The sequence below is a fragment of the Trueperella sp. HMSC08H06 genome (assembly GCF_001808465.1).
In the GTDB taxonomy this organism is placed as follows: Bacteria; Actinomycetota; Actinomycetes; order Actinomycetales; family Actinomycetaceae; genus Trueperella; species Trueperella bernardiae.
This window is the reverse complement of the sequence record NZ_KV793341.1, coordinates 1-55334: the sequence shown is the minus strand read 5'-3', so window position 1 is coordinate 55334 and position 55334 is coordinate 1. Positions and strand designations below refer to the sequence as shown.

Here is a 55334-nt window from a genome sequence, read left to right as displayed (position 1 = left end):
TTGAGCACCGCCCCGCACGTCGTGTCCGCCGAGACCTCGCGGATCGCCCGCACCGGGTCGGCCAGGGCACGGTTCGGCAGGCGCAGCCCGTCCTCCACCGCGTCCAACACGGCCTCCGTGGCGCCCATCTTGAGCGCGGCCGTGGCATCGCACATGTTCGAGTCCCCCACAATCACGTGCATGCGCCGGTAAAGCTCTGCGTCCCCGTGGGGTTCGTCGCGGGTATTGACCATCGGCCGGGAGCGGGTGGTGGCCGCCGAGACGGCGTCGTTCATCTTGTCCGCCCGCTGGGAGATGCGGTAGCTGGCGCCCTCCGGGCCCACGTGCAGGTAGCCGGCACCCACCATGATCTGGCGCGTGACGAAGTACGGAATGAGGCCGTCGATGCGCTGGCGAAAGTCGCGCCGGCGGCGCACCAAGTAGTTCTCGTGGCAGCCGAAGGAGTTGCCGTAGGAATCGAGGTTGTTCTTGAACAGGTGCATCCGCCCGCCCGAAAGCTTGACCTCCGCCTCGGCCGCCATCTGCGCGTACAGGGCGTCGCCCGCGCGGTCATTGGCCAGCAGATCGGCCAGCTGATCGCACTCGGCGGTGGCGTACTCTGGATGGGCCCCGACGTCGAGGTAAAGCCTGGCGCCGTTGGGTAAAAACGCGTTCGTGGAACGCGCTTTGTGGAGCAGCGGCTCAAAAAGGTGGTGTGCCGTCTCCTCCGGGTCGAGCAGTTGCTCGCCCGTGGTGGTGGAGGCATACAGGAGGCCGTACTCGGTCTCGATGCCCATGATCCGGCGAGGTTTCACTGACCACCCTTTTGCACGAAGCCCTGCACGAAGCCCGTGGCGTTCTCCTCGAGGATCGAATCGATGTCGTCGAGCAGGTCGTCGACGTCGAAGTCGGCCGCCGGCACGTTCACCTGCGGCAGCTCCTGGGCCTCTTCCTCCTCGCGGCGGCGAGGCTGCATAAACTCTTGTTCAGACATAGTTTCCTTTCCGGATCAATTCTAGGGCGAGCGCGCCGCTCAGGCCGTGGTCAGCCTCACGAGGAAATCCTCGACCGAGACTGCGCCCTCGAGGATCTCCCCCACGAGCTCGCGCGTGGCACGCTCGGGGTGCATGAGCGGGATGCGCACCAGCGAATCGTAGCCGGGTACGTCCAACGTCACCCCGTCCCAGCCGGCGGCCGCCACCCGCTCCGGGAAGCGGCGGATGAGCTCGCCGCGCAGGTAGGCGCGCGTGGACTCGGGCGCGTGGCGCACCGCCCACATCACCTGCTCCGGGCCGAAGAGCCGCTCGATGCGCCCTGCCTGGTCGAGCCGGTTGACGATCGAGCGCTCCGGGCGCAGGTCGTGCCACTGCAGGTCGAAGGCGCGCAGCTTGTCGTTATCCCACGAGCCGCCAGTGCGCTGGCGCATCGAATCGAGCATCTGGTACTTGGCCACCCACTCCACCTTGCCCGAGGCGGCAAAGATGTCGGTGCGCAGCAGGTCGAGCACCTCCTGCCAGGTGGCCAGGATCTCGCGGGTGTCGAAGTCCACCTCACAGCGCCCCTCGAGAGCCGTGCGTACGGCGTCGAGGTAAATCTGCTGGATATCGATGGCCGTGCGCTGGGAGCCGTCCTGCATGTCAATGAGGCGGGTGAGGCTCGGGTCGTGTGAGACCTCCCACGTAGCGCGCACCGGCTCTAGCAGCATCATCGCATCCATGCCGAGCGGCAACGCCTCCTGCTCGAGCATCCAAAGCACAAGCGAAGTGGTGCCCACCTTGAGCAGGTTCGACACGTCGAACTGGTTCGCGTCCCCGCCGATCACGTGCAGGCGCCGGTAGCGGGCCGCTTCCGCGTGCGGCTCGTCGCGCGTGTTGATGATGGGGCGGTTGAAGGTGGTCTCCAGCCCCACATCGTTTTCCACGTAGTCCGCGCGCTGGGAGATCTGAAAGCCCGGCTGCTGCGACTTTTGCCCTAGACCCAGCCGTCCGGCCCCGCACAGGATCGGCCGGGTGACGAAGAACGGCGTCATGTAGCGGATGATGTCGGTGAAGTCGAGGGAGCGGTCCACCGTGTAGTTTTCGTGCGTGCCATAAGCCGCGCCCTTGCCGTCCACGTTATTCTTATAGATGACGACGTGGCGGCCGGCCTCGGCCAGCAGGTCCATCGCCTCCGCCGCGATGTAGTCCCCCGCCCGGTCCCACAAGATCGCTTCGCGCGGGTTCGTCACCTCCGGCGCCGAGTATTCAGGGTGAGCGTGGTCCACATAGAGGCGCGCGCCGTTGGTCAGCACCGCGTTGGCCGCGTGCGGCAGGGCGAGCTCGGCCTCCGATGGGCGCGCCACCCGCTCCAACGCGTCGCCCGACGGGGCGGGTGCGGCCGGATCGTCGGTCAGGAGCGACGGGTGGGCCGCGGCCCGGTCGAGCCGGTAGCCTCGGGCGTCGTTGAGCGGGTCCTCCCCGTGATAGTCCCAGCGGATCGCGCCCGCCCCGCCCGAGGCGCTGCCGCGCCCGCCGTAAGCGTCCACTACCTCGGTGGACAACACGATGGGGTTCGCCCGCGGATTGCCCGCGTCCGTGATCCCAAACTCTGTCTCGAGCCCGATCCCTCGCCTCACGCTCATATCAGTCCCTTCCTCACGACACCGTCCCATTCCGTTACCGGCCGCTCGGGCGCCGGGGCCTGGTCACTTTCGACCTTCCGGGTAACCAGCGATTTGACGAACGTGACCCGCTTGCCCGAACCGCGTCCGTGGATGCGGGCCCACTCATCGGGGCTGGTCATCTGGGTCAGGTCCTCGTTCTCGCGCATCTCCTCGGCCAGCGCGGTGAGCATGTGGGAGGTGCGGATCCCGCGCTCGCGGGAGGCCAGCAGGTCCTTGATCGCCAGCTTCTTTGCCCGGTCCACGATCGCGGCCAGCATCGCGCCCGAGACGAAGTCGGACACGTAGAGCACCTCGCTCGAGCCGTCCGCGTAGGAGACCTCCACGAACTCGTTATCCGAGTCCCGGGTGAAGAGGCGCTCGACCGTGGCGCGGGCCATCGCGCGGACCGCCGCCGCGGCGTCGCCGTGGGCCTCGATCTCCGCGGGGTGGATCGGTAGGTCGGGCGTGAGGTACTTCAAGATGATGTCCCACGCGCCGTGCTGGTTCGGCCGCTCGATGCGGATCTTGATGTCGAGGCGCCCGGGGCGCAGGATCGCGGGGTCAATCATGTCCTCGCGGTTCGAGGCGCCAATGACGATGACGTTGTCCAGCTGCTCGACGCCGTCGATCTCGGCCAGCAGCTGCGGGACCACGGTCGTCTCCACGTCTGAGGAAATGCCCGAGCCGCGCGTGCGGAACAGCGCCTCCATCTCGTCGAAAAAGATGACGACGGGGATTCCCGACGCCGCCCTGTCACGCGCCCGGGAGAAAATCTCGCGGATCTGGCGCTCGGTTTCGCCCACGTACTTATCCAGCAGCTGGGGGCCCTTAATGTTGAGGAAGTAGGAGCGGGACTTTGCCTGTCCGTCGCGCCGGGAGATCTTCTCCGCCAGCGAAGTGGCCACGGCCCGCGCGATGAGGGTCTTGCCCGTGCCGGGCGGGCCGTAGAGCAATACACCCTTGGGTGGCTTGAGACCGTGCTCCCGGTAGAGCTCGGGCTGCTCGAAGGGCAGTTCCACCGAGTCCTTGATCTGCACGATCTGCGCGTCCAGGCCGCCGATGTCCTCGTAGGACACGTTCGGCACTTCCTCGAGCAGGAGGTGTTCGACATCGGGGCGCTCCACGTGCTCGAGGATGAAGCCCGAGCGCAGGTCCGCCAGTACCGTGTCACCAACCTGAACCCCCTGGTCCTGGAGGCGGCCGGAGATCCGGAGCACCCGCTCGTCGTCGGCATGGACCTGCACGAGCACGCGCGAGGCGTCAATCACCAGCTTGACCGTGACGATCTCACCCGTGCGCTCATACGTGGTAGCGCCGACGACGACGAGCGCCTCGTTAAGCAACAGCTCCTGACCTGGCCGGATGCGGCCGAGCTCGACCAGGGTGGAGGCGGACAGGATCATCTTGCGGCCGTTGACGAGCGCGGTGACCTCGTGGCGCTCATGGTTGGCGCCGAGGAACGTGGCGGTGGAGCCCGGCGGCTGGGAAAGCTTTTCTACCTGCTCGGACAGCTCCTGGATCCGCTTGCGCGACTTTTGTAGTGCGCCGGCAAGCCGGTCGTTCTTTTCCTCGAGCGAGGCGATCGCGGTCTGCAGCCCGAAGATTTCTCCCTGGTCGCTCACTTGTCTTCCTCCCGCTGGCGGTTGCGCTCGGCCGCCTCCTCATCCAACTCGCGGCGCATCTTCACACTATTGTCCCCCGCTTCCGAGTATCCGGAAACTTCCACGTCCGCGCGGTGCGCCACATCGCGGCGGACCTTGCGTAGCTTCTTTTCCGAGATCGCGCGCTGGGGCAGGTCGGCCGTGTCCCAGTTCTCCCACTCGGGCAGGTCCGGGCGGGCGGCCGGGGCCGGGCGCCTCGTGGGCACGAGCGGGGACGAACCACGGGCGATCCTGCGGGCGATCACGAGGAAGCCGGTGTGCCCGACCATCGAATGGTTCGGGCGCACCGCCAGCCCATCCAGGTGCCAGCTACGTAGCATGGTCTCGAACGCGTCCGGCTCGGTGAAGTACTGGCTGTCGCGCAACTTTTCGACAAAGCGGGACAGCTGGGTCGTCGTGGTGACGTAACCGACGACGACGCCGCCCGAGCGCAACGCCCGAGCCGCGGGCTTGATGACCTCCCAGGGGGCGAGCATGTCGAGCACCACGTGGTCGAGGGATTCTTCGGCCATCTCTTCCAGCGCGGCGGCGGCCTCCCCCACGAGCAGCTCCCAGGGCGGAACGGCAGGCCCGTACCAGGATTCGACGTTGGCCTGGGCGATCTGGGCGAACTCGTAGCGGCGCTCGCAGGAGGTAAGGTGGCCCTCCGGGCCGATCGCGGCGAGGAGGGACAGCGACAGGGCACCCGATCCGACCCCGGCCTCGAAGACGCGGGCACCCGGGAAGAGGTCGCCCTGCTGGATAATCTGGCCGGCGTCCTTGGGGTAGACCGGGGTGGCGCCGCGTGGCATGGAGAGCACGTAGTCGGCCACCAGCGGGCGCAGGGCCTGGAGCACGTGGCCGGTCTCGGTCTCGAAGACCGTTCCCTCAGGTTTGCCGATGAGCTCCCGGTGGCGGAAATTGCCGCGCTGGGACTGGAAGTAGCCGTCGTGGGTGAGGAGCGTGGTGTACTTGCGGCCCTTGGTGTCTGTGAGCTGGACGCGCTCGCCAGCGCGGAACGGGCCGCGGCGGCGGTCGGCGCCGAGCGGATGTGGATAGGTACTCATTGGATTCATCTTACGGAAAATTGTCGGAGGCAGTCGCTACGGTTAGGAGCATGAAACGTCACGCTGCCATTTCGCCCTCACGGGCCAACGATTTTAAGTCCTGCCCACTCAAATTTCGCTTCCGGGTGATCGATAAGCTGCCAGAGCCCCCGTCGGTGGAAGCGCTGCGCGGCACGCTCATCCACGCCGTGCTCGAGCACCTGTACGATTCGCCTGCGCTCGAGCGCACGCCCGAACGCGCCCAAGAGCTCCTCGATCCGATGTGGGCCACGCACCTGGAGAAGGAGCCACAGGCGCGGGAGCTGTTCGATTCAGAGCAGGCGCTGGAGGAATGGCTCGGAAGCGCCCGGCCGCTGATCGCGAACTACTTCAAGCTGGAAAACCCCGTCTTCCTCGAACCCTTCGCACGCGAGGAGTTCGTGAACGCCACCCTGCCCTCGGGCCTGGCGATCCGTGGGATCATTGACCGGATCGATCGGACCCCGAACGGGCAGATCCGCGTGGTGGATTACAAGACGGGCAAGTCACCCTCCCCGCGATTCCAGGGCGAGGCGATCTTCCAGATGAGGTTCTATTCGGCCGCGCTCTACTTCGCGGAGGGCACGCTGCCTACCCGCACCCAGCTCATCTACCTCAAGGACGGGCGCGTGCTCACCTACGATCCAGTGCCGGCGGACGTGGACGCGTTGGCCATGGAGGTCGATGTGCTGTGGTCCGGCATCCGCGCCCGGCTGGAGGACGGCTTCGAGGCGAAGAAGGGCCCGCTGTGCAACTGGTGTCACTTCCAAAGCATCTGCCCGGCCTTCGGCAACCAGGCACCGGAGATGAGCGAGGCCGGGGCGAAGGACCTGCTGACGGCCGAGGTGGGCTGAGCGGGCTGTAAGCCGGGTCGCGGCGTCGTGAAGGGCTCGAGGGTGGCGGTTTAGGGCATGACGGCGCGGAGGAAGGCCTCGTCCACGTCTGCGAGTGAGTCGATGAGGATCGCTCCGTCCACGCCGGAGATGTCCACCTTGAGCGGCACGCCCACGGTCACGCACCCGGCGGCGAGCGCGGAGGTCAGCCCGTGCACGGAGTCCTCGAAGGCGAGCGTGCGCTCGGCGGGCACGCCCAGGCGCTCGATGCCCATGAGGTAGGGCTCCGGGTCAGGCTTGCCGATGAGGGTCTGGTCGCCAGTCACGGCCACCTCGAGCGTGCCGGCCGGGGCCTGCTCCAAGGCGAGCTGGGCGAAGGCCATGTGGGAGGCGGTCACCAGCGCGCTCGGAATCCCTAGGCGGGCCACCAACTCAAGTATCTCGTAGGCGCCCGGACGCCAGGGCATCCCCTGCTCGCGCCCAATCGCGGCGACTCGCTCGGTCAGCATCCACCCCAGCTCGGCCGGCTCGATGTCGATCTCGAGCATGGTGGCAAGGTGGGTGGCGGCGTCGATGAGGTTGAGCCCGATGATGTCCATCTCGTCCCCGGCGCGCCAGGGCCGACCCAGCTCGCCTAGCACCTCGGTTTCCGCCTGGAACCATAGTTTTTCGGTGTCGGTCAGGGTCCCATCCATGTCGAACAGGATCCCCCATGGCAAAGACATGACGCTCCTTACGCGCTCATCATTCCCTGGCCGAGCAGGAAGACCAGCAGGCCGGCCAGCAGGAGTCGGTAAATGACGAATGGCAGGTAGTTCTTGGTCTCCACCAGCTTGAGGAAGCCCACAATCACGGCGTATCCCACCACGAACGCCATCGCGGTGGCCACGAACGTGGGCATCGCGCCGGCCTGGGGGCCGGTGCCGTCGTCGGTAAAGAGCCGGTAGAAGCCCGAGCCGAGCACGGCCGGGACGGCTAGGAAGAAGGAGATGCGGGCGGCGGCCACGCGCGTGTAGCCGAGCGCGAGGCCCACCGTAATCGTGCCGCCGGAGCGCGACACGCCCGGCACCAGGGCCATCGCCTGGGCGAAGCCGAGCGTAATGCCGTCGCGCAGGCTCATCTGCTCCAGGCTCAGGCGGCGCTTGCCGTAGCGGTCGGCGAGGGCGAGCAAGATTGCGAACACGGCGAGCATGAGCGCCGTGATGTAGAGGTTCCTGAACGTCGTGTCGATCCAGGTCTCTAAGAGCAGGCCGAGCATGACGATCGGGATCGAGCCGAGGATGACGATCCAGCCCATGCGGGCGTCGGGATCGGTGGAGGGCGTGCGCTTCCACGGGCCGGGCAGCGAGGTGACCCAGCGCTCGATGATCCGCCAGATGTCCTTCCGGAAATACAGGAGGACCGCCACCTCGGTGCCGATCTGGGTGACGGCCGTGAAGGTGACGCCCGGGTCTCCTAGCGAGGGGAACAGCTCGCCCACGATGCGCAGGTGCGCCGAGGAGGAGATCGGCAGGAACTCGGTGAGCCCTTGAACAATTCCTAATATGATGGCTTCGAAAATACCCACGCGCCCAAGCCTAAACCAGTTGCGGCGCGATCGTACGTTAGGCTCAGGGATATGAAGCACACGTTTTTGGGCGGCAGTGGCCTGCGTATGGGCAGCCTCGGGCTCGGCACCCTCACCTGGGGGCGCGACACGGACGTCGAGGACGCCACCAAGATGGTCACGGCTCTGCTCAACCACGGCGGCACCACGATTGACGTCTCCCCCGTCTACGGCGACGGCCTGGCCCAGCAGGTGCTCGGCTCGATCTTCTCCGGCGGCGTGGACCGCTCAGAGGTAGTCATCATCGCCCATGCAGGAGAGTTTTATCACGACGACGGGGTGCGGTTTAACGGCGGACACGCGGCCCTGACCGCCTCGCTCAACGCCACGCTGACCGAGCTCGGCACCACGTACGTGGACGTGTTGCAGGTGGCGGCGCCCGACCCGCGCGTCGGAATCGAGGAGCAGCTGGAGAGCCTGGCGCAGATCGTGCGAAGCGGGGCCGCGCGCTACATTGGCCTGGCCAACCATCCGGCGTGGCGGGTGGCCCGTGCCGCGCAGTACCTGGCTGACCTTCACCTGCCGCGGCTCGCCGCGATCGGGGCCGAGTATTCAGTGCTGCACCGCCAGCCGGGCGGAGACCTGACGGCAGTCGCGCGTGAGTTCGACCTGGGGATTATCGCCCAGGCGCCGCTTGCCGGCGGGGTGCTGACCGGGAAGTATCGCCACACGATTCCTGCGACATCGCGGGCGGCCACCGAGCACCTGTCCGCGACCGTGGATCCCTACCTCACCGACAAGCCTCGCCGCATCGTCGAGGCCGTGACCAAAGCCGCCGACGGCCTGGGGCGCACACCGGCCGACGTCTCTCTCGCCTGGCTCCTCGATCAGCCGCAGGTGACGACAGCGCTCATCGGCGCGCGCACGCACGCCCAGTTTGACCAAGTCCTGTCCCTGCCGATCGAGCCGCTACCCGGGCCGGTCGCGCAGGCGATCTCCGAGATTTAGAGGTTGAACTCCTCCAGGTCGTCCTCGTCGAAGTCCTCGTCGAAGTCCTCGTCATCATCGAAGTCGTCGAAGTGATCGTCGTCGTCGAAATCGTCATCATCTAGCTCGTCGTCGAGATCGTCATCGTCGTCGTCCGACTCGTCGAAATCGTCGTCGTGATCGTCGTAGTCGTACGTATCGAGCGGGGTCTCCACGCCGTACTGGGTGTAGAGGGCGTCGTCGTAGACCGTGTAGGCGTCCGCAAGCGCATCGGCCGCCGCCACGACGGAAGGATCCTCTGGATCGCGCGCCGAGATCGCCGCCGCGTTGAACTCCTGAAGTGCAAAGATCAGCCGATCAAATGCCGCTTGTGTTTCGTTAGCCATACCTGAAAGCCTAGCTCACACCGGCGATTTTCTGTACCGCAAACTCCTTAGAGCCGGTCGATGAACTCGCGCAACACCTCGGCGCCGAAGGCGAGGGAGTCGACCGGCACGCGCTCGTCCACCCCATGGAACATCGCCGGGAAGTCGAAGCCCTCTGGCAGGCGCACGGGCGAGAACCCGTAACCCTCGATGCCAAGCGAGCCGAGCGCCTTGTTATCCGTGCCTGCCGAGAGCAGGTAGGGAAGCACGTGCGCGCCCGGGTCCTTGGCCAGCACCGCGGCCGTCATCGCCTCCACGAACGAGCCCTCGGTGGTGGACTCATACCCGTCCATGGACGACAGCCAGCCCACCTCGATGCCCTCGGTCAGCTCCTCGATGCGGCGTGCCACCTCTCTCTCGGTGCCAGGGATGGCCCGCACGTCGGCCGTCGCCTCCGCGCTGCCCGGCACCACGTTCTGCATGTAACCGCCGTTGAACGAGGTGAGGTTGCAGCCCGTGCGCAGCGTGGCGCCCACGTAGGCCTTCGCCGGCCCGAGCGCGTTCACCAGCGCGTTGATGCTCGCCTCGTCGTCGGGGTCGAAGGGCAGGCCGGAGATCTCGGAGGTGCCTTGGAGCAGTTTCGTGACCGTGTCGGTGAGCGTGAGCGGCCAGGGCTCGGAGTCGAGCGCCACGAGCGCGCGGGAGAGCTTGGCAATCGCGTTGTCGTTGTTGATCTGGGAGCCGTGGCCCGCCTTGCCCTCGGCGCGGAAGGTGTACCAGGTCAGCGCCTTCTCCCCCGTCTGTAGCAGGTAGACACGCTCGCCGTTGACGTACGTGTTGTAACCGCCGACCTCCGAGATCGCGTGCGTGGCGCCCTCGAACAGCTCGGGGTGGTGCTCCACTAGCCAGCGGCAGCCCTGGTGGCCGCCCGCCTCCTCGTCGGCGAACATGCCGATAATGAGGTCGCGCGGAGGGACGTAGCCGGTGCGGGCGATCTCGCGCACCACGGCCAGGATCATTGCGTCCATGTTCTTCATGTCCACCGCGCCGCGACCCCACAGGAAGCCGTCTTTCACGACGCCGCCGAACGGGTCCACCGACCAGTCCCTCGCCACCGCTGGCACAACGTCAGTGTGCCCATGGATGACGACGGCGCCCCGGCGCTCGCCCGTGACAGGATCAACCTCGACCTCACGCTTCTTGCCCGGGATGCGCACCACCACCGACGGCCGGCCAGGCGTCGGCCCGAGGTACTCCGGCTCGAGGCCGACCTCGCCCAGCAGGTCCATGACGTAGTCGGCCGCCGGCTTCTCGATCACGTCCCGGCCGTCATTGGACGTGTCGAAACGGATGAGGGTCTGGGCAATCTCGAGGGTTTCGGAGTAGGCGTTCACTGGGGGTCCTTCACGGTCTTTTGTTCCGGGTCGTAGGCCTGGGCGTGCTGTTCCTCGGCGGCGGCAATCCCGTCGAGCTCGCGGGCGTCCGGATCGAGCGGGTGGCCCACCTCCATCTCCGCGATCATGAAGTCCACGATCGCCTCCCGCGCTCGCTCGAAGTGGGAGCCTGCGCGCAGCATGCGCTGGTAGGGCGCGCCAAGTTCGAGCACGCGGCTCACCATCTGCAGCTCCTCGAGGCAGCCCAGGTCCCGCGCGATCGGGGTGAGTTCCTCGACCATCCGCGCCAGCGTGGTCCCCACCAGCTCCTCGTTGCCCTCCTCATCAAGGATAAGGATCGCGTCCATGCCATAGCGGGCGGCCCGCCACTTGTTCTCCACCACGAACCAGGAGGGTAGGGCGGGAAGCGCGCGGCCGGCGTCGTACTCGCGCGAAAAGTACTCAACCAGGCACTGCGACAGCGCGGCGACCATTCCCACCTCGGACAGATTCGTGGCCGCGTCCGCCACGCGGAACTCGAGCGTGCCGAACTTGGGCGAGGGCCGCACGTCCCAGCGCACCTCGTCGAAATTGGAGATCACGCCCGTCTTGACCATGCCCGCGTAGTAGCCCTCGAGGTCGGCCCAGTTCGTGAACTGGTGCGACACGCCGGCGGTGGGCAGCTGCTGGAAGACCATCGCCCGGTTGTCCGCATAGCCGGTGTTCTTCCCGCTCCAGAACGGGGACGACGCCGTGAGGGCCTGGATGTGGGCGGAGCGGGTGAGCACGGCGCGTAGGATCGGCAGCACCTTGGCGCGGTCCTCGATGCCCACGTGGACGTGGGTGCCGAACAGCAACATCTGCCGCCCCCAGTACCGGGTGCGGTTAACGAGCTCGGCGTAGCGCTCGCTGTCCGTCACGCGCTGGTAGACCGGGTTGGCGAACGGGTGGGTACCCGAGGAAGCGAGCGTGATGCGCATCGGCTCCAGCACCGGCTCGAGGATATCGAGGCATTGACGCAGGTCCGCCACGCATTCGCCCACGCGCTCGTGCGGGCGCGAGACCAGCTCGATCGTGTTGAGCAACATCTCCCCGTGGATCATCGAGGTATCCGCATCGAGCCGGCACACCTCGGCGAGTACTGTGTCGGCCGCCTGGCGCAGGTCGTTCGAATCACGGTCGATGAGCTGGAGCTCCCACTCGATGCCCACGGTCGAGCGGGGCGAGGACGCAAATTCCATGGTCAACTCCTGTACCTGTCCACAAACGCGCCAATGAGCACCGCGCACGCCGCATAGTCATGGCTGGTGGTCTGGGCCCGCACCCGCTCCACCTGCTCGGCGGCAAAGTACACGTCCCCGTAGTAATCGAGGCGCAGCCCCACGCCATCCGCGTCGATCTCGGGGTGGAACTGCACGCCATACACGTTGTCCCCGTATCGGATCGCCTGCACCGGGCACAGCTCCGAGGAGGCCAACACCGTGGTGTTCGCAGGCACCACGCCGATCGCGTCGTCATGCCCCACAATCGCCGGGAACGAATCGGGCAGCTGGGAGAAGATCGGGTCGGCGCGGCCGTCGTCGTTGAGATGAATGGAGACAGTGGACAGCTCCTCGCCGTACTCAGCGCTGAGCGTGCCGCCGAGCGAGAGCGCTACCGCCTGGTGACCGTAGCACAGGCCGAGGAAGGGCAGGTCCTTGGCGAGCACCTGCTTCACCACGTCGAACAGGACCTCCTCGGTGGCGATCTGATCGGGCGTCTTAGCCTCGTCTACCACGCCGAAACCGTACTGCGAACCCGACACGATGATCCCCGCATAGTCCTCCGGGTCGATCTGCGGGCGCTCGGCAAGGGGAAGGTAGACGATCTCGGCGTCGGACAGGCGCCCGTCGCGTTTGACGACGGCGAACTCGTCGCGGCGGATGTCGGCCGCGAAGGCTGGGCGCGCCGCAAGGAAGGCAAACGGTTTCATAGGGACAGCGTAGCGAAGGTGTGGCGCAGTTTAGGAAGTTACGGCCCGGTAGGCCACCTCCATCGGCATGTCGATCCCCAGCCAGATCTTCTCCGCGATCGCCGCTTGGCCCAGCAGCATCCGCAGGCCTTCCACCGTTTTCGCGTCGGCCTCGCGAGCCTCGGCGATGAGGCGGGTGATGCGCGGGTGGTAGACGACGTCGGCCACCGTGTGGCGCGGCGTGATCCATCTCGCATCCACAAGCGTGTCGTCCGCAAGGCGATCCATGCCCACCGAGGTGGCATTGATGATGATGTCCGCCTCGGCGCACGCCGCCTCCAGGCCGCCACCCTCGAACGTCTGCAGCGACAGAGCGCAACCCGTGCGCTCGGAGAGCTGCGAAAGGGTGGCGCCAATCGACTCGAGCTCGGGCTTGGCACGGTTGAACACGCTCACCGCCGCCGCCCCATCGAGCGCCGCCTGGGTCCAGATCGACGACGCCGCTCCCCCGGTCCCCAGCAGCAGGATCCGGCTACCGGTCACGGGTGTGCCCTCCGCCTCGATCTCGCTCAGCAGCCCTGCGCCGTCGGTATTATCCCCGTGCGCGCGGCCACCTCGGAACGTGATCGTGTTAACCGCGTTCATCTCCCGGGCCACTTCGCTCACCGAATCCAGGTGCTCGATCACGTCCGCCTTGAACGGCATCGTGACGTTCGCCCCCGCATAGCCCAACGCGCGCATGGACGCGACCGCCACCCCGGCGTCGTCCACCTCGTGCGCCACGTAAACCGCGTTAATGCCGAGGTGGGCGAAGACCGCGTTGTGCAACTCCGGCGACTTCGAATGACGAGCCGGGTTGCCAATAATTGCGAAAACCTGGGTGCGAGCGTCCATGGCTCTACCATGCCACACGGGCACGAAAAAGGCCGGTATCTCTACCGGCCTCATCTGTGCGCGGAGGGGGACTTGAACCCCCACCCACTATACGTGGACTAGCACCTCAAGCTAGCGCGTCTGCCTATTCCGCCACCCGCGCAGGTGTGCGTTTGCAACAGGTAAGAATCTATCACCGAAGGTCACCTGCGCAAAATCTGCCGCTCACAATTCTTATGTGATCTGAGCCAAGTTGAGCGACAGGGTAAATTGGAGCCATGAATTACGTACCTGATCCGAATCGCCCCGAAGACCTCGTCCGCCAGTTCCACGAAACCTACGGCCTGCCCATCGTCACGGGCACCCCGAACGCCGACCGCGACCGGGTCCACATGCGCATGAGCCTCGTGGCCGAAGAGTTCTCCGAACTCGTGGGAGCCATCTACGGCGCGAAGGCCCGGGCCCTCATTGAGGAGGCCTACGACGCCGCCCGCGCCGCCGACGACCACACGCGCGACACCGTCCAAACTGCCGACGCGCTCGCCGACCTCACCTACGTCATTTACGGCATGGCCCTCGAACTCGGCATCCCGCTCGGCGACGTGCTGCGCGAGGTGCAGGCCTCTAACATGTCCAAACTCGGCGCCGACGGCAAGCCCATCTACCGCGAGGACGGCAAGGTGTTGAAGGGACCCGGCTTCTTCGACCCCGACATCGCGGGAGCGCTCGGGCTGTAGCGGCGCCCGGGCAAGGCGCGGGTCCTGCTCGAAAGCCGGGCGACGGCGTCGTGCGGGAGTCGAACGACGCTGACGCCTAAGTCCACGCACCGCTGCACTGCTTGCCACAAGGTTCCTTCATAGTCGACGCACTGCACAGCGTCATCAACTATGATTCCCTGATATTCCTCCTGCTGCTCAGCAGCCACGAGATCTTGGCAAGTGGGATCCCTGCGTCGGTTACGCCTCTTCGATCAAAGCGAGTGGAGCACCACTGGGAACGGGATCGCTGCGCAACCGACCGTATGTGCAAACGTCGATCCGTTCGCCGTCGACGAGGAACTTCGCACGCTCCGTTCCCTCTCGAACGAATCCAGCAGCCCTCGCAATATGCCCGGAAGCCGGATTGTTCACTCGGTGTCCCAGTTCCAGACGCTCAAGACCGCGCGCGTTCAGCGCCCACTGCGCAACAGCTACCGCAGCGCGGCTTGTCCAACCACGGCCACGCGCAGACTTCGTCATCCAGTACCAGAACCAGCCGCTGAGATTGGTCTCGTCAACGGTGACACACACGAGTCCAACCAGCACGTCACGTTCAGCGATTGCCCACGCCTCGTGCGGTGAATCCGCCGCGATGAGCCGATCGATGTAGCGCTCAGCGCCCTCCAGTGACGCAACATCCCCCTGCCTAGCCATGTCAGGGGACGCTGTGAATGCTTCAAACACCGCGGGCGCATCCGTAGCACGGAGTCGACGCACCACCACGTTGGTCATCAAGACCTCCCCCGCTCGGCGCGCATCCGGTCAATGAACGCCACAATCGTTTTGGGCATCCTATCAGTTGCTCCCCACTCAAACAGCAGCGTCACCAAACCCGATTCCAGCCCCGGTACCGATCGGCGTCAAAACTCACGGGCCGATCTCCCCGTGACCCGCGGTGCAGATCGTCAGCAGCGGGAGGTGTCGTGAACCTAGCGGGCGTCGTCGATGACCTCGGCGTCCTCGATGTCGTCTTCGAGCGTGAGGGCGAGGATCTTGGCCGAGAGAGAATCGAGGCGTTCCTCGAGGTGGCGCATGTTACCCCGGCGCACCTTGCCCTTCATCGAGGACACGACCGGCAGGGAGTTCTCCAACCCGTCCAGCTCGCGCCGCCACGCCGTGGCCTGCTCCGCCACGGAGGCGTTGTTCGCCGTGCCGTAAAGGTAGGTCGTCTGCTGGCGGAGCACCTCGATGCGGGTCTGCAACCGCGGCGCTCCCCGCTTCACCTTTGACACCCCCGCCAGCGCGCCGAGGCGGCCCTTGAGGCTATCGAAGAAGTCCGGGTTGTCATCCATGAGCTTGCGGATCTGCGGGCCGTACTTGCGAACAACCTCGAAGACCACCGGCCCCGCCGTCGTCGCGATCTTCAAAAGCATCTTCATTTTGCCCATGCCTGGCCCCTTTCGTCTGCCTCACATTCTAGCGTGAGGCAGGCTCCGCGTTCGAGCTCAGCAAGGCAAACAGTGCCACGACGCCGAGGCAAGCGAACGCCAATCCCAGCGCGGCCGGCCAGCGGCCCAAGTCCCACGCCAGGCCGAACAAGATTCCACCTAGCGAGGAACCGCCGTAGTAGTGCGTGAGGTATAGGCCCGATCCGATCCCCGGTTTCGGGTGCAGGCTCGTGGCGCGCCCGGACTGGATCGAGTGCATCGCGAAGAAGCCTCCGCATATGATGAACAGGCCCGGCCACAGAGTGTAGACCGTGGGCTGGATGAGCAGCGCGATCCCCAGCGCCATGGTGGCCGTGCCCGCGATCATCGCCCCGCGGGCACCAACGCGCGCGTTGAGGCGGCCCGCCCGTGCTGAGGTCACCGTTCCGGCGAGGTAGCCGAGGAAGAGGAGCGATGTGACCGACGTGCCCATACTCAGCGGCGGTTCGGAGACCCGGTAGACCACCACGTTGTACAGGCCGACGAACGTGCCCATGCCGACGAACGCGAACAGGTAGGCCAGCAGCCGCTGGCGCTTTCGCCACGGACTCTCCGGGCGCGAGGGCGGCAACTCCCCCGCCGCGCGTCCCTTCGTTGCTGGAAGGAGGAGATGGGCTAGCCCGCCCATCACGGCGGAGACGAGCGAGACAGCGGCCAGGCCGATGCGCCAGTTGTCCGTCACCTCGTTGACGAATCCGGACAGGAGGCGGCCTGCCATCCCACCCACGGTGGTGCCGGCAATGTAGAGACCGGAGACCTGGGCAACCGATGACAGCTCAACGTGGCGGCCCACCCAGGCGAGTGCCGCGGTGAAAGGCGCGCCGAGCGCGATCCCCTGCGCCACGCGCAGCGCCACAATCACGCCCCACGCGTGAGTGAGCGGGATGGCGAGCGAGACGAGCACGGCACCCGCCAGACCCCCGATGATGAGGCGCCGCTCGGACACGCGCGCTAAGACCGCTCCCCAGAACAGCACGGATATAGCCAGGCCGAACGTGGCGGCCGAGAGCAGCAGGGCCGACTGCGAGGCTCCTACCCCGAACTCGTCGCCAATCACGCGCAGCAGCGGCTGGGGCGCATACGTCAGGGCATACGCCCCGATCCCAATGCAGAACAGCGCGCCGAGCGCGCGCCCGTAGTCGGGTGTTCCGCGGCGAACAAGTTGACCCATGCCTCGGACTATACGTCAATCGCATTCATGCTTTTCTCCTTTTCTCTCTGCCGACGCTCACCCGCGTTCGCGTTAGCGGAAGTCCCGCGACGGGAGCGGGACCGCCAGCTCGAGGCGTTCGACCCCGTCGGCAACGAAGTTCATCACGTCATCCGCCCGCTCCACCACGCCGCGGATAATCAGGCCTTGGGAGGTGCGTAGCACCTTGCGGTGCTTCTCCCATAGCCCCACCGAGCACACCACGTTGAGCAAGCCCGACTCGTCCTCCAGGGAGAGGAAGGTGATGCCGGAGGCCGTGTGCGGGCGCTGGCGGTGGGTGACAATCCCCGCCACGCGGATCCGCTCCCCCGGCTCGTAGCGGGATAGGTCCGCGATACGCACCACCCCACGTTCGGTCAGCGATGGGCGCAGGAAGTCCATGGGGTGAGTGCCCACTGAGATACCCGTGGATCGCAGTTCGGCCATATTCTCCTCCACCGGGCTCATGCGGGGCAGGCGCGGCGGCGTGGCGCCCACGTGCAGCCCGGGCAGGCTGGGCTGGAAGGAATCGCCGAGCCTCTTGCCCGTGTAGGCCAGGGCCCCGGCCGCCCAGATTCCCTCCCGGCGTGTCATCCCCAGGCTGGTCAGCGCGCCGGCCGCCGCGAGCTTCTCCAGCTCCGGCGTGGTGAGCTTGGCCCGGCGGGCCAGGTCCGCCACCGAATCAAACGGGCGCTGCGCGCGGGCGGCGAGGATGCGTTCAGTGGCCCTCAAACCCTTGATGTTCGATAGGCCTAGCCGCAGGCCCCGGCGCGGATCAACGCTCACCAACGGGTGGGCTCTCACCTTCCGCTCCGGGGTGACCTCCACGCACGAGTGCTCTTCTGAAAAGCACACGTCCACCGGCAAGACGAGCACGCCGTGCCGCCGCGCGTCGGCCACCAGGGTCTGCGGCGAGTAGAAGCCCATGGGCTGGGCCGCGAGGATGCCCGCGTAGAAGTTTTCGGGGTGGTGAACCTTGAGCCAGGCGCTCGCGTAGACAAGGTAGGCGAAGGAAAAGGAGTGCGACTCGGGAAAGCCGAACTCGGCGAAGGCCTCCAGCTTGGTGTAGATCTCCTCGCGCACCCGCGGGCCGATCCCGCGCTCATCCATCCCGGCCATGAGATCCCCGCGCAGATCCCGCATCCGGTCATGACTGCGCTTGGCTCCCATCGCCTTGCGCAGCTGGTCGGCCTGTGCCGGGGTGAAGCCGGCCGCGTCGATCGCGATCTGCATGAGCTGCTCCTGGAAGAGGGGCACGCCGAGCGTCTTTTCCAGCGCGCCCTTGAGGAGCGGGTGTGCGTAGGTGACCGGTTCGCGCCCGCGGCGGCGGTTGATGTAGGGGTTGACCGAGCCGCCCTGGATCGGGCCGGGCCGAATGAGGGCTACCTCGATCACGATGTCGTAGAACGTGCGCGGTTGGATGCGCGGGAGGGTGGCCATCTGCGCCCGTGACTCCACCTGGAACACCCCGATCGTGTCCGCCGCACACAGCAAGTCATAGACCCGCCCGTCCTCCTGGTCGATGTTGTGCAAGCCCAGCGGCTGACCATCCGCAGCCCGCACGCCGCGCTCGGTGAGCTCGGTGAAGGAGATGCGTAGGGCGCTGAGCATCCCCAGCCCGAGCAGGTCGAACTTCACCAGCCCCGCCTCGGCGCAGTCATCCTTATCCCACTGCAGGACGCTCCGGCCCTCCATGCGCGCCCAGCCCACCGGGCACACCTCGATCACCGGCCTATCGCACAGCACCATCCCGCCCGAGTGGATGCCGAGATGGCGAGGCAGGCGCTGGAGCCGACCAGCGATCTGCACCACCCGTTCCGGCACCTCGGATTCGATCCCCCAGCGCAGCGCGAACCGCGCCCCGGCCTCCGACGTGATCTCTTCTCCCTCCACCTGTGAGCCCGGCGCGCGCTCTTCTGCCTCCGGCGCGCGCTCTTTTACCTCCGGCTCCGATCCCGGCCGCCGCTTCGGGCTCCCGGCCAGCTCCGGCGCCCGCGAGCGGGCATCGGACGCCCGGCGCTCGACCGACTTCGCCCACGCGTCCGCCTGCCCCGCGTCATACCCCAGGGCGCGCGCCGCGTCGCGAATAGCCGAACGTGGCCGATAGGTGATGACGTTGGCCACCTGAGCTGCGTGCCTGCGTCCGTAGCGGGCATAGACGTGCTGGATGACCTCCTCGCGCCGACCGGCCTCAATATCCAGGTCAATATCCGGCGGCCCAGAGCGCCCGGGCGAGAGGAAGCGTTCGAAGAGCATGCGGTGGCGCACGGCGTCCACCGCCGTGATCCCGAGCGCGAAGCAGACCGCCGAGTTCGCCGCCGAGCCGCGCCCCTGGCACCAGATCTCCTGCTCGTGGCAGAAAGAGACGATCTCGTGGACGATGAGGAAGTATCCGGGGAAGTGCAGCTGCTCGATCACCCCCAGTTCGTGGTCGATCTGCCGCCAGGCACGCGGGTGGGCCTGCCGGCTCCCGTACCGGCTAAGCGCCGCCTGCTCCGTGAGGTGGCGCAGCCAGGTGGCTTCGGTGTGACCCGGTGGGGTGGGGAACGGCGGTAGGTCCGGTGCCACGAGGGTGAGGTCAAAGGAGCACTCCTCCCCAATCTCCGCGGCCGCCGCGATAGCACCGGGATGTTCGGCGTGCAGGGCAAGCATCTGTTCGCCCGACTTGAGGTAGGCAGGCCAGGCCGGCAGCCAGCTCCGGTACTCCTCGAGTGGCCGGTTCGCACGCGTGGAGGCCAGCACGTCAGCGAGCACCGCGTCCGACGCACGGGCGGCGTGGACGTTGCCCGTGGCCACCACCCGCAGCCCCGCCTCCTTGGCCAGGGAAACAAGGAGCCGATTGCGTTCGCGATCGTAGGGCTGGTTATTGTGCGTGATCTCCACCGCCACGGACTCCGCGCCGAAGAGCGCGGTGAGGGTGGAAAGGTACCCGCGGGCGGCATCCACCGCCCACACCCCCGGCTCCCGCTCAAGCGCTCGGCGTACCCCACCCTTGCGGCATCCGGTGAGAATCTGCCAGTCCGTCGCCCCCGCCGCGAGCGATTCGAGGGTGTGAGCGGCGTGGCCCTTCTCCCCCGAGGCCAGCATCGCCTCGCCGATCGTGCGCGACAGGGCGTGATAGCCCTCCGCGCCGCGCGCCAGGACGATGAGGTGATCCCCGTCCGGATCTTTCTGCCCCGGCCGGGGCCGGCCACCCACCGTGATCTCGGAGCCGATCACCGTGGGCAGGCCGTGCCGCCGCGCCGCGCTCGCCAGCTGCACGACGCCGGGCAGCCCGTCGTGGTCCGTGAGCGCCAGGGCGCTCAGCTCGAGTTCCACCGCCCGCTCGACCAGATCGGCCGGCATCGAGGCCCCGTCGAGGAAACTGTAGGCCGAGTGCGCGTGAAGTTCGGCGTAGGGAATCATTCGTACACCCCCGCCAGCCACCACTGCCCACCCTCCCGATAGGCGAGGTAGCCGCGCCCGCGTAAATCGGCGAACTCCATCCACGCCTTGCGCTGCTCCGAGGCCGGCACCCACCACCCCGTGGCCTGCAACCACGGCCCAGCCGCCGTGACGAGCCGCTCCGGCGCCCCGCCTGCCACCAGCGCTGCGGGGCGTGGATGGGCGCACCCGTGAGCGCAGGAGAAAGTCCCCAACGCGGTGAGCGCGCAGTCGTGCCCGCGCGCGTCAAGCACCGCGATCTTCTCCGGCGCTGCCTTGACGAAGCTGGGCCAGGGTTCAGGGAGACGGCCCGGCCACGGATCGGCCCGCAGGGTATCGGAGGGCGCCTGCTCCCACAGCCGCATCTGATGCGCCTCCAGGGGGTGGCGCCCACCCACGTGCTCCGGAGCCACCACGGAATCCTCCCCCAGTAGGCTCTGAATGCGGCTCACCGCCCGCGCGGCCGCATCCGCACTGGCACGATCCGAACCCCACAGCGCGCCCTGGGCACGGCCCGCGGGCAGAATCGCGCTGGCGGCGATCGAAATGCGGGAAATCCCGTGCTGCTCCTCGGACATCCAGGCGCTCAGCTGCCAGCGCACGCGGTCAGAGATGTCCTTAGCGCTGGCCGCGTCGAGCGACCAGGCACGTCGGCGTTCCACGCTACTGCGGGTGCAGATCGTCAGCTCGCGGGCGATCACGCCCCGGAGGGTGAGGGCCTCGGCCAGCTCCTCCCCCATCTGACGTGCCAGGAAGGCCGCCTGGTCGAGGTTGGCCAACGGCGGATCCGCCTCCCGTTCCACCACCAGCTCCTGCACGCCGTAGCTTGCCCCGTCCCGCTCCGGCTCTCCCCCGTCAATCAACGACAGGACCCGCCCGGCCACCTCGAAACGGGTGAGCAGGGCAGCCCGGTCCAGCCGGCGAAGATCCCCGATGGTAAGCACTCCTAGGTTCTCCATCGCGCCGACGAAGGCGCGCATCTGCTCCCGCGATCGCGCCGTGGCCGCCCCGTGAAGGATCGCCCCGACCGGGTGGGCGTCGAGGAACGGGGGCGCGTGGCGGACGTGGGCATCCGTCCGCGCGGCCAGGATGGAGGTGAGTAACCCGTCCCCGAATCCGACGTGGGCTTCTAGACCGGTGTGAAGCGCGATGTCCCCCACCAGGTTCTCCGACAGCGCCCGCACGCTACCAGCCGCTCCCACCGGCCCACGCGCGAGGAAGGTGATGAGGCCGGGTTCGAGCACGCTGAGGTAGGCGATGTGCTCCTCGCACACCCGCACAACCCGCTCGAAACTAGCTACCTCCAGATCCGGATCTTGCCGGATGAGATGCAACCCGGAGGCGACCGACTGCGCCTGGCGCCGCTTCATCCCCTCACGCACGCCCTCCGCGTACGCCACCCCGTTGACGGCGACCACGCGGTTGGCGTAGATCGCCACCGGTTCTTCCAGCAGCGCGCGGCCGGCCATGATGACACTGGCCACCGGCCAGTCCGGAACCCAGACACTGCCCCGCATCATGAGGCCCGGCCTCCCACCGCTCTTAGGCCGCCCTCATAGCGCGCCGGCTCCCAGCCGTCCCGCTCGTAGCGCACGGAGGCACTCCCCCAGCGCGTGGCGATCTCATAGTCAACGCCGCTGATGTGGCCCTCCTCCAGACCCCGCACCCCGACCAGCCGGCAGCGCATACCCACGGAGGCCTGCGGCCAGTTCATCGCCAGCAACAGCGCGCCCTTGGACATCGCACGCCGATGGAGCACGCGGCGCTCGCGGGCGTCAAGCGACACGTCCCCCAGCACCACCGCGTCAAAGCCGTCGATCGCGGCGCTGACCACACGGGCCCCCTGCGCCTCGATCCGCGGAACGGCAACGACCCGGCCCATATCCAGGCCCAGCCGTTCCGCGCATGCCCACCCCACGTCCGGAGCGCCGAGGAAGGCGATCCAGGCCTCCTGCCCCGAGAGGAGAGCGGCCAGGAAGGTCAGAAGGAAGGGCGAGCCTTCCACGCTGACTACCCCGCGCCGGATGAGGCCGTGCGGCAGGGCGGCTACGAGGTGGGATGGAACGGAAAAGGTATCGGAGGCCACCTCCCCGCTCAGCGTTCCTCCCGCCTGCACCTCCTGCGCCTGCACCTCCTGCGCGCGCACGACGCGCAGGCCCGCGCGCATCTCTGCCGCAGCCAGCGCTTTGCGCGCGGTTGCAAGCTTATCCATCAGCCACCCCCTTCGAACACATGTTCGATACCCATCTTAGGAGCGGCCTCCGACAAAAACTAGCCGCCGGGAAGTCCCAAGCCGCACGCACGGGCCAGAACCTGCCCACCTGTGACCTACTTCGCATATGATGGGGCCATGAACCTCGAACGACCCCTCGCGCCAGATCCCTACGAGCTTCTTCCCGCAGTCCCCTCGTTCACGCTGACAAGCCCCACGCTCACCGATGGCGGCGTCATGCCAGAATTCCACCTCGGCTTCGCGGACAACGTCTCGCCCGCCCTCGAGTGGTCCGGCTTCCCGCCAGAGACCCAAGGTTTCGCCGTCACCTGCTTTGACCCCGACGCGCCCACGCCCTCGGGTTATTGGCACTGGATCGTGCTCGACCTCGCGGACATCACCTGCCTGGAGGAGGGCGCCGGCCAGCATGACCTGACGCTCCCCGGCGCGGCGAGCCACATCCGCAACGATGCAGGCGAGTTCGCCTACTACGGGGCCGCTCCCCCGCCGGGCGACGTGCACCCGCACCGTTACATCTTCGTGGTCCATGCCCTCGATGTGCCTTCGCTCGAGCTTGACCCGGAGGACACGACGCCGGCTGCCGCGGCCTTCCACACCGTCTTCCATACGCTGGCGCGCGCTCGCCTCACGGTGACCTACCAGCGTTAGGTTCGACCAGTTGAACACCCGCGCTACACTGGGCGGGTGCTCAACTTCGTTTTCCATGAACCTAAGATCCCCGGCAACACCGGCAACGCCATTCGGCTGGCCGCCTGCACGGGCGCGCGATTGCACCTTATTGAGCCGCTCGCCTTCACCTTCGACGACGCGCACCTAAAGCGCGCCGGGCTCGACTACCATGACCTGGCCGACCTCGTCATCCACAAGTCATGGGAGGACGCCAAGGCCTACTTCGGGCCCGACCGGCGGATCTTCGCCTTCACCGGCCACACGTCCAACAACTTCGCTGACGAATCCTACCGCGACGACGACGTGCTCCTGTTCGGCACGGAGCCGACCGGGCTGCCAGAATTGGTGCTTGATGATCCGCGGGTCACCAAGTGGCTCCGAATTCCAATGCTACCCGGCCGGCGCTCCCTCAACCTGGCCAACGCCGCCTCGATCGCGGTGTACGAGGCCTGGCGTCAGCTAGGATTTACCTCCGCTTCGATGTAGAGCGCGCCCCCGCAACGAGCGTCACTCCCAGGCCGGCCAGCCCCACAGCCATCGCCGCGAAGGGCAGCGAGAAGGCGCCGGTGTTGGCCAGAACGGCCGGCGGGGTGCTCGGCTTCGGCTCGGGCGCCGGTACCGGAGTCGGTTCTGGCTTCGGCTGCGGAGCGGGAGTCGGTGTCGGCTCAGGTGTCGGCTCCGGCGTGGGCTCCGGCATGGGCTCGGGTGTCGGCTCCGGCATGGGCTCGGGTGTCGGCTCGGGTGTCGGCTCCGGTTCCGGTTCGGGCTCAACGAACACCGTCTCATCGGGCTCGAAGAACGGCATGGCTACGTTATCCTGCGGCAGGCCGGCGAAGTCGCCGTCGTCGCGGAAATGGCCGTCCACCACCACGGTGTACCAGCCGGGGCTGGGCTCGTGGTCGAAGACCACCTCGTACGTGCCGGGCTCGATGACGCTCAAGCTCACGGTTTCCGCAGCCTCCACGCCGTCCGGCACGACCTCTTGCTCTTCGAGCTGCTCCTCGAACGGCCCGTAGAGGCGCGCGGTGAGGTCAAAGGTGGCGGGGATGCGCTCGACCTTGGGCCACTCATCGGCGCTCACGGTCACAAGATCGCGGATTGCGCCCGAGTCCTTGATGGCCGCCTTGGTCGAGATGCTCACCTTCGTCTGGCTCGGCGCGTTGCGCAGCACCGCGTTTTGCTCGATCGCGCCGCGTTCGCCGCGCATATGCAGGTCCTGGGCCACGGAGTGGTGGCCAGTGGCGAACGAGTGGCCGGGGATCTTCGAGTAGGTGACCTTGAGCGTTACCTCACCGAAGGCCGGCGCCGTGACCGCGAAGCTCTGCTGCTCGGCGCCCGTGGTGCCCGTGAGCACGGCCTCTCCCGTCGATTCCCACGTGGCGCCCGAAAGCTCAGCGCTAAACGGCACGCCCACGAGCGGCACGCCAGCCTGGCCGATCACCGTAAAGCCGCTCAACTTGCCGTCGGCGAAGGTCAACTCTCCGGCCTTGTGCGGCCCGGCAATCTTTGCCGCTATCTCCAGTAGCTTGCGTGCCTGATCCTGCCACGCCTTCTTCGACGTCGAGGCGATCCCGCGCGAATCGGCGGTCAGCTCGTGGACGGCGAGAGTGAAGGCCTCGGGCGCGATCCCCGCCACGGCCTCGGTGCCCCATAGGTCGAACATCGCGGCGACCTTGCCGGTGTCGGAGGCACTGATCGAGGTTTTCCACCCCACCTCAGTGCCCTGCTGCGTGTAGGGCTCCCCGGCGCGGGTGAGGCTTCGGGATTCGAAGTCGGCCTTCTCCATGCCGGGCTGGTAGCTGAAGTTCAGCTGGGTGTCACCGGTGCAGATGGCGATCGGCACGTGCGGGCTCGACAGCGCTCCCCACCGGCTCGGTTCGGTTGCCACGCGCGTCCAGCTCTGCTCGCCTGCGACGGCGAACGGAACGAAAGCGAAAAGTGCGGCTGCGAGGATAAAAATAAATGATCGACGAATGATGGTGTCCATGTTTCTCCCTTCGACGAGACCATCATGTCGAGAATCGCAAGACGCCGTTTTTGCAAAGTGCCCAAATGTGGATAGAGCGTGCACGAACGGAATTGTGCATAACTTTTTTGAAGAAAACCCACGCCGGGTATACCCCGCTGACCTGCGCCGGGTAAACACGGACCATGTTCGCGTGACCGAGTATTCCCCCGCCGAACGCGCCTTTGCCTCCACCTTCGCCAAGACTCTCATCGAGCGCCGCAGGCGCATGGGGCTCACCCAGGAGCAGGTGGCGCTCGCGGCGGATATCAACCGCAATCACTACCAGCTCATGGAGCACGCCCGCGCCGACCGGCGCACGAACAGCCCGGCCAACCCGCGCATGAGTACGCTCATCAAACTCGCCAAGGTCTTCGACTGCTCCGTACCCGACCTCCTCGAGGCCGCCCTCGCCGATTACCAGGCAGTCGAGGATCGCAGCTAGGGCCGTAGCGCCCAGGCCGCCAACGCGCTCGTGGCCGCCACGTTAAGCGAGTCCACCCCGCCGGCCATAGGGATCGTCACCACGTAGTCACTCTTCGCCAGCGTCGCATGCGCGAGCCCGTCACCCTCCGCGCCGAAGATCATCGCCACCTTCTCCGCGGCCATATCCGCTGCGAACTGATCGAGCGTCACCGCGTTATCCGACAGCGCCAACGACGCTGTTACCCACCCCGCGTCGGCAAGCGCGGCGATCGCGTGAGGCCAGCCCTCGATCCGGGTCCACGGCACCTGGAAGACCGTGCCCATCGACACCTTGACCGAGCGCCGGTAGAGCGGATCGGCGCAGTGGTCGGTGACCAGCACGGCGTCGACCCCGAGCGCGGCCGCCGAACGGAAGATCGCACCCACGTTCGTATGGTTGACCAGGTCCTCCAAGATAAAAATCCGCCGGGCGTCCGGGCACTGCGCGAGGAACTCCCCCAGCCCCTGCAGCGCGGGCCGGTTCATCGAGGCGATCGCGCCGCGGTGTACCTGGAAGCCCGTGAGCTCGGTCAGCAGATCCTCGGGCACGATGAACTGCGGCACGTCGCCCGGGAAGAAATTGGCCAGGGACTCGATCCACCTTTCGGTCATGACAGCGGCGCGCGGCGTATGGCCTGCGGCCACGGCGCGCCGGATAACCTTGTCCCCCTCCGCCAGGTACAGACCGCGCTCGGTCTCCAGCTTCTTGCGCAACGCCACGTCCGTGAGGCGAAAGAAGTCATCGAGGCGCGGATCGGTCAGGTCATCAACGTAAGTGAGCACGGATCATACTTTGCCACACCGCCCGGGTACACAAAAGGTGGCCACCTCTCGGCGGCCACCTTTCGCTGTTGCTTACTCGCCTCTCTGCTCCGGCATATCCGGGTGCTGGCCGAGCTCGGCGCGCGGATCGAACGGCTTACCCGAGTGGGTGCCGGATTCCTCCGCCTCCGACGACGCCCGGGTCGCCTCGCCGCGGGCGCTCGCCAGCGCCTCATCCACGTCCTGCAGGCTCGTGGAGGCAAGCGAATCGGCGATGTCCTCGTCCAGGCCCTCGAAGTTCACGGTGACCGGCTCGTCCCCGCCACGGCCGGTGAAGCCCTTGGTGACGGCGTCGAGAGCGGCGGTGAGTTCGGTGGGGACGATCCACAGCTTCGAGGACTGCGAATCGGCGATCTGCGGCAGGATCTTCAGGTACTCGTAGGACAGCAGCTTTGGATCGGCGTTGCCGCGGTGGATGGCGTCGAACACTTGGAGGATCGCACGGGATTCACCCTGGGCCTCGAGGATTGCCGACTGGGCCGCGCCCTCGGCACGCAGGATGGCCGACTGCTTCTCACCCTCAGCGGTGAGGATCGCAGACTGCTTGACGCCCTCGGCCGTGAGGATCGCGGCGCGGCGGTCGCGCTCGGCCTTCATCTGCTGCTCCATGGCCGACTGGACGGTGGCCGGCGGGTCGATCGCCTTCAGCTCCACGCGCGAGACGCGGATGCCCCAACGGCCGGTGGCCTCGTCGAGAACGCCGCGTAGCTGGCCGTTGATCTGGTCGCGGCCCGTGAGCGCCTGCTCCATGTCCATCGAACCGATGATGTTTCGCAGCGTGGTCACGGCCAGCTGCTCGATGGCCGACATCGGGTCGGCGATCTCGTAGGTGGCGGCCTCCGGCTGCGTGACCTGGTAGTAGATGACCGTGTCAATGTTGACCACGATGTTGTCCGACGTAATCACGGGCTGCGGCGGGAACGGCACAACCTGTTCACGCATGTCGATACGCTGGCGGACCGAATCAAGGAACGGGATGAGGAAGTGAAGGCCGGGCCGGAGGGACTTGTTGTACTTTCCAAGACGCTCGATGATGACCGTGAAACCTTGGTGGACCTGAATGACGGACTTCGCAATGCCGACGACGACAAGCAGCGCCAGAATCGCGAGGAATGCGAGCAGAATCGTGTTTTCTGACATGATTCCTACTTTCTTTTCTAGGACTCGTTGCGGACAGGTGTAACGACCACGCGGGCGCCCTCCACGGACTGGATGACAACGGCCGAGCCCTCATCGATCGGTTCGCCGGCGCACTTCGCGCTCCAAACTTCACCGCCGATCTTGACGCGTCCGGCGTTAGCGGTGATATCCGACAGGGCCTGACCGGTCCTACCCGCGAGGGCGTAAACGTTGGATTCGCCGCGCGAGGAATCGTTGACGTGCCTGCGCGCCCACGGGCGCACGAAGGCGATACCGAGCGTAGAGATGATGCCAAAGACGACGATCTGTAACGCAAGGGCCGACGGCGACGCGAGGGAGACGAAAAGCGCCGCGAGCGTTCCGGCCGAAAACATCATGAACAGGAAATCAACGGTGATCGTTTCAACGATGAGCAAAGCTACCGTGATAATCGCCCAAATACCCCAGGCCATGGATAACCTCCTTGGTCAACTCCAGTATACGTGCAAGGCTGACGCTCGCGCCCGTCGAGCTACGACTGCCGCGCCCGTGCGGTGTAACGGCCGGCGTCAAGTGAGAGATCGACGTCGACACCGAACACGGACGACAGGGTCTTCGAGGTCATGACCTCCTCGAGCTCTCCAGCGGCGGCCACCTGCCCGTCCTTGAGCAGGAGGCCGTGGGTGAAGCCCTGCGGGATGTCCTCCACGTGGTGGGTGACGAGCACGATGACCGGCGCGTAGATGCCGCCCGCCAGCTGGGACAGCGAGGTGAGCAGCTGCTCGCGCCCGCCAAGGTCGAGGCCGGAGGCAGGCTCATCCAGGACCAGCACCTCCGGGTCAGGCATGAGAGCGCGGGCGATGCCCACGCGCTTGCGCTCCCCCGAGGACAGGGTGCCCCACCGCTGATCGGCAAGCCCCGCAACACCGAGGGCATCGAGCAGGCCGAGCGCCCGCTCGTCATCGAGCTCCTCGTAGGACTCGCGCCACGTGCCCACCATGCCATAGGCCGCGCTGCGCACGACGTTGAGCACGGTTTCGGCGTCGTTGATGCGCTGGTCGAGCGCCGAGGATGCAAGTCCCACGAGCGGGTAGAGTTCGGAGACGTCGGTGTGCCCCAGCTGTTCGCCGATGATCGTCACCTTGCCCGACGTCGGGTGCATCCGCCCGGAAATGAGGCGGATGAGCGTGGTCTTGCCCGCGCCGTTCGGGCCGAGCACTACCCAGCGCTCGCCTTCGTTGACCGACCAATCAATGCCATCGATGATGTGGCGCCCGCCGCGGCGGACAACCACGTTGCTTACCTGAAGTACGTCTCCCATATCAACCAGCCTAGTTTACGGAAGGGCCGGCGCGCTCGTCGCACGCCGACCCTCCTCGCGATTGGTCCGACTCTTAGCGGCCGAGGATGTCGTCGTAGAAGGCCATGGTCTTCACCGCAATGGATTCCCACGAGAAGTGGTCTTCCACGCGCTTACGCCCGGCCTTACCCATCTCCTTGGCGCGCTCCGGATCAGCGACCATGTCCGCCAGCGCCTGGCCCAGGTCCTTTTCGAACTTGTCCGGATAAAGCGGCGTGCCCGTGCCGTCCTGCTTCTGCTCGATCGGGACGAGAGTGCCCGTCACGCCGTGATCGATGCAGTCCGGGATGCCACCGGTGGCCGTGCCAACCACCGGCAGGCCCACCGCCATCGCCTCCAAGTTGACGATGCCGAGCGGCTCGTAAACGGAGGGGGTGACAAAGGTGGTCGAGCACGATTCGAGGGCCACGATCTTGTCATGCGGTAGGTGCTCGTCGATCCAGACCACGCCGGCGCGCGTCTTTTGCAGCTCCTCCACGAGCGCCCGGGTCTCTTCCAGGATCTCCGGGGTATCCGGGGCGCCGGCGCACAGGATCACCTGCACCTCCTCCGGCACGTAGCGCAGGGCGCGCAACAGGCCCGGCACGCCCTTCTGGCGCGTGATGCGGCCGACGAAGATGATCGTGGGCTGATCAGGATCCAGGCCGTAGGAGCGGAAGTACTCGCGGGCCTTGTCCCACTCCTCCTGCGTCTGCGGGGCCTTCCAGTCATCGAGGTCAATGCCGTTGTGGATCACCCGCACCTTGTCCGGATCCACGTTCGGGTAGGCGCGCAGGATGTCGTCACGCATGCCGTTGGAGACGGCCACGATGCCGTCAGCCGCCTCGTAGGCGGTCTTCTCGATCCAGGACGAGACCTCGTAGCCGCCACCGAGCTGCTCACGCTTCCAGGGGCGCAGCGGTTCGAGGGAGTGGGCTGAGATGACGTGCGGGATACCGTACATGAGCTTGGACAGGTGGCCGGCCATGTTGGCATACCACGTATGGGAGTGGACGAGGTCCGCCTCCCCCGTCTTGTCGGCGATCAGAAGATCCACTCCCAGCGTCTTGAGCGTGCCGTTCGCGTCGGCCAGCTCAACCACATTGGTGTACCCGTGGACGCCCTCCTCCTCGCGCGGGCCATCGAAAGCGTGGACGTGAACCTCTGCGTGTGCGCGAAGAACCTTCGCCAATTCGGTGACGTGTACGCCCGCTCCGCCATACACGTGAGGCGGGTATTCGCGAGTGAGCAGATCGACTCTCATCGGGTTTCCTTTCCTAAAGATGAACGCCTCTTTAAGCCTATCGTCAAAGCTTGGGCAATTCGTTAGAACGGACAAATTCGTCGGCCCAACCGGATATGGTTAGGAATATGAGATCAAATCCACGTGTACTTGCCATTGTCCTTGCGGGAGGCGAAGGAAAGCGCCTCATGCCGCTTACGCAGGATCGCGCTAAGCCGGCGGTCCCTTTCGGCGGCACGTACCGCCTCATCGATTTTTCGCTGTCCAACATCGTCAACTCGGGCTACCTGAAGATCGTGGTGTTGACGCAGTACAAGTCGCACTCGCTTGACCGCCACATTTCCAAGACGTGGCGCATGTCGAGCCTGCTGGGCAACTACGTCTCCCCGGTCCCGGCTCAGCAGCGCGTGTCGAAGGAGTGGTTCTCCGGCTCGGCGGACGCGATCTTCCAGTCGCTCAATATCCTCGACGACGAGCGGCCCGATTACGTCCTTATCACGGGCGCGGACAACATCTACCGCATGGACTTCTCCCAGATGGTCCGCCAGCATATCGACACGGGCGTGGGGATGACGATTTCCGGTATTCGCCAGCCGATTGAGATGTCCACGTCTTTCGGCGTGATCGATACCGATCCGAACAACTCGAAGATGGTCCGCCAGTTCCTTGAGAAGCCCGCTCAGGTGGACGGCCTGCCGGATTCCCCGAACGAGATCCTCGCATCGATGGGTAACTACGTCGTCACCGCTGACGCGCTTTACCAGGTGTTGCACGAGGACGCGGACAACCTCGAGTCCAAGCACGACATGGGCGGCGACATCGTGCCGAAGTTCGTGGAGAACGGCGACTGCGGCGTCTACGACTTCACGTTCAACGACGTGCCCGGCTCCACCGAACGCGATCGCAACTACTGGCGCGACGTCGGCACGATCGACATGTTCCACGAAGCGAACATGGACCTCATCTCGGTCAACCCGATCTTCAACCTGTACAACGACAAGTGGCCGCTCTACACCGGCTACACCGGCCTTCCGCCGGCCAAGTTCGTCTACGGTCACCGCGAACGCCTAGGCCACGCGCTCGATTCGATCATCGCCCCCGGCGTCATCATCTCCGGCGGCGAGGTCCTCGGCTCGGTGCTTTCCCCGCATGTGCGTGTGAATTCGTGGTCTTCGGTACGCGATTCGGTGCTGTTCGACGGCGTCAACGTTGGCCGCAACGCCACCGTGGTCGGCGCAATCCTGGACAAGTATGTCCAGGTGGACGAGGGCGCCCAGGTGGGTATCGATCACGAACACGACCGGGCTCGTGGCTTCCACATTTCCGACGGCGGAATCGTGGTGGTCCCGAAGGGCATGCGCGTCACGATGCACTAAGCACATCGGCAGAAAGTGGGGGTAGCCTCGGGCGCCCCCACTTCGCTGTTAGTGACATGGCGAGACGTAGATGTGGCGCGGCGACTAGCCTAGAGGCATGTTGCATCGTTTCTCGCTCGTGGCCCCGCACCCCATCCCGGCATCGTTGTGCCATCATGTGCGGCTGGCGATTGAGGATGTGACCTCCGATTACGACGCGCGGCCGGTCGCCACAGTTGGCCTGCACGCCCACACCTGGCTCTTTGACGGCCCAGACGAGGACGCCCCGGGTAGCTACGGTTCGCGCTACGCTTCCCGTGCCGAGTTCTACGACGAGCTGCGCGGCCCGGCGATCGCGCTTGCGATCGATTCGGCGCTCATCGCCGGCCCGATGGCGAAGGCCGGCCCGGCGGCGATCGTCACTGATGTTGACTCCACGTTCATTACCACCGAGGTCATTGAGATGCTGGCGGCCCATGCCGGCGCCGAGGAGGAGGTCCGGGCGGTGACTGAGGCCGCGATGCGCGGTGAACTCGACTTTGCCGAGTCCCTGGCCCACCGGGTGGCCAAGCTCGCCGGCGTGAGCGAGGGGGTTTTCGGCCACGTGCTGGCCGAGGTGCAGCTGACCCCGGGCGCGCAGAGGCTCGTCAGGGCCGTCCACGCCCGCGGGGGCAGGTTCGGCCTGGTCTCGGGCGGCTTTACCGAGGTGGTCGGTCCGCTCGCGGAGCGCGAGGGGATCGACCGCTTCGTCGCGAACGGCCTCGAGGTCGAATCCGGCGCTCTCACTGGGCGCACCTACGGCCCGGTCATCGACAGCGCCGCCAAGGTCGCCGCGATCGAGGGCTGGGATCGCGAGTGGGGCATCGAACAGGATATGGTGCTGTGTGCCGGGGACGGCGCGAACGACCTGCCGATGATGCGACGCGCGGGGCTCGGCGTGGCCTTCCAGGGCAAGCCGATCGTGCGCGAGCAGGCCGACTGCGCGGTCAGCTTCCCGCGCCTGGATGCGATCGCGGCCCTCGTGGGGTGGGACATCGATGCCTAGTCCCATGTGTCCATTGCGTTTCGGGGAGCCGTGCACCCTGTGCCAGCTCTACGTGACGGGCCCGGAGGATTGCCAGACCGTCAAGCTCGTCATGGAGGATCCGGAGCTGCGCGCGGAGTGGGCGGCGCGCCGGGCCGAATACAACCGCGCCAAGCGGGGAGGCTCGACACAACCCCGGAACGTGGACCCACCCAGACCCATATAGCAATCGGCAACCGGTATATTCCAGAAAACTGTCGCGCCGCGACCCGCCCTACCTCGGTACCGATCTGCCCAGCGTTTAGCTATTGCCGCAGGACACTGGAGACTCTCTGCGGCATGACACAACGGACAGCCCAGCGCCGATCGCAGCCCCGAGGTTGAAGATCCACAGGAATCCCGTGGGCGCCAAGGCCATGATGCTAAAACCGACGACCATTGCCCACGGCGCGCTCTTGATCCACCCTGCACATACTGTGATCGCGCCGGCAACAGCCGCGATAACGAACGGGTAGAGTTCGGTGGTTCCGCCCTGGTAAATAAATGCGACGTACGTGCCGTAGGCAACACCGCCGAGCCCGAAGAGGAAGGCGATTGCGAGAGCGACGTTGAGTTTCATAGTATCGCCCTTCACCACGTACTAGAACTACTGGTCTTTGATGCCGTCGCCATATGCGTGCCGGGACAAGCGCGGCTTTGCCAAAATGATACCCAATGTGCCCCATTGAACTGAGAAGTGTGCGTATTGCGAAGTTCAATGGCCTGCCATCTTGAGGTGGCATTACACCAGAGCCAATCGGTATGGAACGTGCCCGAAGATCTACCGACCACAGTCGATGATGGCGTCCTATCCAGACGTGTAAGGGGCGGCTTGTTAGCGTGATTCCATGGCACACCGAATCATCTGTAGAGCCTGAATACCGCCCACGCTCGTGACGATGCATACGCCCGTCCCGTAGCTCTCAGGGCTACGCCTTGCGTTGCTACATCGGCGCCCGGATGAAGGCCTGCAGCGGGAGCGAACCAAGGGATAGCTCCTCCCACGCGTGACCGCCACCGAAGATCGCCGCCCCCGCCGTCGGGAAGCCCGAAGCGAAGCCGGCCTCGCCCACCCGGTCCCACAGCTGGTAGGACACGGCGGACATGGTCGGCTCGTGCCCGACCACCATGACCACCCGCCCATTTGCCGCCACGCGTAGCAGCTCCACGACGTCGTCCCCGCCGGCCGAATACAGGCTCGGCTCCACGAAGCGTTCCTTGACGACCAGTCCGCCCGAGGTCAACGACTCGAGGGTCTGGAGGGTGCGGGCGGCATCGGAGACGAAGAGCTGGTCGACCTCACCCACGGCGCGGTCGATCGCTCCCCCGACGAAGCCGGCCTGCCGGCGTCCGTGGTCGGTGAGCGGGCGGGCGTGATCGGGCGAGCCGTGTCCGGCCTTAGCGTGGCGCATGATGATGAGCATGGCTCCAGCCTAAGCCAAGGAGATGAGGTCGATGTAGTCATCAGACCACAGGTCCTCATCCCCGTCGGGCAGGAGGAGCACGCGCTCGGGTTCGAGCGCGCTGACGGCGCCCTCGTCGTGGGTGACGAGCACGACCGCGCCCTCGTACTTGCGCAGCGCGTCGAGGATCTTCTCCCGGGAGGCCGGGTCGAGGTTATTGGTCGGCTCGTCGAGGAGCAAGACGTTGGCGCCGCTGGCCACGATCGTGGCGAGGGCCAGGCGCGTCTTCTCGCCGCCGGAGAGGACGCCGGCGGGCTTGTCGGCGTCGTCGCCGGAGAAGAGGAAGGAGCCGAGCACCGTGCGCACGTCCGTGTCCGTGAACTCGGTGGGCGCGGCGCGGCGCATGTTCTCGTACACGCTGGCGCCGGTGTCGATGAACTCGTGTTCTTGGGCGTAGTATCCGAGCTTGAGGCCGTGGCCGTCCTGGACCTCGCCTGTGTCGGGTTGCTCGACCCGGGCGAGCAGGCGCAGCAGCGTGGTCTTGCCGGCGCCGTTGAGGCCGAGGATCACCACGCGCGAGCCGCGGTCGATCGCGAGGTCCACGCCCGCGAACACCTCGAGCGAGCCGTAGGACTTGCTCAGCCCCTCGCCGCGCAGCGGGGTCTTCCCGCACGGCGCTGGCGTGGGGAAGCGCAGGTTCGCCACCTTCTCCGCCGCGCGCTCGGCCTCCAGGCCCTCGAGCATGCGCTCGGCGCGCTTTTCCATGTTCTGCGCCGCCACGGCCTTCGTGGCCTTGTAGCGCATCTTGTCGGCCTGGGCCATGAGGGCCGCGGCCTTCTTCTGCGCGTTTTGCCGTTCACGACGCCGGCGCTTCTCGTCCGTCTCGCGCTGGAGCACATACTTGTCCCAGCCCATGTTGTAGATGTCGAGCGTGGAGCGGTTCGCGTCCAGGTACCACACCGTGTTCACCGTCTCCTGCAGCAGCTGGACGTGGTGGGAGACGATGACGTAGCCGCCACTATAGGCCTTGAGCCAGTCGCGCAGCCATAAGATGGAATCATGGTCGAGGTGGTTGGTCGGCTCGTCGAGCAGCAGGGTCTCGGCGTCGGAAAACAGCACGCGGGCGAGCTCGACGCGCCGGCGCTGGCCGCCCGAGAGGGTCTCGAGCGGCTGGTCGAGCACGCGGTCGGGAAGCCCGAGGGCGGCGGTGATGCGGGCGGCCTCCGAGTTGGCGGCCCATCCCCCGGCGGCGGTGAACTCCGCGTCCAGGCGCACGTAGCGTTCCATCGCCTTTTGCTGCTTGGGGCCGGTGAGGGTGGACATCTCGCGCTCGGCACGGTTGATCCGGGCGATCATCTTCTCAATCCCGCGCACCGACAGGATCCGTTCGCGCGCGATCTGCGTAAGGTCCCCCTCGCGGGTGTCCTGGGGCAGGTAGCCGACCTTGCCGCGCCGGTGGATCGCTCCCCCGCGTTCGACGACGTCGGAACTCGCCTCCTCGCCAGCCAGCAGGCGCAGCAGCGTGGTCTTTCCGGCGCCATTTCGCCCCACCAGCCCGATCCGCTTGCCGCGGTCGACGTTGAGGGAGACCTCGTTGAGGAGGACGCGCTCGCCGATGCGCATGTGAACGTTGAGTCCCTGAATCATTACCCCAGTCTAACGGGAGCGGGCTTGCGCGCCCGAGTCAGTACTTGTCGGATGGGCAGGATAGACTCGTGGCAAAGAACACGAAAGGGGCCTGGCATGACCTTCAATGACAACGCTCAGCTCAACACGTCCGGGGTGAGCAGGGGCCGACGCGGCGCCGCAGTTGGCGGAATCGGAGGCTTTGGCCTGGTGGGAGTGGTCATCTACTTCCTCCTCACCGGCACCCTGCCCGATTTCGGCCAGTCCTACCAGGCACCCGTCCAGAGCGAAGACACGTCGGCAAGCCTGGAGCAGATGTGCCAAACGGGCGCAGACGCCAACAAGTACGTGGAGTGCCGCATGGTGGGCGGGAAGAACTCCATCGACGACTTCTGGGGCCGCCAGACCCCCGAGGAGCTGGGTATCCGCTACCGCCCGGCCTCGCTCAACCTCTTCTCCGGCCAGGTCTCCACCGCGTGCGGCGCGGGATCATCGCAAACCGGGCCCTTCTACTGCCCGGGCGATCAGACGATCTACATCGACGTCACGTTCTTCGACCAGCTCGAAAGCCTTGGCGCGGACAACGCCCCGCTGGCCCAGCTTTACATCCTTGCCCACGAATACGGCCACCACATGCAGCTGCTGACGGGCGACTTGAACAAGATCGATCATCGCTCCAGTGGCGAGGACTCCTCTATGGTCCGCTCCGAGCTGCAGGCCGACTGCCTGGCGGGCGCCTGGATCCACAACGCCGCCACCACCACCGATGCCAACGGCAATACGTTCATGAAGCAGCCCACCCAGGAGGAGTTGCGTGCCGCGCTGAACGCCGCCCAGGCCGTGGGCGATGACCGGATCTACGAAAACGCGGGCCTGCAGGCCAACCCGGACAACTTCTCCCACGGCTCTGCCGAGAAGCGCATGGAGTGGCTCACCCGCGGTATCAACGGGGGCACATACGAAACGTGCGACACCTGGAGCGTCGCACATCCGTAAAGCGTCTACTTGACGATCGAGATCCCGGTCGCCTCGGCGGCCTCTTCGAGTGAGCCAAGGTTGACCACGTCGGTGAATCCTTGCTCCTCCATGTGGGCCTTGGCCTGCCCGGCGCGGTTGCCCGAGCGGCAGTAGAGCAGGTACTGCTCGTCCTTATCGAGCTCCGCGATCCCCGACGCGAATTCCCCGGAATTCCAATCGAGGTGGAGGGCGCCATCCAGGTGGCCGGCGTCGTACTCCTCGAGGGTGCGTACGTCGATCACCACGGCGTCGCCCGAAAACTCCTCCGAGGTGATCGGTGAATTGGACGAGCAGGCGCTCAGGCTCAACATGAGAGCGGCAAGAGCCGCGACGCGTCTCATACGTTGAAGCCTAGGGCTCGCAGCTGGTCGCGCCCGTCGTCGGTGATGCGCTCCGGGCCCCACGGCGGGAGCCACACCCAGTTGATCCGGAGGTCATCCACGAGCCCGGCCACCGCCTGGCGCGCCTGCTCCTCAATGACGTCAGTGAGCGGGCATGCGGCTGAGGTAAGGGTCATGTCCGCGATCGCGGTGTTGCCATCGATCGTGACGCCGTACAGCAGGCCGAGGTCAACAATGTTGATGCCCAATTCGGGGTCGATGACGTCGCGTAACGCTTCTTCGATGTCTGCGACGTTCGGTGGTGTCTGAGTCACTGCCATCTCCTATTCTTGGCCCTACTCGAGGGCCTGGTCCGTTGCGTCGCGCAATGCCATCCATCCCAGCAGCGCGCATTTGATTCGCATGGGGAACTTGGACACGCCTTGGAAGGCCGAGGCGTCCTCGAGCAGGTCGGCGTCCTCGTCCGAGATCGCCCCGCCCTGCTGGTCCATCATGTGGCGGAAGGTGTGGTAGAGCAGGTCGAATTCCTCCACCGTCTTGCCGTCCACGAGCTCGGCCATGATCGAGATTGACGCCTGCGAGATCGAGCACCCGTGCCCGTCCCAGGCCAGGGCGATCTTGCCGTCCTCGATGTTGACCTGCATGGTGACCTGGTCGCCACACGTGGGGTTGACCTGGAAGGATTCCCCCGCCGGGTCGGTCAGGCTCCCTTCGCCGTGGCGTTCGCGCGCGGCGTCGAGAATGATCTCCTGGTACATCTGTTCGAGTTCGTTCATCGCCTCAATCCTTTAGTCCAAAGAACGAGCGTACACCGGAAAGTACCTCGAGGAACACGTCGACTTCTTCCGCCGTGTTGTAGGGCCCGAACGACGCGCGGCTGGAGGCGTGAACTCCGAAGTGGGCGTGGACGGGCTGGGCGCAGTGGTGGCCCACCCGGATCGCGATGCCCTTCGAGTCGAGCACCTGGCCGACGTCGTGCGGGTGGACGCCGTCGACGTCGAAGCTGACGATACCGAGCCGGTCGCCGGCGTCGGTGGGGCCAAGCACGCGCACGCCCGGGATCTTCGCCATTCCCTCGAGCGCGCGGGCCGTGAGGGCGGCCTCGTGCTCCTCGACCCTGTCCATCCCGATATTCATGAGGTAGTCGGCGGCCACTCCCATGCCCACGGCCTGCGCAACCGGCTGCGTGCCAGCCTCGAAGCGCGCCGGCGGCATCGCGAACGTGGTCTTGTCCATGGTCACGATCTCCACCATCGACCCGCCCGTGAGGAACGGCGGGAGCGCCTCGAGCAGCTCCTTGCGCCCGTAGAGCGCGCCGATGCCGGTGGGGCCGAGCATCTTGTGCCCGGAAAAGACGGCGAAGTCCACATCGAGTGCGTGGAAGTCCACCGGCATGTGCGGCACCGACTGGCACGCGTCCATGACGACGACCGCGCCCACGCCCCGCGCCAGCTCCACGATCCGCGCCACGGGCGCGACGACGCCGGTCACGTTGGCCACGTGGGCGTAGGCAACTACCTTCGTGCGCTCATCGACGATCCCGTCGGCAATCCCGCGGTCGACGTCGATCCGCCCGTCCTCCGTCAGCTCGAACCAGCGCAGTTCGGCACCGGTGCGCAGGCACAGCTCCTGCCACGGGATGAGGTTGGCGTGGTGCTCGGCGCGGGTGATGACGATGTTGTCGCCCTCCCGCAGCGTCATCCGCTCCTGGGCCCGACGCAGCTTCTCCGCGTGCTTGCGCCCGCCGCGAATCACGGACTCCCCGCGCCCGCGCGAGATGTCGTCGAACGCGTAGGCAACGAGGTTGAGGGCCTCGGTGGAGTTTTTCGTCCACACGATCTCATCCGTATCGGCGCCGACAAAGCGCGCCACCGACGCGCGGGCCCCTTCGTAGGCCTCCGTGGACTCGGCGGCCAGCTGGTGGGATCCGCGCTTGACCGCGCCGTTGTGGTGCAGCTCCTGGCGGTCGACGGCGTCGATCACCACCTGCGGCTTTTGCGACGTGGCGCCAGAATCAAGATAAACGAGGGCCTCCCCGCCCTGCATACGACGTTGCAGGACGGGGAAATCCTCTCGCGGAGCAACAGAGTGCATTACTTCTCGAAACGCTCGTAACCCTCGGCCTCAAGCTGATCGGCGAGCTCGGGGCCGCCCGAGAGCGCCACGCGGCCGTCCACGAACACGTGCACGTGATCGGGCTTGATGTAGCGCAGGATGCGGGTGTAGTGGGTGATGAGCATGATGCCGTTGCCGTTGGTGGCATGGACACGGTTGACGCCCTCGGACACGAGGCGCAGCGCGTCGATGTCGAGGCCCGAGTCGGTCTCGTCCAGGACGGCGAATTTCGGCTTGAGCATCTCCATCTGGAGAACCTCAAGGCGCTTCTTCTCACCGCCCGAGAAGCCGACATTGACGTCGCGGCCGGCCCACTCCTTCTCCACCTTGAAGTTCACCATCGCCTCATCCAGCTCCTTGACCCACTGGCGCAGCTTGGGGGCCTCGCCGTCGATCGCGGTCTTGGCCGAACGCAGGAAGTTCGTGACGGTCACGCCCGGCACCTCCACCGGGTACTGCATGGCGAGGAACAGGCCAGCCTTGGCGCGCTCGTCGGCGGTGAGCTCAACGATGTTCTCCCCATCGAGGAGGATCTCGCCCTCGGTGATGGTGTAGCTCGGGTGGCCCGCGATCGCGTAGGCGAGCGTAGACTTGCCCGAACCGTTCGGGCCCATGATGGCGTGGATCGCGCCGTGCTCGATCGTCAGGTCAACGCCCTTGAGGATCGGCTTGGGGCCCTCGGCGGTCTCAACGGACACGTGCAGGTTCTTAATTTCGAGAGTAGACACGAGTTTTCTTCTTTTCTCTTGAGGATCAATAGTTACAGCGTGAGGAGGACGCTTTCGCCGTCCACCCGCACCGGATAGGTCTGGATCGGCACGGTGGCCGGTGGGGAGAGCGGCTCGCCAGTTTCCACACTGAAAGCCGCGCCATGACGGGTGCATTCGATTTCGTCATCGAAGACCTCGCCCAGGGAGAGCTTGAAACGCCCGTGCGAGCACTGATCATCCATGGCGAACCAGCGCCCGGCCTCCGTGTGGATCACCGCGATGTCCTTGCCATCCATGGTGAATCCCTCCACGGTTCCGGGTGCCACATCCGACACGGAGCAGATTGGCCGTTCGCTCATTCGGCAAGCTCCAGCACGATGTCGAGTTCCTTCTCAATGGACTCCATGAGCTTGGACTGCACCGACTCCACGCCGATCTGGTTGATGAGCTCGGCGAAGAAACCGCGCACTACCAGCCGGCGCGCCTGATCCTCCGGGATGCCGCGCGAGCGCAGGTAGAACAGCTGCTCATCGTCGAAGCGGCCGGTGGCAGAAGCGTGGCCGGCGCCCTCGATCTCGCCCGTCTCGATCTCCAGGTTCGGCACGGAGTCGGCGCGCGCGCCCTCGGTAAGGACCAGGTTGCGGTTGAGCTCATAGGTGTCCGTGCCCTCGGCGTTGGGCTGGATCAGCACGTCGCCGATCCACACCGAGTGCGCGTCATCGCCCTGCAGCGCGCCCTTGTAGGTGGCGTTCGACTTGCAGTTGGGCTGGTTGTGGTCCACGAGCAGGCGGTTTTCGATGTGCTGGCCGGCGTCCACGAAGTAGGCGCCCAGCAGGTTGACCTCGCCGTTTTCGCCCCCGAAGTCCACCGACGTGGTGGTGCGCACCAGGTCGCCGCCGAGCGAAACCACGATGTGCTTGAGGTTGCCATCCCGGGCCACGTGGGCGCGATTGGAGGAGGTGTGGACGGCGTCGTCGTCCCAATCCTGGATCGTGACGAAGGTCAGGTGCGCGCCGGACTCGACGTCGATCTCGATACCTTCGGCGAGCCGCGCCGAGCCGACGTGGTTGACCACAACAGTGGCCTCGGAAAACGGCTGGGCATCGATGAGCAAGTGGAGGGCCGACACGTCCTTCAAACCGGAGCCGTTGATGGTCACCACGACCTCGCGCTCCAGCTTCGTATCCTTCGGAAGGGTGAGGACGTAGGCATCTTTCGAGCTGTTCCAGGCGAGGGCGGCCACGCGGTCCTCCGGGGGCATGATGCGGCCGAGGCGGTCGTCGTCGTGCGTCACCTTCTCCAGCAACGACGGCTCGGAGGCACTGATGGCCGGGAGCTCGCCGGAGACCTCGTCGGCGAAGAAGTCCTCCATGCGCTCGAGCGGGGTGAAGCGCCACTCCTCCTCCGTGCCCTGCGGGACCGGGAAGTCCCCCAGGTTAAAGGAGAGCAAACGCTCCGCTCGAGACGCTGCGGGTTGAATGGTAGTCATCAGCCAACGGATCCTTCCATCTGAAGAGCAATAAGGCGGTTAAGTTCGAGCGCGTATTCCATCGGGAGTTCGCGGGCGATCGGCTCGACGAAGCCGCGCACGATCATCGCCATCGCCTCTGTCTCCTCGATTCCGCGGCTCATAAGGTAGAACAGCTGATCGGCCGACACCTTCGACACGGTGGCCTCGTGGCCCATCTCCACGTCGTCGGTACGCACGTCCACGTACGGGTAGGTGTCCGAACGCGAGATCTGGTCGACCAGCAGCGCGTCACAGAGCACGTTCGACTTCGAGTGGCGCGCGTTCTCGTTAACCTGGACCAGGCCGCGGTAGGAGGAGCGCCCGCCGCTGCGCGCCACGGACTTCGACACGATCGAACTGTGCGTATTCGGTGCGTTGTGCACCATCTTCGAACCGGTGTCCTGGTGCTGGCCCTCGCCGGCGAACGCGATCGAGAGGGTCTCGCCGCGCGCCTGCTCGCCCATGAGGTAGACAGCCGGGTATTTCATCGTCACCTTCGAACCGATGTTGCCATCGATCCACTCCATGGTGCCGCCCTGCTCGACCATCGCGCGCTTCGTGACGAGGTTGTAGACGTTGTTCGACCAGTTCTGGATGGTCGTGTAGCGCACGCGCGCGTCCTTCTTGACGAAGATTTCAACGACGGCGGAGTGCAGCGAGTCCGACTTGTAGATCGGGGCGGTACACCCCTCCACGTAGTGGACCGAGGAGCCCTCGTCGGCGATGATGAGCGTGCGCTCGAACTGGCCCATGTTCTCCGTGTTGATGCGGAAGTAGGCCTGGAGCGGGATCTCAACGTGGACTCCCTTGGGGACGTAAACGAACGAGCCGCCCGACCACACGGCCGAGTTGAGGGAGGCGAACTTGTTATCGCCCAGCGGGATCGCGGTGCCGAAGTATTCTTCGAAGATCTCCGGGTATTCCCTCAAGCCCGTGTCGGTGTCCAGGAAGATGACGCCCTGCTCTTCGAGGTCCTCGCGGATCTTGTGGTAGACCACCTCGGACTCGTACTGGGCGGCGACGCCGGCCACCAGGCGCTGCTTCTCAGCCTCCGGGATGCCCAGGCGGTCGTAGGTGCGCTTGATGTCCTCCGGGAGGTCCTCCCAGGTGGTGGCGGTCTTCTCCGTGGAGCGCACGAAGTACTTGATCTGGTCGAAATCGATGCCGGTCAGGTCGGCACCCCAGGTGGGCATGGGCCGACGCTCGAACATCTTCAGCGCACGCAGGCGCTTGTTCAGCATCCATTCCGGCTCGTTCTTCAGCGCGGAAATGTTGCGCACGACATCTTCGTTCAGGCCGCGCTGAGCGGACTCAGCTGCCGGATCCTTGTCATGCCACCCGTACTGGTAATTGCCAATGGAGGCAATCGTTTCTTCCTGGGTCAAACCCTCGTTTGTACCCGGTGCGGTTTGGGTCATCAGTTTCCTTCCGAGACGCCGCCGTGGGGCGGTGTAGTTGTTGCGCGTTCCGTAGAGCGCGACGATCGCGAACGAGTTCGCAAATTCTTGGGTAGCCCGAGCGGGATATTCGTGGTGCACACGTGCCCGCCCGCGGCGATGGTGGACAGTCGTTGAATCGGGACGTCGAGGAGGCGCGCGAAGGCCTCGGTTTCTGCCTCGCACAAGAGCGGGTAGTCCTCGGCGCTCTCGTGGATTGGGCAGTGGCCCTGGCAGATCTGGATGGCCAGCGCGTTCGGCCCGCCGCGGCGCAGGGTGGCCACGTACCCGTCGCGGTTGAGGGCGTCAGTGAGCGCGGCAGCGCGGACAGCTGGGGTGGTGCCGGCGGCGTCGAGGATCGGCCCGTAGCGCTTGACGAGCGATTCGGCGCGCGCCTGAATGAAGGCCTCCAGGCCCTCTTCGCCCATGGCGTTGCGGACGAACTCGAGCGCGTTACCTGCCAGGTCGGAATATCCCTGGCCAAGCTGGCTCTGACCCTCGGCGGTTGCGACGTACTTGCGCGACGGGCGGCCGCGCCGGGCGTGAGCGCGCACCGGGGCGTCGTATTCTTCGATGAAGCGGTCCTCCACGAGCACTCCGATGTGGCGACGCACGGCCGCGGGGGTGAGGACGAGGATCTTGGCAAGTTCCCCGGCGGTAATCGGCCCGCGTTCGACGATCAGACGCAGAATCTGCCCGTACGTTCCTTGGTCATTCACTCGCTTCACCTCCTTGCGCCATTAAGAAACATGATCGTTGCTTTAATGTGAAATCTCAAGTCGACCCGCGGGCAGCGACACCGTACATATTCACATTCGCAGTGCGCGAAGAAGGCGCCAAGTAGCGGCCCTCATGCGAGAGCGGGCGCGCGCCTCGGGGCGTCGGAGCGCTAGTTCGTCAGCGGGAGGCGAACCTCGTCGTCGGCCTTGAGACCGCGGCTGAGGGAGACGTTCGCGGCGAGTATGCCCGCCACCAGGCTGGGGCTGGACAGCTCCTGGCGTAGCACGGCGTCCGTGACCGCATTCAGCCCGAACCACTCGACCACGATCTCGGCCTCCTCCTCTCGTCGCGTAAAGGACGGCGAGGGCCGGTGGGTGAGGTCGAAGGCGAGGAACACCCCCAGGTCCTCATCCGACACCCCGGGCGAGGTGACGAAGTTGATCACGCGGTACCAGGAGGTGGCCACGTAATCCGTCTCCTCCTGCAGCTCGCGGGCGGCCGTCAGCACCTCGGCCTCCCCCTCCGCATCCCGCAGGCCCGCGGGGATTTCCCACATGATACGCCGCGGCGCGTGGCGGTACTGGCGAATGAGGAGCACGTCCCAGTCCTCCCCCGGCGACTCCGAGGGGCGTAGCGCGACAATCGCCACGGCGTCGTCGTGATTCATCCACTGCCGGCGCGCCCGGTCGCCGGCCGCGAACTCGATCTCGTCGTCAAAGATGGTGAAAATCGGGCCGCGGAAGCGCTCCACACGGTCGGTGAGGCGGACGTGGCCCGGGGCGGGGATATCGCGCAGTTCAGGTTTCACTCTTCCAGCCTAGCGCGTGAGGCTGGCGAGCGCCTGGCGGTCGGTGGCGTACAGGGCCGCGGCGGAGGCTCCAATGATCACGACGCCGCCCGCGCACGCCGCGCCCAGCGCCGCAGGTATCGAGCTGCTCCCGGCGAGGACCCACTCGACGAGTGCCCAGGCACCCGCTCCTGCGAGGGCCACGACCGGGGCGAGGAGCAGGGAGCGGGCAATCCCGGCGAGGGCCTGAGGGCCGAGCGAGGCCCGGATCATGGCGAGCACCGCCACGCCGCCGACCGTCAGCCCCACTGACATGGCGATCCCGATCCCGGTGAGCGTTCCCGTGCGTCCACCCATCCCGGCCGCGTGCATGATCGCGAGGCAGACCACCACGGCGCCCCAGCCCACCGAGTTGGCGAGGATGACACGGCGCGCCTCCCCACGCGCGTAGAGCACCCGAACGCCGTGGTAGAGCAGCGAAAAGCCGATGAGGCCCACGGCCATCGACCGCATGGCGGCATCGAGCCCTGCGATGTCGCGCCCCACCTCGAGCACGATCTTCGCCGGCCGCGCAAGCACGATGAGAAGGGCCACGCAGACGATCCCCATGGCGAGCACCAAGCGCGTGGACTGGGCCACCAGCCGCTGCAGCTGATCCCCCATCGCGGCCGAGATCCGGGGGAAGGTGACGGTGGCGATGGGAACGGCCAGCACGGCATAAGGCACCATGAAGATGGCGTAGGCGTAGTTGAAGGCGGCGTACGTGCCCGAATCACCCGCGTGGTTGGCGCTGAGCATGATCGCGATGATGGCGATCTGCTGGGCGGCGAGCGCCCCGAGGCCGGCCGCCCCGAGGCGCAGGGTCTCGCGTCCCACACCCGACGGGAACGTGAAGGTTGGCCGCAGGCGCACGTACCGCCCTGCCACCGCGAGCTGGGGCAGGGAGAAAAGCACCACCCCGAGCGTCGTCCCCCAGGCCAGCAGGGCGACGTCGGCGCCCGTGAGCTCCCCGGGGTCGGCGAAGGCCGGCACCCGGGTGGCGTAGAGCAGGAACATCGCGGTAACCGACAGCGAGGACAGGAGCGGGGAGAGCGCGGGCCAGAAAAAGCGGTCGTGGCTGTGGAGCACGCCCGTGGCCACCACCGACAGCCCGTAGAGCGGCACCTGGACGCCGAACACACGTAGCAAGAGCGCGGCCAGGTGCTGGGTGGCCGGGTCGGCCTGGGGCAGGAGCAGGGCGGTGAGTGGGCCGGCGAGGAGCGCCACGACGACCGCAACGCCCGTGCCCACGCTCATAATCCACGTGGCGAGCGCGGAGGCGGTCTGCCCCACCAACCGCTTGTCCCCGCGCGTGACGAAGCGGGACAGGATGGGGATAACTGCGCCGGCCAGCGCGCCGCCGGCAGCCACTTCGAACAGCACGTTCGGCACGGTGTTTGCCGTGTCGTAGGCGGTGGCGATGGCGGAATCGGACAGGGCCCACGATTGGGAGAGCTTGCGCAGCAGGCCGAAGACGCGCGAGAAAAGCGTGAGGGCGGCCACCAGCCCGGCCGCCCCGGCAAGTGCCCGCCCCGAGCGCATCATGCCCGGCCCAGGTTATCGAACTCGCGTAGCACCGGCGTGTTCTCGATGACAGCCGAGAAGGAGACCTTTTCCGAGGCCGCGGTCAGCGCGATGAGCCCGGCAACGGCCGCGCACTTGCTCCGCATCGGCAACGCGGTGAGTGCCACGCCGAGGTGCGCGCCGATCGCGTTGGCGCCCAGGTCACCGAGCATCTTCTTCCCCAGCAGGTCCTCACGGATGCCCGCCTGCGCGGCCCCAAGTGAGACCTGCGCCAACGGCGTGGCCGGAAGGGCGGCGCAGGCTGCAAGTGAGGCAACCTTGCGGGCGCGGCCCGGGCGCAAATCGAGCAGATTGATAAAGTTGGCACTGAGCGCGATGAGGGCGGCATCCAGCGCCTTCTCCCCCGAGTGCGTGCCCGTAAGGGCCCCCGCGCCCAGCGCGCCCGCGCCGATCGCCGCAATCTTCAGCAGGCCCGAAGTCAGCTTACCCTCTTTCAGCGCGCCCAGGTGCCCGTGAAAACCCTTGCCTTGGGCGGGAAAGCGATCCTCCAGATGGTCATCGATGTAGCCCGCGCCGGCCGCGGCGAGCGTGGCAACAAGCGTAGCTGTCGACTGCCGCGCACCCGCCCGCATCCCCGTCACGGGACAGGGCAGCGCGGCCACCAGCGTGCCCGCCAGCAGGCCGGCCGCCGTCTCCAGACCGCCCGCCAGCGACACCTTCCGTCCGGCGAAGTTCGTCCGCTCCCAGCCCGGCAGCCGCCTCGCCAGCCCGTGGCGCGCCACGACACTACCGGCTATCGCGCCGGCCACACCCATCATGCGTTATCGGCTTCGTCCGACTCCCCCGCATCAGCGGGCTCCTCGGCAGGCTGCGAATCCTCGCTCGGCTCTGCCGCGGGCTCCTCGGCAGGCTCAGCAGGTTCGGCAGGCGCCGCCTGGGCGGGGGCCTCCGTGCGAGCTCCCATGATCGCCTGGGCGCCCGCGTCGAGGCCAAGGTGGACCAGCTGGTCTCGAAGCTCGTTCGCCACCGCGATCGCCGCGTTGATCTGGCCGACCACGGTGTCAGGCGAGTCGATCGTCGACACCGGCGCCCCGGCCTCGCGCAACACCTTCACCACGTCCGTGTCCGAGTTCGCCGCGCCCGCCACTGCGGCAGGCCCGCGCGTGCCGAGCTCGGTGACGAGCGCGCTCAACGTCTGGGTGGTGTACTGCTGCTGGGCCACCGCGTCGGCGTCGGCGTCGGCGGGCATGTCGACGTCGGGCGCGAAGACGAGCACCGCGTCAGCGGCCTCCCCCAGGCCGTCAATCGCAAGCATCGGCGTGTCCGTGCCCGTCATGAGACCGGCCAACGTGTCGTGCTTGGCGGCCCCCTCGCGCACGAGCGCGTTGAGCGCCTGCGCAAGCACCAGGTTTGTATCGGCGTCGTCGGCCACGCCCGGCACGTAGGAGCGGATCTGGTCGGAGAAGGTGGAGCGGAACGACGTCGTCGACGCCGCCGTCCATGCCTCCGTCACACTCGCCTGGCCGGTCACCTTGGCGCCCGCGAGCTCAAGCTTGGCGCGCGCCGCGCTCACATCGGCCTCCACCACGCCCGGTAGTACGACGATCGCCACAGTGCGGCCCGTCAGCGTGCCCTCCACCAGGCTCGGCGCGATCTCATTGAATGCCTGGTCCTGGGAGTCGATGGCCTGGGCGAGGTCCGCGTTTTCCTGCTTGAGGTTCTCGTTCGTCACGCGCAGGTCAGCCACCTGGCCCTGCAGCACGTTGCCGATCGAGTTCTGCAACGGCCCTGCTCCCAGGATGATCCCGATCGCGAGGGCGAAGAAGACGGAGATGAGCGAAACTAAGTGATACCTAAAATCAACCACGATGAGACCCTAAAATAGATTCTTGATCCAGATGATCAGATCAGACCACCACACGTTACTCAGGTCGAACGCGATCCGCCCCAGCTCCGTGGCGGACACCGCCGCGACCACGCCGGCCACCCCGGCGATGATTAGCAACGCGATCTGCCAATTCGAGATGCGCGACCTGTAGAGCCGGCTCACGCCGCGCGCGTCAACCAGCTTCGAACCGACCTGAAGACGGGTCAGGAACGTCGAAGCCATGCCCCGCCTGCCCTTGTCCAGGAAGTCCATGAGATTCGAGTGCGTGCCCACGGCAACCAGCATGCTGGCGCCCTTGCCGTCGGCCAGCAGCATCGCGATATCCTCCGACGTGCCGGCCGCCGGGAAGATCACGTGCTCCACGCCCAGGTCCTCCACGCGCTTCTCCCCCGGCGCGTTCCCGTCGCGGTAGGCGTGCACCACGACCTCGGCGCCCGAGCGGATCGCCTCATCCGACACCGAATCCATGTCGCCAATCACCATATCGAGCTTGTATCCGGCCTCGAGCACGGCGTCGGCGCCGCCGTCCACGCCCACGATAATCGGGCGGTACTCGCGAATGTAGGGGCGCAGCGTGCGCAGGTCTTCCTTGTAATCGTGCCCGCGCACCACGATCAGCACGTGGCGCCCCTCAAACTGTGTGCGCACGGCCGGCATTCCCGCGCCGTCCAGGATGAGGCTCTGTTCCTTTTCCAGGTACTCCATCGTGTTGTTCGCGAACGCCTTGAGCTGCACGGTCATCCCAGCCCGGGCCGTGGTTTGGTTCGCGTCGATGGTCTCCTGGGTCTGCACGTCGCCGTGGCTGATAAGCGTGGTACCGCGGTAAACCTCACCCTCGGGCGTAATGCGTAGCGAGTGGCCCTCGTGGATGTCCATGATCCCCGAACCCAGGTTATCGATCACCCAGATGCCGGCGTCGTGCAAAATCTGCGGGCCCATGTTGGGGTAGCGGCCCGAGGTGGACTTGGCGGCGTTCAGCACCGCGGCCGGCTGCTTTTCCACCAGGCCCTCGGCGGCCACGCGATCGATATCCTCATGGTCGATCACCGCGATCTCGCCTGGGCGCAGGCGTTTGACTAGATTCTTCGTGCGCGAATCGACCCGGGCGACTCCCGTGAGCTCCCCCGTTGCGATCTCCTCGACACGACGACGCTTAAACATCATGCCTTCATCATGACACAACAGCACCCGAAATGAGCTCAGCCGCGTGCGTGCGCGCCACCTCCGATTCGGCGTGCCCGGACAGCATTCGCGCCAGTTCCGACACCCGCTCCTCGCCCTCGACCACCACGACGTCCGTGGAGGTCGTCACGCCCTCGCTCTTCTTCGCGACCACGACATGGTGGTTCGCGTACGCCGCCACCTGTGCCAGGTGGGTGACGGTAAGGACCTGGCTGGCACGTCCCACCTTCGCCAGGCGCTCACCCACCGAAAGCGCCGTCTTTCCGCCGATTCCAGCGTCCACCTCATCGAAGATGAAGGTGTGGTCGGGGCGCGGGTCGGCATTGAGGGTGACTTCGAGGGCAAGCATGATGCGCGAGACCTCGCCGCCCGAGGCGGCCACGCTGAGCGGCAGGTCCGGGGCTCCGCGGTGGGCGCGCAGGAGGAAGCTCACCGAATCGATGCCGTGGCGCGCCGGCTCCTCTCGCGGCTCAACCGCAACGCTAAATGTGGCGTCTTTCATGGCCAGATCGTGCAGCTCGGCCGTGACCATGGCCCCGAGTTTCTCGCCCGCGGTGCGGCGGGCGGCCCGGAGCTTGCGACCGGCGTCCATGAGCGTCTTGTGTGCCGCGCGCACCTGCTCCTCGAGCTGTGCCAGGTGCTCCTCGGGCGCCGCGAGCTGGGCAAGCTTGGCGTCGGCCGCGCCGCGCTCGGCCAGGATCTCCTCGACCGTCATCCCGAGGTCACGCTGGAGGGAGCGCAGCTCGGCGCGCCGGGCGTGGATGGAGTCGAGCTCCTCCGGGTCGGCGTCCAGCCCCGACAGCTTCACGCCGAGCGCGTTCGTCACGTCCGAGGCCAGCAACGAGACCTCGCGCAGCTGATCCGATAGGGCGCCCAATTCAGCGTCGGCGTCGCGAACCTGCGCCAGCAGCTCGGCCGCGGCGTCGATCGCGCCGAGCGCCCCGGCGTCGTCGGAACCGGACAGCGCCGCGATCGAGCCCGCCATCGCCGAACGCAGGTCCTCAACGTTCTCGAGCACGAGCGCGCGGGCCTTGAGCTCGTCCTCCTCGCCGGCGCGCGGCTCGACGGCATCCACCCGCTTGACCAACGCCTCCAGCGCCAGCCGCTCGGCGGCCGCCTGGCGCATGTCCGCCTTGAAGTCCGCTAGCAGCTCCTCGCTCTCCCGCGAGGCCGCCCACGCCGTCTCGTAGCCTGCGCGGGCCGCGGCGAGCTTCTGCCCGCCGAACGCGTCGAGCGCGTGGCGCTGCTGGGCCTCCGAACGCAACTTGAGCTGGTCGGCCTGGCCGTGGACGGTGATGAGATGCTCGGCGATCTGCTCAAGCAGCTTGACCGGCACCGACTGCCCACCCGCATACGCGCGCGACCGTCCCTTCGCCGGCACGTGCCGCGCCAAGATCACGGCCGCCTCGTCGCCCTCGACGTCGACGACGCCACCCGCGTTTTCCACCAGCTCCACCACCGGCGAGTCGGCGCGGACCACGAAGGTGGCCTCGACGCTCGCAGCCGTGGCGCCCTGGCGCACCCGGTGAGGCTCGGCCTTGGCTCCCATGAGCAGGCCGAGCGAGGTCAGCGCCATGGTCTTGCCCGCGCCCGTCTCGCCCGTAATCGCGGTCATCCCGCGCGAAAGATCAACGTGGGCGGACTCGATGACGCCCAGATTCGAGATACGCAGTTCGTCGATCACGCCTCATCCTTTGGTCGGCGCCAGCCCTCAACCGGAAGGTGGAACTTGCGCACCAGCCGCCCGGAGAAGGGCGAATCGTTGAGGCGGGCGAGCCGCACGGGGTGGCCGCCCTTGACGGCCGTGATGAGCGAACCCTCCGGCGCCTCGATGTTACGCCGCCCGTCAAACCACACCACGGCGTTATCGGAGCGGATGTAGACCTCGAGCGTCGACTCCTTCGACACTACCAGTGGCCGGGCGAAGAGCGCGTGGGCCGCGATCGGGGTGAGTAGGAGCGCCTCCACGTCCGGCCACACGATCGGGCCGCCGGCGGAGAAATTGTAGGCGGTGGAGCCCGTGGGCGTGGACAGGAGCACGGCGTCGGCCTTGAACGAGGACAGCCCGCGGCGGTCCACCCCGATGTCGGCCTCGATCATGCGCATGTGCGGGCCCTTCTCCACCGAGGCCTCGTTCAGCGCCCAGTCGGTCTTCGTGGAGCCGTCGGGGAAGGTGACCGTGACGTCGATCGTGAGGCGGGAGTCAACCGTCCACTTGCGCGCCACCACCGCCTGGACCACCAGGTCAAAGGCCTCCGGGTCCTCCTCCGCGAGGAAGCCGACGTGGCCAAAGTTGATGCCGAGGATCGGTGTCTCGTACGGGCGGGCCAGCTCGGCGGCCCGCAGGATCGTGCCGTCCCCGCCGATGACGAGCAGGAGGTCGGCGTCGGGAAGGCGATCCAGGTCCTCGTCCACCCAGAAAGAGTCGGCGCCCGCGGCGGCGAGCCGGTCACGCGCGACCCGCGCCTCGTGGCGCGCCTCGTCCCGGCGCTCGTGCGTGACGACTCCTACGCAAACACTCACTGGCCCTCCCAACGCGCGCCGGCCGGCCCCGAGGCCACCGCGTCCTCGATGGCCGCCTCGAGCCGATCACCCAGGTCGGTCCCACCGGCTTTCATGTGCAAGAAGTATTCTACATTCCCCGCCGGCCCGGGTAGCGGGGAGGGCGCCACCGCGCATACCGCCAAGCCCGACTCGCGCCCCGAGCGCGCCACATTGAGTACCGTTTCGACATGATGGGCCGGGTCGCGCACCACCCCGCCCGCGCCCAGGCGTTCCTTGCCGATCTCAAACTGCGGCTTGACCATGAGCAGGAAGTCCGCCGTATCACTCGCACAGCGGGCAAGCGCCGGAATGACCAGGGTGAGCGAAATGAACGACAGGTCCCCCACCACCAGGTCCGGCGCCGGCGCCACGTCCTCGGGTTGGAGCGTGCGCACGTTCGTCCGCTCCATCACCACGACGCGCGGATCCTCCCGCAGCCGCCACAGCAACTGGCCGTAGCCGACGTCGACAGCGAGCACCTCACTCGCCCCGCGGCGCAGTAGCACGTCAGTGAAACCGCCCGTCGAGGCGCCAGCATCCAGCGCACGCACCCCCTTCACCCGTGGCGCGTCCGCGCCCAGGTAGTCGAGCGCGCCGATGAGCTTGTAGGCACCGCGCGAGGCGTAATCGTCCCGCTCGCCCTCCTTGACCACGAGCGGCAACGCCGGGTCCATCTGTCGGGCCGGTTTCGTCACCTCCATCCCGTCGAGATACACCCTGCCGGCATGGATGAGGTCCGCCGCCTCCGAGCGCGAACGCGCCAGCTTGCGGCGGACCAACTCGGCGTCCACCCGAATGAGCTTGGCCATCTACGCCTGCGCCCGATTCAGCCGGATCGTCAGCTCCTGGTGAATCTTCTCCAGGTCCGCGATCTGCTCCTCGCGCTCCTTGCTAGGGAGCGCCTCGAGGGTTTGGGCCACGTTGATGCGCTGCGGCATCGGGGTACTCATCAGCGCACGACCTTCAGCTCCGGCAGCCACGCCAGCTCCTCGCGCGGCGTGCCCTCGTCGATCGCGTGCCACACGGCCGCCACCGCCGCCCGGTACTCGTCGAGCGTGACGGTGGCCGCGGCATCGGCGTCGTTGATCACCAGACGGCCGGCCTCCAGGCGCGCCCGTGCCCCGCGGCACACGAAGTCCTCGCCCTCGGCGACGACGGCCGGGGCCGGCTCGCTCAGGTCCGACATGTCGATCGCCAGGTAGGTGGGGCGCTCGGAGTCGATGGCGAGCATGATGTCGCGCGCCTGGCTCACGCCCGTAAGTACGTGCAAGGACGGCAGGCCGCCCGCGTTCGCGCCCGCGATGTCGGTGTTGAGGCGATCGCCCACGCACAGCGGGTTGGCCGCCGCCGTCTCCTTCATCGCCAGGCGGTACATGTCCGGTGCGGGCTTGCCCGAGCTCAGCGGCTGGACCCCGGTGGCATGGATGACCGCCGCCACCATCGACCCACACCCCAGGTACTGCCCGCGCTCAAGCGGCAACGTCGCATCTAGGTTGGTGGCCACGTACAGCGCGCCGGCCCGGATCGCCAGCGCGGCCTCGGACAGCTCACGCCACGACAGGTCCTTCGACAGGCCCTGGATCACCGCGTCGGGCTGATCGTCGGCCGACTCCACCACCTGCAGGTCCGTGCGCTCCAGCTCGTAGAAGAGGCCCTCAGTGCCGAGCGGCAGCACCTTCGAACCGGGCGCCACGTGCTCGAGCAGCTGGGCGACGCCCGTGCGTGAGCTCGTGTAGATCTCCTCGTCTGCCGCCTCGATCCCCACGGCCTCAAGCTTCTTCGAGACCGACGGTGGGGATGCCATCGAGTTGTTCGTAATGAACGCCTGGCCCACGCCCTTGGCACGCGCCTGCGCGAGGCTCGCCGCCGCGTTCTCTACCGGGAGCGTGCCACGGTAGCACACCCCGTCCAGGTCGAGGAACAGGTAGTCGAATGCGTCAATCAGCGGCTTGTCAGTATTTCCCAGACTCATGCGTCCTCCTCATTCAGATCCAATTCCTGGTCCTCCTCGAGCGCGACGTCAAGGGCGTCACCGAAAAGGTCGTCCTGGACGAACTCTTCGTCCGCTTCTGCCTCCGCTTCGGCTTCTTCCGCGGGCGCCTCAGGCTCAACGACGTCGGCCTCAACAGGTGCGAGCTCAGGATCGACCAGCTCATCGCGCACGACCTCGTCGGCGTTATCCTCCAGCTCGTCGGCTAGCTCCTGGGCGAGTTCCTCCTCAAGCTCGGCCTCGAAGTCGGTCGCATCGTTAACCTCGACGGCCTCTGAGAGCTCCGAGTCCTCATCGGCCTCAGGATCCTCCACATCGGCGGACTCAGCCTCATCGGAGGAATCCGAGGTGGTGTCAGCTCCGGCGACGGGCTCGACATCGTCAAGCACGTCGTCGAGGTCAACCATGATGTCGCCACCCTCGCCCTCGTAAATCGGCGCCCAGGTGGCGCGCAGCTCCTCGGCCTCGTCCGCGCGGCCGAGCTCCTCAAGGCGGTCGGCCTTGATCAGCTGGACGCGCGCGGCAAGCTCCTCCGGCAGATTCTCCACGATGATTTTCTCCAGGACGGACAGGCCGCCCTCAGAGTTTCCGGTCTCCGCACGCGCGCCGGACGTCACCAGTGCCAACTCGATCTGTCCCTCCGCCTTAAGTCGCTGCAGCGGGATGCCCTCGATGAAGCGCAGCGCCTTCTCGGGCCGGCCCAGGCCACGCTCGGAATCGGCCTCAAGGGGAACGTGCGTGTAATCGTCGCTCATGCGACGGTAGGTGCGTAGCTCGCGCAGCGCTTCCGAGTAGCGCCCGGTAGCGTAGGCCGTAAGGCCGAGTGCCTCGCGCACAACATCGATGCGAGCCGCGCTCTTGTAGGCGGCACGTGCGTGCTCATAGGCGATCTCCGGGTCGATATCAAGCATCTCGCCGGCGTAAACCAGGTGGCGGGCAACGCGCTCGGCGTTGTCCTTGTTGAGCGAGCGTAGCTGCTTGCGTGCACCGGCATCGAGCGCGTCCGCCGTGATGGATTCAGGGATCTCAAGCCTGTCCTGCTCGACATTGCGGCGGACCTGCTCCTGATTGCCAGCCTCGTCGAAACGCTTCTCACGGCGCTCGGCTCGTTCACGATTCCAGTTGCCGTGCCGGCGGCCGTCGCGATCCCAGGACCCACGGCGGTCATTGCGATCGTTCCGGTCACGATTCCAATTACCCCGTCGATCATCACGGCGGTCATTGCGATCCCGACTCCAATTACCATCACGACGGTCGTTACGGTCTCGGTTCCATTTGCCACGATCATCACGCCGATCATCACGGAAAGAAGGACGACGATCCTCACGGCGCTCGGAGCGCTCATTGCGATCCCCGGAACCCCAACGATCATTGCGGTCGGCATTGCGGCTCCAGTTGCCACGTTTGCTACCGCGGTCATCTCGGTCCCAGTTACGACGCTCGCTGCGGTCGCGGTACCAGTTACCCTCGCGGCGGTCGTTACGGTCGCGATTCCAATTACCACGATCATCGCGCCGCCCCTGGCGGTCGTCGCGATCCCACGAACCACGCCGATCATTGCGATCATTACGGTCGCGGTTCCACGAGCCCTGACGGTCACGATCCGACCTAAAGCCTTGCCGACCTCCGGAACGCTTCGAGGCCGAGTTCCACCCAGAGGAACGGCGCTCGCCACGCTGGGAGTTGTCGGAGTTATCGTATTGAGACATAGATTCCTCACGGTTTAAGTTTTCAAACAACAGCATTCAACGCTTCTAGCCTACCGGAGATAGCGCCTGCGAATCCGATCGATCGCTGTAAGACGCATGACACCGGCTGCACGGTAGATCAGACGCTCGGCGGGTGCGGCAGCGTACACGGCGCCGCTTCGGAGGGTCAAGCTTGAGTCCTCCGCCGCGCCGTGACGACCACCAGAAGCATCCTGCCCAGCGCAAACCACTTCCTCAACGGGTCGCGATACAACTCGTGACTCTGGCACCTGCCAGACCCGATTAGAAAAAGGTAGCCCGATATACTCACGAGTTGCGTCGGGCTCGGGGTATGAAAAAGGAGAGGGGGCCTGGCCAATTATGACCAGACCCCCTCCCCTATCAAGTTTGGTGACGGCGGTGTCCTACTC

56 protein-coding genes, 1 tRNA gene and 1 pseudogene (1 of these 58 running past the window's edge) are annotated in these 55334 nt (G+C 66.5%); 10 read left to right on the top strand and 48 right to left on the bottom strand.

Going from position 1 to position 55334, the window contains the following annotated elements; genetic code table 11:
- The 5 genes in view from pafA to HMPREF3174_RS00865 are tightly spaced (at most 39 nt apart) and all read right to left on the bottom strand, a layout consistent with a single transcriptional unit that may run on beyond the window.
- Window positions 1-794 carry the 5' portion of a Pup--protein ligase gene (gene pafA / locus HMPREF3174_RS00885; RefSeq protein ID WP_244899206.1) on the bottom strand. The gene continues 577 nt to the left of window position 1, outside the view, so 794 of the gene's 1371 nt are visible here — the first part of the coding sequence; its start codon is at window positions 792-794; its stop codon lies off the left edge, out of view.
- Window positions 791-973 carry a ubiquitin-like protein Pup gene (locus HMPREF3174_RS00880; RefSeq protein ID WP_062612573.1) on the bottom strand — a complete coding sequence of 61 codons (183 nt, stop codon included), beginning with the start codon at window positions 971-973 and terminating at the stop codon, window positions 791-793. The genes pafA and HMPREF3174_RS00880 overlap by 4 nt, the downstream gene beginning before the upstream one ends.
- Window positions 974-1012: 39 nt before the next feature.
- On the bottom strand, window positions 1013-2599 hold the full coding sequence (gene dop / locus HMPREF3174_RS00875; protein WP_070447414.1) for a depupylase/deamidase Dop: 1587 nt from the start codon (window positions 2597-2599) through the stop codon (window positions 1013-1015).
- Entirely contained in the window at window positions 2596-4242 is a 1647-nt protein-coding gene (gene arc / locus HMPREF3174_RS00870) for a proteasome ATPase (protein ID WP_070445205.1), read from the bottom strand. The genes dop and arc overlap by 4 nt, the downstream gene beginning before the upstream one ends.
- Window positions 4239-5327 (bottom strand): tRNA (adenine-N1)-methyltransferase, encoded by a 1089-nt coding sequence (locus HMPREF3174_RS00865; protein WP_070447411.1) that lies wholly within the window; start codon window positions 5325-5327, stop codon window positions 4239-4241. Before HMPREF3174_RS00865 ends, arc begins: the two co-directional genes overlap by 4 nt.
- Window positions 5328-5377: 50 nt before the next feature.
- Here HMPREF3174_RS00865 and HMPREF3174_RS00860 point away from each other — a divergent pair, with 50 nt between their 5' ends.
- Entirely contained in the window at window positions 5378-6199 is an 822-nt protein-coding gene (locus HMPREF3174_RS00860; protein WP_070447408.1) for a RecB family exonuclease, read from the top strand.
- Window positions 6200-6249: 50 nt separating this feature from the next.
- Here the strand turns inward: HMPREF3174_RS00860 and HMPREF3174_RS00855 are convergent, their stop codons facing one another.
- Window positions 6250-6903, bottom strand: coding sequence for an HAD family hydrolase (locus tag HMPREF3174_RS00855; protein ID WP_062612583.1), 654 nt, complete (start codon window positions 6901-6903; stop codon window positions 6250-6252).
- Window positions 6904-6911: 8 nt separating this feature from the next.
- Window positions 6912-7745: an undecaprenyl-diphosphate phosphatase gene (locus HMPREF3174_RS00850; RefSeq protein ID WP_070445208.1), complete on the bottom strand. Its 834-nt coding sequence runs from the start codon at window positions 7743-7745 to the stop codon at window positions 6912-6914.
- Between the two features lie 51 nt (window positions 7746-7796).
- On the opposite strand from HMPREF3174_RS00850, the gene HMPREF3174_RS00845 reads away from it, so the two are divergent.
- Window positions 7797-8732 (top strand): aldo/keto reductase, encoded by a 936-nt coding sequence (locus HMPREF3174_RS00845; RefSeq protein ID WP_070447405.1) that lies wholly within the window; start codon window positions 7797-7799, stop codon window positions 8730-8732.
- Here the strand turns inward: HMPREF3174_RS00845 and HMPREF3174_RS09335 are convergent.
- The 6 genes from HMPREF3174_RS09335 to HMPREF3174_RS00815 all read right to left on the bottom strand — a co-directional run bounded on the left by HMPREF3174_RS09335 (window position 8729) and on the right by HMPREF3174_RS00815 (window position 13436).
- Window positions 8729-9097 carry a hypothetical protein gene (locus HMPREF3174_RS09335; protein ID WP_068538278.1) on the bottom strand — a complete coding sequence of 123 codons (369 nt, stop codon included), beginning with the start codon at window positions 9095-9097 and terminating at the stop codon, window positions 8729-8731. The two genes, HMPREF3174_RS00845 and HMPREF3174_RS09335, sit on opposite strands and share 4 nt — an antisense overlap.
- Before the next feature lie 47 nt (window positions 9098-9144).
- Entirely contained in the window at window positions 9145-10470 is a 1326-nt protein-coding gene (locus HMPREF3174_RS00835) for a M20/M25/M40 family metallo-hydrolase (protein ID WP_062612590.1), read from the bottom strand.
- Window positions 10467-11690: a glutamate--cysteine ligase gene (locus HMPREF3174_RS00830; protein ID WP_070447402.1), complete on the bottom strand. Its 1224-nt coding sequence runs from the start codon at window positions 11688-11690 to the stop codon at window positions 10467-10469. Before HMPREF3174_RS00830 ends, HMPREF3174_RS00835 begins: the two co-directional genes overlap by 4 nt.
- Before the next feature lie 2 nt (window positions 11691-11692).
- Window positions 11693-12421 carry a glutamine amidotransferase-related protein gene (locus HMPREF3174_RS00825; RefSeq protein WP_062612593.1) on the bottom strand — a complete coding sequence of 243 codons (729 nt, stop codon included), beginning with the start codon at window positions 12419-12421 and terminating at the stop codon, window positions 11693-11695.
- Window positions 12422-12451: 30 nt separating this feature from the next.
- Entirely contained in the window at window positions 12452-13294 is an 843-nt protein-coding gene (gene aroE, locus HMPREF3174_RS00820) for a shikimate dehydrogenase (RefSeq protein WP_070447399.1), read from the bottom strand.
- 57 nt (window positions 13295-13351) lie between these two features.
- Window positions 13352-13436 (bottom strand) — tRNA-Leu (locus HMPREF3174_RS00815).
- 142 nt (window positions 13437-13578) lie between these two features.
- Here HMPREF3174_RS00815 and HMPREF3174_RS00810 point away from each other — a divergent pair.
- Window positions 13579-14010 (top strand): annotated as a pseudogene (locus HMPREF3174_RS00810) (hypothetical protein); the annotation flags it as partial.
- A 219-nt stretch (window positions 14011-14229) separates the two neighbouring features.
- Here the strand turns inward: HMPREF3174_RS00810 and HMPREF3174_RS00805 are convergent.
- The 6 genes from HMPREF3174_RS00805 to HMPREF3174_RS00780 form a co-directional block, all read right to left on the bottom strand.
- The gene (locus HMPREF3174_RS00805; RefSeq protein WP_070447396.1) at window positions 14230-14763 is read right to left on the bottom strand and encodes a GNAT family N-acetyltransferase; all 534 of its coding nucleotides are present in this window, start codon (window positions 14761-14763) and stop codon (window positions 14230-14232) included.
- A gap of 197 nt (window positions 14764-14960) precedes the next feature.
- Entirely contained in the window at window positions 14961-15419 is a 459-nt protein-coding gene (locus HMPREF3174_RS00800) for a hypothetical protein (protein WP_062612600.1), read from the bottom strand.
- A gap of 28 nt (window positions 15420-15447) precedes the next feature.
- Window positions 15448-16629, bottom strand: coding sequence for an MFS transporter (locus tag HMPREF3174_RS00795; RefSeq protein ID WP_070447393.1), 1182 nt, complete (start codon window positions 16627-16629; stop codon window positions 15448-15450).
- A gap of 72 nt (window positions 16630-16701) precedes the next feature.
- Window positions 16702-20052 (bottom strand): DNA polymerase III subunit alpha, encoded by a 3351-nt coding sequence (gene dnaE / locus HMPREF3174_RS00790; RefSeq protein WP_062612602.1) that lies wholly within the window; start codon window positions 20050-20052, stop codon window positions 16702-16704.
- Window positions 20049-21590 carry a DNA polymerase Y family protein gene (locus tag HMPREF3174_RS00785; RefSeq protein ID WP_070447390.1) on the bottom strand — a complete coding sequence of 514 codons (1542 nt, stop codon included), beginning with the start codon at window positions 21588-21590 and terminating at the stop codon, window positions 20049-20051. The genes dnaE and HMPREF3174_RS00785 overlap by 4 nt, the downstream gene beginning before the upstream one ends.
- On the bottom strand, window positions 21587-22282 hold the full coding sequence (locus tag HMPREF3174_RS00780; protein WP_070447388.1) for a hypothetical protein: 696 nt from the start codon (window positions 22280-22282) through the stop codon (window positions 21587-21589). The genes HMPREF3174_RS00785 and HMPREF3174_RS00780 overlap by 4 nt, the downstream gene beginning before the upstream one ends.
- A gap of 138 nt (window positions 22283-22420) precedes the next feature.
- On the opposite strand from HMPREF3174_RS00780, the gene HMPREF3174_RS00775 reads away from it, so the two are divergent.
- Both HMPREF3174_RS00775 and HMPREF3174_RS00770 read left to right on the top strand, forming a co-directional pair.
- Complete coding sequence (locus HMPREF3174_RS00775) at window positions 22421-22951, top strand: YbhB/YbcL family Raf kinase inhibitor-like protein (protein ID WP_062612606.1); 531 nt, start codon at window positions 22421-22423, stop codon at window positions 22949-22951.
- 36 nt (window positions 22952-22987) lie between these two features.
- Complete coding sequence (locus HMPREF3174_RS00770; RefSeq protein WP_062612608.1) at window positions 22988-23458, top strand: tRNA (cytidine(34)-2'-O)-methyltransferase; 471 nt, start codon at window positions 22988-22990, stop codon at window positions 23456-23458.
- On the opposite strand, the gene HMPREF3174_RS09445 is transcribed toward HMPREF3174_RS00770, so the two are convergent.
- Window positions 23439-24959 carry a hypothetical protein gene (locus HMPREF3174_RS09445; protein ID WP_070447385.1) on the bottom strand — a complete coding sequence of 507 codons (1521 nt, stop codon included), beginning with the start codon at window positions 24957-24959 and terminating at the stop codon, window positions 23439-23441. The genes HMPREF3174_RS00770 and HMPREF3174_RS09445 overlap by 20 nt on opposite strands.
- Before the next feature lie 172 nt (window positions 24960-25131).
- On the opposite strand from HMPREF3174_RS09445, the gene HMPREF3174_RS09330 reads away from it, so the two are divergent.
- Window positions 25132-25422: a helix-turn-helix transcriptional regulator gene (locus HMPREF3174_RS09330; protein ID WP_062612613.1), complete on the top strand. Its 291-nt coding sequence runs from the start codon at window positions 25132-25134 to the stop codon at window positions 25420-25422.
- Here HMPREF3174_RS09330 and HMPREF3174_RS00755 read toward each other — a convergent pair.
- From HMPREF3174_RS00755 to glgA, 5 genes are all read right to left on the bottom strand, one after another.
- A complete protein-coding gene (locus HMPREF3174_RS00755) occupies window positions 25419-26225 on the bottom strand; it encodes a TrmH family RNA methyltransferase (RefSeq protein WP_070447382.1) in 807 nt (268 codons plus the stop codon). The two genes, HMPREF3174_RS09330 and HMPREF3174_RS00755, sit on opposite strands and share 4 nt — an antisense overlap.
- Before the next feature lie 72 nt (window positions 26226-26297).
- The gene (locus HMPREF3174_RS00750; protein ID WP_070447379.1) at window positions 26298-27404 is read right to left on the bottom strand and encodes an SPFH domain-containing protein; all 1107 of its coding nucleotides are present in this window, start codon (window positions 27402-27404) and stop codon (window positions 26298-26300) included.
- Window positions 27405-27421: 17 nt separating this feature from the next.
- Window positions 27422-27856 (bottom strand): NfeD family protein, encoded by a 435-nt coding sequence (locus tag HMPREF3174_RS00745; RefSeq protein ID WP_062612621.1) that lies wholly within the window; start codon window positions 27854-27856, stop codon window positions 27422-27424.
- Between the two features lie 59 nt (window positions 27857-27915).
- Complete coding sequence (locus tag HMPREF3174_RS00740) at window positions 27916-28704, bottom strand: ABC transporter ATP-binding protein (protein ID WP_068539246.1); 789 nt, start codon at window positions 28702-28704, stop codon at window positions 27916-27918.
- A 73-nt stretch (window positions 28705-28777) separates the two neighbouring features.
- On the bottom strand, window positions 28778-29986 hold the full coding sequence (gene glgA, locus HMPREF3174_RS00735) for a glycogen synthase (RefSeq protein WP_062612627.1): 1209 nt from the start codon (window positions 29984-29986) through the stop codon (window positions 28778-28780).
- A gap of 107 nt (window positions 29987-30093) precedes the next feature.
- On the opposite strand from glgA, the gene glgC reads away from it, so the two are divergent.
- From glgC to HMPREF3174_RS08880, 3 genes are all read left to right on the top strand, one after another.
- Complete coding sequence (glgC, locus tag HMPREF3174_RS00730; RefSeq protein ID WP_062612629.1) at window positions 30094-31341, top strand: glucose-1-phosphate adenylyltransferase; 1248 nt, start codon at window positions 30094-30096, stop codon at window positions 31339-31341.
- A gap of 97 nt (window positions 31342-31438) precedes the next feature.
- Entirely contained in the window at window positions 31439-32365 is a 927-nt protein-coding gene (gene serB / locus HMPREF3174_RS00725) for a phosphoserine phosphatase SerB (RefSeq protein ID WP_236698634.1), read from the top strand.
- 4 nt (window positions 32366-32369) lie between these two features.
- A complete protein-coding gene (locus HMPREF3174_RS08880; RefSeq protein WP_101923495.1) occupies window positions 32370-32570 on the top strand; it encodes a DUF6767 domain-containing protein in 201 nt (66 codons plus the stop codon).
- Window positions 32571-32645: 75 nt separating this feature from the next.
- Here HMPREF3174_RS08880 and HMPREF3174_RS00720 read toward each other — a convergent pair whose 3' ends face one another.
- The 3 genes from HMPREF3174_RS00720 to HMPREF3174_RS00710 form a co-directional block, all read right to left on the bottom strand.
- Window positions 32646-32963, bottom strand: a complete 318-nt coding sequence (locus HMPREF3174_RS00720; RefSeq protein ID WP_062612632.1) for a hypothetical protein — start codon at window positions 32961-32963, stop codon at window positions 32646-32648.
- Between the two features lie 364 nt (window positions 32964-33327).
- On the bottom strand, window positions 33328-33807 hold the full coding sequence (locus tag HMPREF3174_RS00715) for a SixA phosphatase family protein (protein WP_070445250.1): 480 nt from the start codon (window positions 33805-33807) through the stop codon (window positions 33328-33330).
- A 9-nt stretch (window positions 33808-33816) separates the two neighbouring features.
- On the bottom strand, window positions 33817-35433 hold the full coding sequence (locus HMPREF3174_RS00710) for an ABC-F family ATP-binding cassette domain-containing protein (RefSeq protein WP_070447375.1): 1617 nt from the start codon (window positions 35431-35433) through the stop codon (window positions 33817-33819).
- Between the two features lie 96 nt (window positions 35434-35529).
- Between HMPREF3174_RS00710 and HMPREF3174_RS00705 the strand changes: the two genes are divergently transcribed.
- On the top strand, window positions 35530-36408 hold the full coding sequence (locus HMPREF3174_RS00705) for a KPN_02809 family neutral zinc metallopeptidase (protein WP_062612639.1): 879 nt from the start codon (window positions 35530-35532) through the stop codon (window positions 36406-36408).
- A gap of 5 nt (window positions 36409-36413) precedes the next feature.
- On the opposite strand, the gene HMPREF3174_RS00700 is transcribed toward HMPREF3174_RS00705, so the two are convergent.
- From HMPREF3174_RS00700 to HMPREF3174_RS09440, 20 genes are all read right to left on the bottom strand, one after another.
- On the bottom strand, window positions 36414-36770 hold the full coding sequence (locus tag HMPREF3174_RS00700; RefSeq protein ID WP_062612641.1) for a rhodanese-like domain-containing protein: 357 nt from the start codon (window positions 36768-36770) through the stop codon (window positions 36414-36416).
- Complete coding sequence (locus tag HMPREF3174_RS00695; protein WP_070447372.1) at window positions 36767-37090, bottom strand: metal-sulfur cluster assembly factor; 324 nt, start codon at window positions 37088-37090, stop codon at window positions 36767-36769. Before HMPREF3174_RS00695 ends, HMPREF3174_RS00700 begins: the two co-directional genes overlap by 4 nt.
- 15 nt (window positions 37091-37105) lie before the next feature.
- Complete coding sequence (gene sufU, locus HMPREF3174_RS00690; protein WP_062612645.1) at window positions 37106-37546, bottom strand: Fe-S cluster assembly sulfur transfer protein SufU; 441 nt, start codon at window positions 37544-37546, stop codon at window positions 37106-37108.
- A gap of 4 nt (window positions 37547-37550) precedes the next feature.
- A complete protein-coding gene (locus HMPREF3174_RS00685; protein ID WP_062612647.1) occupies window positions 37551-38864 on the bottom strand; it encodes a cysteine desulfurase in 1314 nt (437 codons plus the stop codon).
- Window positions 38864-39613, bottom strand: a complete 750-nt coding sequence (gene sufC / locus HMPREF3174_RS00680; protein ID WP_062612649.1) for a Fe-S cluster assembly ATPase SufC — start codon at window positions 39611-39613, stop codon at window positions 38864-38866. The genes HMPREF3174_RS00685 and sufC overlap by 1 nt, the downstream gene beginning before the upstream one ends.
- A 32-nt stretch (window positions 39614-39645) precedes the next feature.
- On the bottom strand, window positions 39646-39954 hold the full coding sequence (locus HMPREF3174_RS00675) for a Rieske (2Fe-2S) protein (protein ID WP_062612650.1): 309 nt from the start codon (window positions 39952-39954) through the stop codon (window positions 39646-39648).
- Complete coding sequence (gene sufD, locus HMPREF3174_RS00670) at window positions 39951-41084, bottom strand: Fe-S cluster assembly protein SufD (RefSeq protein WP_062612652.1); 1134 nt, start codon at window positions 41082-41084, stop codon at window positions 39951-39953. The genes HMPREF3174_RS00675 and sufD overlap by 4 nt, the downstream gene beginning before the upstream one ends.
- Window positions 41084-42523, bottom strand: a complete 1440-nt coding sequence (gene sufB, locus HMPREF3174_RS00665; RefSeq protein WP_068539260.1) for a Fe-S cluster assembly protein SufB — start codon at window positions 42521-42523, stop codon at window positions 41084-41086. The genes sufD and sufB overlap by 1 nt, the downstream gene beginning before the upstream one ends.
- Window positions 42523-43260 (bottom strand): helix-turn-helix transcriptional regulator, encoded by a 738-nt coding sequence (locus tag HMPREF3174_RS00660; protein WP_236698635.1) that lies wholly within the window; start codon window positions 43258-43260, stop codon window positions 42523-42525. Before HMPREF3174_RS00660 ends, sufB begins: the two co-directional genes overlap by 1 nt.
- 170 nt (window positions 43261-43430) lie before the next feature.
- Complete coding sequence (locus HMPREF3174_RS00655) at window positions 43431-44069, bottom strand: NUDIX domain-containing protein (RefSeq protein WP_083297636.1); 639 nt, start codon at window positions 44067-44069, stop codon at window positions 43431-43433.
- Between the two features lie 9 nt (window positions 44070-44078).
- A complete protein-coding gene (gene murJ / locus HMPREF3174_RS00650) occupies window positions 44079-45632 on the bottom strand; it encodes a murein biosynthesis integral membrane protein MurJ (RefSeq protein WP_070447370.1) in 1554 nt (517 codons plus the stop codon).
- Window positions 45629-46429, bottom strand: a complete 801-nt coding sequence (locus tag HMPREF3174_RS00645; RefSeq protein ID WP_083297635.1) for a hypothetical protein — start codon at window positions 46427-46429, stop codon at window positions 45629-45631. The genes murJ and HMPREF3174_RS00645 overlap by 4 nt, the downstream gene beginning before the upstream one ends.
- Complete coding sequence (locus HMPREF3174_RS00640) at window positions 46426-47478, bottom strand: copper transporter (protein ID WP_062612662.1); 1053 nt, start codon at window positions 47476-47478, stop codon at window positions 46426-46428. Before HMPREF3174_RS00640 ends, HMPREF3174_RS00645 begins: the two co-directional genes overlap by 4 nt.
- A gap of 9 nt (window positions 47479-47487) precedes the next feature.
- Window positions 47488-48663, bottom strand: a complete 1176-nt coding sequence (gene steA / locus HMPREF3174_RS00635) for a putative cytokinetic ring protein SteA (protein ID WP_062612664.1) — start codon at window positions 48661-48663, stop codon at window positions 47488-47490.
- A 7-nt stretch (window positions 48664-48670) separates the two neighbouring features.
- Complete coding sequence (gene recN / locus HMPREF3174_RS00630) at window positions 48671-50365, bottom strand: DNA repair protein RecN (protein ID WP_070447367.1); 1695 nt, start codon at window positions 50363-50365, stop codon at window positions 48671-48673.
- Window positions 50362-51204 (bottom strand): NAD kinase, encoded by an 843-nt coding sequence (locus HMPREF3174_RS00625; RefSeq protein WP_062612668.1) that lies wholly within the window; start codon window positions 51202-51204, stop codon window positions 50362-50364. Before HMPREF3174_RS00625 ends, recN begins: the two co-directional genes overlap by 4 nt.
- Window positions 51201-52034 (bottom strand): TlyA family RNA methyltransferase, encoded by an 834-nt coding sequence (locus tag HMPREF3174_RS00620; protein ID WP_062612670.1) that lies wholly within the window; start codon window positions 52032-52034, stop codon window positions 51201-51203. The genes HMPREF3174_RS00625 and HMPREF3174_RS00620 overlap by 4 nt, the downstream gene beginning before the upstream one ends.
- Complete coding sequence (locus HMPREF3174_RS09325; RefSeq protein WP_160326857.1) at window positions 52035-52175, bottom strand: hypothetical protein; 141 nt, start codon at window positions 52173-52175, stop codon at window positions 52035-52037.
- Window positions 52175-53197, bottom strand: coding sequence for an HAD-IIA family hydrolase (locus HMPREF3174_RS00615; protein ID WP_062612671.1), 1023 nt, complete (start codon window positions 53195-53197; stop codon window positions 52175-52177). The genes HMPREF3174_RS09325 and HMPREF3174_RS00615 overlap by 1 nt, the downstream gene beginning before the upstream one ends.
- The gene (locus HMPREF3174_RS09440) at window positions 53194-54924 is read right to left on the bottom strand and encodes a tetratricopeptide repeat protein (protein ID WP_210382911.1); all 1731 of its coding nucleotides are present in this window, start codon (window positions 54922-54924) and stop codon (window positions 53194-53196) included. The genes HMPREF3174_RS00615 and HMPREF3174_RS09440 overlap by 4 nt, the downstream gene beginning before the upstream one ends.
- Window positions 54925-55334 lie beyond the last annotated feature (410 nt).

Excerpts from the sequence above, each read along its gene's own strand:
- HMPREF3174_RS00880 (WP_062612573.1), bottom strand. The coding sequence starts at position 973 with ATGTCTGAACAAGAGTTTATGCAGCCTCGCCGCCGCGAGGAGGAAGAG.
- dop (WP_070447414.1), bottom strand. The coding sequence starts at position 2,599 with ATGAGCGTGAGGCGAGGGATCGGGCTCGAGACAGAGTTTGGGATCACG.
- HMPREF3174_RS00865 (WP_070447411.1), bottom strand. The coding sequence starts at position 5,327 with ATGAGTACCTATCCACATCCGCTCGGCGCCGACCGCCGCCGCGGCCCG.
- HMPREF3174_RS00860 (WP_070447408.1), top strand. The coding sequence starts at position 5,378 with ATGAAACGTCACGCTGCCATTTCGCCCTCACGGGCCAACGATTTTAAG.
- HMPREF3174_RS00855 (WP_062612583.1), bottom strand. The coding sequence starts at position 6,903 with ATGTCTTTGCCATGGGGGATCCTGTTCGACATGGATGGGACCCTGACC.
- HMPREF3174_RS00845 (WP_070447405.1), top strand. The coding sequence starts at position 7,797 with ATGAAGCACACGTTTTTGGGCGGCAGTGGCCTGCGTATGGGCAGCCTC.
- HMPREF3174_RS09335 (WP_068538278.1), bottom strand. The coding sequence starts at position 9,097 with ATGGCTAACGAAACACAAGCGGCATTTGATCGGCTGATCTTTGCACTT.
- HMPREF3174_RS00830 (WP_070447402.1), bottom strand. The coding sequence starts at position 11,690 with ATGGAATTTGCGTCCTCGCCCCGCTCGACCGTGGGCATCGAGTGGGAG.
- HMPREF3174_RS00825 (WP_062612593.1), bottom strand. The coding sequence starts at position 12,421 with ATGAAACCGTTTGCCTTCCTTGCGGCGCGCCCAGCCTTCGCGGCCGAC.
- aroE (WP_070447399.1), bottom strand. The coding sequence starts at position 13,294 with ATGGACGCTCGCACCCAGGTTTTCGCAATTATTGGCAACCCGGCTCGT.
- HMPREF3174_RS00805 (WP_070447396.1), bottom strand. The coding sequence starts at position 14,763 with ATGACCAACGTGGTGGTGCGTCGACTCCGTGCTACGGATGCGCCCGCG.
- HMPREF3174_RS00800 (WP_062612600.1), bottom strand. The coding sequence starts at position 15,419 with ATGGGCAAAATGAAGATGCTTTTGAAGATCGCGACGACGGCGGGGCCG.
- HMPREF3174_RS00795 (WP_070447393.1), bottom strand. The coding sequence starts at position 16,629 with ATGGGTCAACTTGTTCGCCGCGGAACACCCGACTACGGGCGCGCGCTC.
- dnaE (WP_062612602.1), bottom strand. The coding sequence starts at position 20,052 with ATGATTCCCTACGCCGAACTTCACGCGCACTCGGCCTACAGTTTCCTC.
- HMPREF3174_RS00785 (WP_070447390.1), bottom strand. The coding sequence starts at position 21,590 with ATGATGCGGGGCAGTGTCTGGGTTCCGGACTGGCCGGTGGCCAGTGTC.
- HMPREF3174_RS00780 (WP_070447388.1), bottom strand. The coding sequence starts at position 22,282 with ATGGATAAGCTTGCAACCGCGCGCAAAGCGCTGGCTGCGGCAGAGATG.
- HMPREF3174_RS00775 (WP_062612606.1), top strand. The coding sequence starts at position 22,421 with ATGAACCTCGAACGACCCCTCGCGCCAGATCCCTACGAGCTTCTTCCC.
- HMPREF3174_RS09445 (WP_070447385.1), bottom strand. The coding sequence starts at position 24,959 with ATGGACACCATCATTCGTCGATCATTTATTTTTATCCTCGCAGCCGCA.
- HMPREF3174_RS00750 (WP_070447379.1), bottom strand. The coding sequence starts at position 27,404 with ATGTCAGAAAACACGATTCTGCTCGCATTCCTCGCGATTCTGGCGCTG.
- HMPREF3174_RS00745 (WP_062612621.1), bottom strand. The coding sequence starts at position 27,856 with ATGGCCTGGGGTATTTGGGCGATTATCACGGTAGCTTTGCTCATCGTT.
- HMPREF3174_RS00740 (WP_068539246.1), bottom strand. The coding sequence starts at position 28,704 with ATGGGAGACGTACTTCAGGTAAGCAACGTGGTTGTCCGCCGCGGCGGG.
- glgA (WP_062612627.1), bottom strand. The coding sequence starts at position 29,986 with ATGAGAGTCGATCTGCTCACTCGCGAATACCCGCCTCACGTGTATGGC.
- glgC (WP_062612629.1), top strand. The coding sequence starts at position 30,094 with ATGAGATCAAATCCACGTGTACTTGCCATTGTCCTTGCGGGAGGCGAA.
- serB (WP_236698634.1), top strand. The coding sequence starts at position 31,439 with ATGTTGCATCGTTTCTCGCTCGTGGCCCCGCACCCCATCCCGGCATCG.
- HMPREF3174_RS08880 (WP_101923495.1), top strand. The coding sequence starts at position 32,370 with ATGTGTCCATTGCGTTTCGGGGAGCCGTGCACCCTGTGCCAGCTCTAC.
- HMPREF3174_RS00720 (WP_062612632.1), bottom strand. The coding sequence starts at position 32,963 with ATGAAACTCAACGTCGCTCTCGCAATCGCCTTCCTCTTCGGGCTCGGC.
- HMPREF3174_RS00715 (WP_070445250.1), bottom strand. The coding sequence starts at position 33,807 with ATGCTCATCATCATGCGCCACGCTAAGGCCGGACACGGCTCGCCCGAT.
- HMPREF3174_RS00710 (WP_070447375.1), bottom strand. The coding sequence starts at position 35,433 with ATGATTCAGGGACTCAACGTTCACATGCGCATCGGCGAGCGCGTCCTC.
- HMPREF3174_RS00705 (WP_062612639.1), top strand. The coding sequence starts at position 35,530 with ATGACCTTCAATGACAACGCTCAGCTCAACACGTCCGGGGTGAGCAGG.
- HMPREF3174_RS00700 (WP_062612641.1), bottom strand. The coding sequence starts at position 36,770 with ATGAGACGCGTCGCGGCTCTTGCCGCTCTCATGTTGAGCCTGAGCGCC.
- HMPREF3174_RS00695 (WP_070447372.1), bottom strand. The coding sequence starts at position 37,090 with ATGGCAGTGACTCAGACACCACCGAACGTCGCAGACATCGAAGAAGCG.
- sufU (WP_062612645.1), bottom strand. The coding sequence starts at position 37,546 with ATGAACGAACTCGAACAGATGTACCAGGAGATCATTCTCGACGCCGCG.
- HMPREF3174_RS00685 (WP_062612647.1), bottom strand. The coding sequence starts at position 38,864 with ATGCACTCTGTTGCTCCGCGAGAGGATTTCCCCGTCCTGCAACGTCGT.
- HMPREF3174_RS00675 (WP_062612650.1), bottom strand. The coding sequence starts at position 39,954 with ATGAGCGAACGGCCAATCTGCTCCGTGTCGGATGTGGCACCCGGAACC.
- sufD (WP_062612652.1), bottom strand. The coding sequence starts at position 41,084 with ATGACTACCATTCAACCCGCAGCGTCTCGAGCGGAGCGTTTGCTCTCC.
- sufB (WP_068539260.1), bottom strand. The coding sequence starts at position 42,523 with ATGACCCAAACCGCACCGGGTACAAACGAGGGTTTGACCCAGGAAGAA.
- murJ (WP_070447370.1), bottom strand. The coding sequence starts at position 45,632 with ATGATGCGCTCGGGGCGGGCACTTGCCGGGGCGGCCGGGCTGGTGGCC.
- HMPREF3174_RS00645 (WP_083297635.1), bottom strand. The coding sequence starts at position 46,429 with ATGATGGGTGTGGCCGGCGCGATAGCCGGTAGTGTCGTGGCGCGCCAC.
- steA (WP_062612664.1), bottom strand. The coding sequence starts at position 48,663 with ATGATGTTTAAGCGTCGTCGTGTCGAGGAGATCGCAACGGGGGAGCTC.
- HMPREF3174_RS00620 (WP_062612670.1), bottom strand. The coding sequence starts at position 52,034 with ATGGCCAAGCTCATTCGGGTGGACGCCGAGTTGGTCCGCCGCAAGCTG.
- HMPREF3174_RS09325 (WP_160326857.1), bottom strand. The coding sequence starts at position 52,175 with ATGAGTACCCCGATGCCGCAGCGCATCAACGTGGCCCAAACCCTCGAG.
- HMPREF3174_RS00615 (WP_062612671.1), bottom strand. The coding sequence starts at position 53,197 with ATGAGTCTGGGAAATACTGACAAGCCGCTGATTGACGCATTCGACTAC.
- HMPREF3174_RS09440 (WP_210382911.1), bottom strand. The coding sequence starts at position 54,924 with ATGTCTCAATACGATAACTCCGACAACTCCCAGCGTGGCGAGCGCCGT.